Annotated in this window: 51 protein-coding genes and 1 tRNA gene (2 of these 52 cut by a window edge); 28 read left to right on the top strand and 24 right to left on the bottom strand. The window is 69.3% G+C overall.

The annotated features are described in order from the left end of the window. A protein-coding gene (locus tag IF22_RS0117890) for a hypothetical protein (protein ID WP_030333411.1) crosses the window boundary here: on the bottom strand, nucleotides 1-470 show its 5' portion. It extends 226 nt beyond the left edge of the window; only the first 470 of its 696 coding nucleotides appear in the window; its start codon is at nucleotides 468-470; the stop codon falls past the left edge of the window. A gap of 160 nt (nucleotides 471-630) precedes the next feature. On the opposite strand from IF22_RS0117890, the gene IF22_RS0117885 reads away from it, so the two are divergent. The 4 genes from IF22_RS0117885 (at nucleotide 631) to IF22_RS0117875 (ending at nucleotide 6416) form a co-directional block, all read left to right on the top strand. Beyond that, nucleotides 631-703, top strand: a tRNA-Arg gene (locus IF22_RS0117885). A 29-nt stretch (nucleotides 704-732) separates the two neighbouring features. Then, nucleotides 733-2301, top strand: coding sequence for a tyrosine-type recombinase/integrase (locus IF22_RS0117880; RefSeq protein ID WP_051708582.1), 1569 nt, complete (start codon nucleotides 733-735; stop codon nucleotides 2299-2301). A 311-nt stretch (nucleotides 2302-2612) separates the two neighbouring features. Beyond that, nucleotides 2613-4190 (top strand): ORC-CDC6 family AAA ATPase, encoded by a 1578-nt coding sequence (locus IF22_RS35045; RefSeq protein WP_156057611.1) that lies wholly within the window; start codon nucleotides 2613-2615, stop codon nucleotides 4188-4190. 1191 nt (nucleotides 4191-5381) lie between these two features. After that, nucleotides 5382-6416, top strand: coding sequence for an NAD-dependent epimerase/dehydratase family protein (locus IF22_RS0117875; protein WP_030333408.1), 1035 nt, complete (start codon nucleotides 5382-5384; stop codon nucleotides 6414-6416). Here IF22_RS0117875 and IF22_RS0117870 read toward each other — a convergent pair. After that, entirely contained in the window at nucleotides 6396-7508 is a 1113-nt protein-coding gene (locus tag IF22_RS0117870) for a hypothetical protein (protein WP_245233662.1), read from the bottom strand. The genes IF22_RS0117875 and IF22_RS0117870 overlap by 21 nt on opposite strands. Nucleotides 7509-7809: 301 nt before the next feature. On the opposite strand from IF22_RS0117870, the gene IF22_RS0117860 reads away from it, so the two are divergent. The 10 genes from IF22_RS0117860 to IF22_RS36465 all read left to right on the top strand — a co-directional run bounded on the left by IF22_RS0117860 (nucleotide 7810) and on the right by IF22_RS36465 (nucleotide 16428). Then, entirely contained in the window at nucleotides 7810-8052 is a 243-nt protein-coding gene (locus tag IF22_RS0117860; protein ID WP_030333406.1) for a helix-turn-helix domain-containing protein, read from the top strand. Between the two features lie 349 nt (nucleotides 8053-8401). Then, entirely contained in the window at nucleotides 8402-8644 is a 243-nt protein-coding gene (locus IF22_RS0117855; protein WP_030333404.1) for a DUF6284 family protein, read from the top strand. A gap of 137 nt (nucleotides 8645-8781) precedes the next feature. Next, the gene (locus IF22_RS0117850; protein ID WP_030333402.1) at nucleotides 8782-9576 is read left to right on the top strand and encodes a hypothetical protein; all 795 of its coding nucleotides are present in this window, start codon (nucleotides 8782-8784) and stop codon (nucleotides 9574-9576) included. A gap of 99 nt (nucleotides 9577-9675) precedes the next feature. Further along, nucleotides 9676-11862: a cell division protein FtsK gene (locus IF22_RS0117845; protein ID WP_030333399.1), complete on the top strand. Its 2187-nt coding sequence runs from the start codon at nucleotides 9676-9678 to the stop codon at nucleotides 11860-11862. A gap of 141 nt (nucleotides 11863-12003) precedes the next feature. Next, entirely contained in the window at nucleotides 12004-12255 is a 252-nt protein-coding gene (locus IF22_RS0117840) for a hypothetical protein (RefSeq protein WP_030333397.1), read from the top strand. Continuing rightward, nucleotides 12252-12548, top strand: a complete 297-nt coding sequence (locus IF22_RS0117835; RefSeq protein ID WP_030333396.1) for a hypothetical protein — start codon at nucleotides 12252-12254, stop codon at nucleotides 12546-12548. Before IF22_RS0117840 ends, IF22_RS0117835 begins: the two co-directional genes overlap by 4 nt. After that, nucleotides 12548-12847, top strand: coding sequence for a hypothetical protein (locus IF22_RS0117830; protein ID WP_030333394.1), 300 nt, complete (start codon nucleotides 12548-12550; stop codon nucleotides 12845-12847). Before IF22_RS0117835 ends, IF22_RS0117830 begins: the two co-directional genes overlap by 1 nt. A gap of 31 nt (nucleotides 12848-12878) precedes the next feature. Then, nucleotides 12879-13853, top strand: coding sequence for a bifunctional DNA primase/polymerase (locus IF22_RS0117825; RefSeq protein ID WP_030333391.1), 975 nt, complete (start codon nucleotides 12879-12881; stop codon nucleotides 13851-13853). Beyond that, on the top strand, nucleotides 13850-15409 hold the full coding sequence (locus IF22_RS0117820) for a hypothetical protein (RefSeq protein WP_030333390.1): 1560 nt from the start codon (nucleotides 13850-13852) through the stop codon (nucleotides 15407-15409). The genes IF22_RS0117825 and IF22_RS0117820 overlap by 4 nt, the downstream gene beginning before the upstream one ends. A gap of 227 nt (nucleotides 15410-15636) precedes the next feature. Continuing rightward, on the top strand, nucleotides 15637-16428 hold the full coding sequence (locus IF22_RS36465) for a sce7726 family protein (RefSeq protein ID WP_156057608.1): 792 nt from the start codon (nucleotides 15637-15639) through the stop codon (nucleotides 16426-16428). Here IF22_RS36465 and IF22_RS36460 read toward each other — a convergent pair. Together IF22_RS36460 and IF22_RS0117810 are read right to left on the bottom strand one after the other, a co-directional pair. Beyond that, complete coding sequence (locus IF22_RS36460) at nucleotides 16394-17422, bottom strand: beta family protein (protein WP_081883879.1); 1029 nt, start codon at nucleotides 17420-17422, stop codon at nucleotides 16394-16396. The two genes, IF22_RS36465 and IF22_RS36460, sit on opposite strands and share 35 nt — an antisense overlap. A 536-nt stretch (nucleotides 17423-17958) precedes the next feature. Next, nucleotides 17959-18261 (bottom strand): MerR family transcriptional regulator, encoded by a 303-nt coding sequence (locus tag IF22_RS0117810; protein ID WP_030333387.1) that lies wholly within the window; start codon nucleotides 18259-18261, stop codon nucleotides 17959-17961. A gap of 725 nt (nucleotides 18262-18986) precedes the next feature. Between IF22_RS0117810 and IF22_RS0117805 the strand changes: the two genes are divergently transcribed. Together IF22_RS0117805 and IF22_RS0117800 are read left to right on the top strand one after the other, a co-directional pair. Beyond that, nucleotides 18987-19484 (top strand): SigE family RNA polymerase sigma factor, encoded by a 498-nt coding sequence (locus IF22_RS0117805; protein WP_030333386.1) that lies wholly within the window; start codon nucleotides 18987-18989, stop codon nucleotides 19482-19484. Continuing rightward, a complete protein-coding gene (locus tag IF22_RS0117800; RefSeq protein ID WP_030333384.1) occupies nucleotides 19484-20524 on the top strand; it encodes a hypothetical protein in 1041 nt (346 codons plus the stop codon). Before IF22_RS0117805 ends, IF22_RS0117800 begins: the two co-directional genes overlap by 1 nt. Nucleotides 20525-20537: 13 nt before the next feature. Here the strand turns inward: IF22_RS0117800 and IF22_RS0117795 are convergent, their stop codons facing one another. After that, entirely contained in the window at nucleotides 20538-21548 is a 1011-nt protein-coding gene (locus IF22_RS0117795) for a hypothetical protein (protein WP_030333383.1), read from the bottom strand. Between the two features lie 214 nt (nucleotides 21549-21762). Between IF22_RS0117795 and IF22_RS0117790 the strand changes: the two genes are divergently transcribed. The 4 genes from IF22_RS0117790 (at nucleotide 21763) to IF22_RS34450 (ending at nucleotide 25620) form a co-directional block, all read left to right on the top strand. After that, on the top strand, nucleotides 21763-22941 hold the full coding sequence (locus tag IF22_RS0117790; RefSeq protein ID WP_030333379.1) for a sensor histidine kinase: 1179 nt from the start codon (nucleotides 21763-21765) through the stop codon (nucleotides 22939-22941). 43 nt (nucleotides 22942-22984) lie between these two features. Continuing rightward, nucleotides 22985-24139 (top strand): hypothetical protein, encoded by a 1155-nt coding sequence (locus IF22_RS0117785; RefSeq protein WP_030333378.1) that lies wholly within the window; start codon nucleotides 22985-22987, stop codon nucleotides 24137-24139. Further along, nucleotides 24112-24825 carry a response regulator transcription factor gene (locus IF22_RS0117780; RefSeq protein WP_030333375.1) on the top strand — a complete coding sequence of 238 codons (714 nt, stop codon included), beginning with the start codon at nucleotides 24112-24114 and terminating at the stop codon, nucleotides 24823-24825. The genes IF22_RS0117785 and IF22_RS0117780 overlap by 28 nt, the downstream gene beginning before the upstream one ends. Before the next feature lie 72 nt (nucleotides 24826-24897). Further along, nucleotides 24898-25620 (top strand): hypothetical protein, encoded by a 723-nt coding sequence (locus IF22_RS34450; protein WP_156057605.1) that lies wholly within the window; start codon nucleotides 24898-24900, stop codon nucleotides 25618-25620. Here the strand turns inward: IF22_RS34450 and IF22_RS0117770 are convergent. From IF22_RS0117770 to IF22_RS0117745, 6 genes are all read right to left on the bottom strand, one after another. After that, nucleotides 25502-26482 carry a GlxA family transcriptional regulator gene (locus IF22_RS0117770; protein WP_081883878.1) on the bottom strand — a complete coding sequence of 327 codons (981 nt, stop codon included), beginning with the start codon at nucleotides 26480-26482 and terminating at the stop codon, nucleotides 25502-25504. The two genes, IF22_RS34450 and IF22_RS0117770, sit on opposite strands and share 119 nt — an antisense overlap. A 4-nt stretch (nucleotides 26483-26486) precedes the next feature. Beyond that, nucleotides 26487-27095 (bottom strand): isochorismatase family protein, encoded by a 609-nt coding sequence (locus IF22_RS0117765; protein ID WP_030333369.1) that lies wholly within the window; start codon nucleotides 27093-27095, stop codon nucleotides 26487-26489. Between the two features lie 80 nt (nucleotides 27096-27175). Next, the gene (locus IF22_RS0117760) at nucleotides 27176-27928 is read right to left on the bottom strand and encodes a lysophospholipid acyltransferase family protein (RefSeq protein WP_030333368.1); all 753 of its coding nucleotides are present in this window, start codon (nucleotides 27926-27928) and stop codon (nucleotides 27176-27178) included. A 97-nt stretch (nucleotides 27929-28025) separates the two neighbouring features. Beyond that, nucleotides 28026-30086, bottom strand: a complete 2061-nt coding sequence (locus tag IF22_RS0117755) for an amylo-alpha-1,6-glucosidase (RefSeq protein ID WP_030333365.1) — start codon at nucleotides 30084-30086, stop codon at nucleotides 28026-28028. Further along, nucleotides 30086-30457, bottom strand: a complete 372-nt coding sequence (locus tag IF22_RS0117750) for an SCP2 sterol-binding domain-containing protein (RefSeq protein ID WP_030333363.1) — start codon at nucleotides 30455-30457, stop codon at nucleotides 30086-30088. Before IF22_RS0117750 ends, IF22_RS0117755 begins: the two co-directional genes overlap by 1 nt. Before the next feature lie 296 nt (nucleotides 30458-30753). Beyond that, entirely contained in the window at nucleotides 30754-31170 is a 417-nt protein-coding gene (locus tag IF22_RS0117745) for a CBS domain-containing protein (protein WP_030333361.1), read from the bottom strand. A 169-nt stretch (nucleotides 31171-31339) separates the two neighbouring features. On the opposite strand from IF22_RS0117745, the gene IF22_RS0117740 reads away from it, so the two are divergent. Continuing rightward, nucleotides 31340-31921, top strand: a complete 582-nt coding sequence (locus tag IF22_RS0117740; protein ID WP_030333360.1) for a nucleotidyltransferase family protein — start codon at nucleotides 31340-31342, stop codon at nucleotides 31919-31921. Nucleotides 31922-31931: 10 nt separating this feature from the next. Here IF22_RS0117740 and IF22_RS0117735 read toward each other — a convergent pair whose 3' ends face one another. From IF22_RS0117735 to IF22_RS0117720, 4 genes are all read right to left on the bottom strand, one after another. Then, the gene (locus IF22_RS0117735) at nucleotides 31932-32372 is read right to left on the bottom strand and encodes a PPOX class F420-dependent oxidoreductase (protein ID WP_030333358.1); all 441 of its coding nucleotides are present in this window, start codon (nucleotides 32370-32372) and stop codon (nucleotides 31932-31934) included. A 221-nt stretch (nucleotides 32373-32593) separates the two neighbouring features. Then, complete coding sequence (locus IF22_RS0117730) at nucleotides 32594-33619, bottom strand: aspartate-semialdehyde dehydrogenase (protein WP_030333356.1); 1026 nt, start codon at nucleotides 33617-33619, stop codon at nucleotides 32594-32596. Between the two features lie 209 nt (nucleotides 33620-33828). After that, nucleotides 33829-35166 (bottom strand): M16 family metallopeptidase, encoded by a 1338-nt coding sequence (locus IF22_RS0117725; RefSeq protein WP_030333353.1) that lies wholly within the window; start codon nucleotides 35164-35166, stop codon nucleotides 33829-33831. Beyond that, complete coding sequence (locus IF22_RS0117720) at nucleotides 35163-36452, bottom strand: M16 family metallopeptidase (RefSeq protein WP_030333351.1); 1290 nt, start codon at nucleotides 36450-36452, stop codon at nucleotides 35163-35165. The genes IF22_RS0117725 and IF22_RS0117720 overlap by 4 nt, the downstream gene beginning before the upstream one ends. Nucleotides 36453-36554: 102 nt before the next feature. On the opposite strand from IF22_RS0117720, the gene IF22_RS0117715 reads away from it, so the two are divergent. After that, nucleotides 36555-37292 carry a hypothetical protein gene (locus IF22_RS0117715; protein WP_030333349.1) on the top strand — a complete coding sequence of 246 codons (738 nt, stop codon included), beginning with the start codon at nucleotides 36555-36557 and terminating at the stop codon, nucleotides 37290-37292. Here IF22_RS0117715 and IF22_RS0117710 read toward each other — a convergent pair. Next, on the bottom strand, nucleotides 37259-37477 hold the full coding sequence (locus IF22_RS0117710; RefSeq protein ID WP_030333347.1) for a hypothetical protein: 219 nt from the start codon (nucleotides 37475-37477) through the stop codon (nucleotides 37259-37261). The two genes, IF22_RS0117715 and IF22_RS0117710, sit on opposite strands and share 34 nt — an antisense overlap. 273 nt (nucleotides 37478-37750) lie before the next feature. Here IF22_RS0117710 and IF22_RS0117705 point away from each other — a divergent pair, with 273 nt between their 5' ends. The 3 genes from IF22_RS0117705 (at nucleotide 37751) to IF22_RS0117695 (ending at nucleotide 39604) form a co-directional block, all read left to right on the top strand. Next, nucleotides 37751-38845, top strand: a complete 1095-nt coding sequence (locus tag IF22_RS0117705) for a 3-deoxy-7-phosphoheptulonate synthase (protein ID WP_030333345.1) — start codon at nucleotides 37751-37753, stop codon at nucleotides 38843-38845. Nucleotides 38846-39124: 279 nt separating this feature from the next. Beyond that, entirely contained in the window at nucleotides 39125-39358 is a 234-nt protein-coding gene (locus tag IF22_RS0117700) for a hypothetical protein (RefSeq protein ID WP_247680815.1), read from the top strand. A 48-nt stretch (nucleotides 39359-39406) separates the two neighbouring features. Further along, nucleotides 39407-39604: a hypothetical protein gene (locus tag IF22_RS0117695; RefSeq protein ID WP_030333341.1), complete on the top strand. Its 198-nt coding sequence runs from the start codon at nucleotides 39407-39409 to the stop codon at nucleotides 39602-39604. A gap of 54 nt (nucleotides 39605-39658) precedes the next feature. Here the strand turns inward: IF22_RS0117695 and IF22_RS0117690 are convergent, their stop codons facing one another. From IF22_RS0117690 to IF22_RS0117680, 3 genes are read right to left on the bottom strand one after another with little or no spacing between them, the layout of a single operon-like run. Next, on the bottom strand, nucleotides 39659-40198 hold the full coding sequence (locus tag IF22_RS0117690) for a DUF1360 domain-containing protein (protein WP_030333340.1): 540 nt from the start codon (nucleotides 40196-40198) through the stop codon (nucleotides 39659-39661). A gap of 55 nt (nucleotides 40199-40253) precedes the next feature. Then, entirely contained in the window at nucleotides 40254-40586 is a 333-nt protein-coding gene (locus IF22_RS0117685; RefSeq protein ID WP_030333338.1) for an SRPBCC family protein, read from the bottom strand. Next, entirely contained in the window at nucleotides 40586-40927 is a 342-nt protein-coding gene (locus IF22_RS0117680; protein ID WP_030333336.1) for a DUF6158 family protein, read from the bottom strand. Before IF22_RS0117680 ends, IF22_RS0117685 begins: the two co-directional genes overlap by 1 nt. A gap of 131 nt (nucleotides 40928-41058) precedes the next feature. Between IF22_RS0117680 and IF22_RS0117675 the strand changes: the two genes are divergently transcribed. Continuing rightward, nucleotides 41059-41481: a hypothetical protein gene (locus IF22_RS0117675; RefSeq protein WP_209444571.1), complete on the top strand. Its 423-nt coding sequence runs from the start codon at nucleotides 41059-41061 to the stop codon at nucleotides 41479-41481. Between the two features lie 25 nt (nucleotides 41482-41506). After that, nucleotides 41507-41833 (top strand): DUF3817 domain-containing protein, encoded by a 327-nt coding sequence (locus IF22_RS0117670; protein WP_030333332.1) that lies wholly within the window; start codon nucleotides 41507-41509, stop codon nucleotides 41831-41833. A gap of 31 nt (nucleotides 41834-41864) precedes the next feature. On the opposite strand, the gene IF22_RS0117665 is transcribed toward IF22_RS0117670, so the two are convergent. The 5 genes from IF22_RS0117665 to IF22_RS0117645 form a co-directional block, all read right to left on the bottom strand. Continuing rightward, nucleotides 41865-42050 (bottom strand): hypothetical protein, encoded by a 186-nt coding sequence (locus IF22_RS0117665; protein WP_030333329.1) that lies wholly within the window; start codon nucleotides 42048-42050, stop codon nucleotides 41865-41867. A gap of 35 nt (nucleotides 42051-42085) precedes the next feature. Further along, nucleotides 42086-42595, bottom strand: coding sequence for a DUF3592 domain-containing protein (locus IF22_RS0117660; protein ID WP_030333328.1), 510 nt, complete (start codon nucleotides 42593-42595; stop codon nucleotides 42086-42088). An 82-nt stretch (nucleotides 42596-42677) separates the two neighbouring features. Further along, nucleotides 42678-48977 (bottom strand): RHS repeat-associated core domain-containing protein, encoded by a 6300-nt coding sequence (locus tag IF22_RS0117655; RefSeq protein ID WP_245233661.1) that lies wholly within the window; start codon nucleotides 48975-48977, stop codon nucleotides 42678-42680. Nucleotides 48978-49216: 239 nt separating this feature from the next. Then, nucleotides 49217-55606: a carboxypeptidase regulatory-like domain-containing protein gene (locus IF22_RS0117650; RefSeq protein WP_245233660.1), complete on the bottom strand. Its 6390-nt coding sequence runs from the start codon at nucleotides 55604-55606 to the stop codon at nucleotides 49217-49219. 265 nt (nucleotides 55607-55871) lie between these two features. Continuing rightward, nucleotides 55872-56393 (bottom strand): DUF6232 family protein, encoded by a 522-nt coding sequence (locus IF22_RS0117645; protein ID WP_030333322.1) that lies wholly within the window; start codon nucleotides 56391-56393, stop codon nucleotides 55872-55874. A gap of 500 nt (nucleotides 56394-56893) precedes the next feature. On the opposite strand from IF22_RS0117645, the gene IF22_RS0117640 reads away from it, so the two are divergent. After that, a protein-coding gene (locus tag IF22_RS0117640; RefSeq protein ID WP_030333320.1) for a C40 family peptidase crosses the window boundary here: on the top strand, nucleotides 56894-57201 show its 5' end (the start). It continues 670 nt past the right edge of the window; only the first 308 of its 978 coding nucleotides appear in the window; it begins with the start codon at nucleotides 56894-56896; its stop codon lies off the right edge, out of view.

Genomic DNA, 57201 nt, shown 5'->3' with positions numbered 1-57201 from the left:
AGCGGGCGCGACCCGTCTTCGCGTACCCCATGGGCCAGCACGAAAGCGGAACCGGCGTCGGCGCCGAGGCGGGCGACCACCTCGGGCCCGGCGGCGATCCCCGCCGGCACCGGCTGGACGCGCCACCGCCAGCCGCCGTCACCGGCGTACCGGTGCAGGCCGGCGGTCGGCAACACCGCCACCCCGTCGCCCCCGAAGCGGGCCCAGCCAGGCACCATCTCCGCCTCGGACACGACCTCCGGGGCCACCCCCGCCGGTTCGGTGACGCTCGACCGCAGGCCCAACTCACCCCCGGAAGCGCCCACCAGGTCGGCCGCCGTCAACAACGACTCCCCCACCGGGTCGTCGCCGCTGCGAAAGAAGAACGCGGTACCGAAACCGCCCGATGACCGGTACGGCAGGATGGCGCGACCGACGACCTGGCACAGCTCGTAGGCGACGTCGCTTTCGGCGTCGGAATCCAGCAACACCAGCCAAAGGTACGGTCCGGGGCCGGGCCGGTCCGCGGTAACCCGGATGCCCGCTCCGAGCCGGACGTGAGACTCTGCTCGGCAACGTGGACGCGGGCACCCTTTCCGCCGTCGGGCAGTGGGACGGCGGTACCCTCTGGGCGCGACATCCACGCCACACGCGCCCGTAGCTCAGCGGATAGAGCAGGGGACTTCTAATCCCAAGGCCGCAGGTTCGAATCCTGCCGGGCGCACAGGTATTTCCTCAATCTGACCGGCTCGCATGGGGCCATTCGTGGTGCGAGCGCGTTACGGTGGCCCCGTGGCAGCCTCGAACGGACGCACCAAGCGCCAGCGCGGCGAGATCGAAACCCTGCCCAGCGGGTCACTGCGGGTGAAGGTCTATGCCGGGGTCGACCCGATCAGCGGGAAGCGGCACTACCTGACCGAGGTCATCCCCGCCGGCCGCACCGCGGCCAAGGAAGCCGAGAAGGCGCGTACCCGGTTGCTGGCCCAGGTGGACGAGCGGCGGAACCCGCGCACCCGCGCGACGCTCGACCAACTTCTAGACCGATGGCTTGAGGTGGCCGACATCGAAGCAACCACCCGCATGGGCTACGTGAACAAGCTCAACAAGCACGTCCGCCCGGTGTTGGGCAAGCTGCCGGTTGGCCGACTCGACGCCGAGACGTTGGAGTCGTTCTACGCGAGCCTGCGCCGCTGCCGCGATTGGTGCGGCGGCAAGGCGTACGTGAAGCACCGCGTAGAAGGTGAGCACACCTGCACGGCGAAGTGCCGGCCGCACGCTTGCAAGCCGCTCAGCGCTTCGTCCGTGCGCCAGATCCACTGGATCCTCAGTGGTGCACTCAGTCGCGCCGTCCGGTGGCGCTGGATCGCCGTCAACCCCGCCGGGCAGGCCGAGCCCCCTGCGCCGCCGCACCCCGACCCGCAGCCGCCGAATCCTGCCGACGCGGCCAGCATCATCAATGAGGCGTGGCGCGATCCGGACTGGGGCGCACTGGTCTGGCTGGCCATGACGACGGGCGCCCGGCGCGGCGAACTGTGCGCGCTGCGTTGGCAGCATCTCGACCTGGTCGCCGGTGTGCTGACGCTGAGACGCAGCGCCTACCTGGATGAACACGGCGAGCTGCGGGAAAAGGACACCAAGACGCACCAGCAGCGGCGGGTGGCGCTCGACCCGGAGAGCATGGAGGTACTGCGTGAGCTGCACGGTCGGTACCTTGACCGCCTGGCGCAGCTAGACGCTGACGCGGACACTGCCGATTACGTCTTCTCCCCCGAGCCGGACAACAGCCGTGGCTACCGACCCGACACCATCACCCAGCGGTATGGCCGGCTCGCAACCCGGCTCGGCATCGACAGCCACATCCACGCCTTGCGTCACTACTCGGCAACCGAGCTAATAAACGCTGGCGTTGACGTGCGGACGGTCGCCGGCCGGCTTGGTCATGGCGGCGGTGGGACAACGACCCTCAGGGTGTACGCAGCCTGGCTGTCGGAGTCTGACCAGCGTGCTGCCGGAACGCTGGCCGCGAGGATGCCACCGCGCCCAGTCGCGCCGACGCAGCACACAAATGAAATCAGTCCGTACCAGCGGATCGCCGCTGAACTGCGCCAGCAACTCACGGCCGGTCGACTGCGGCCCGGCACCCAACTCCCGGCAGTTGCCGAACTAGCTGCGGTGCATGGCGTCTCGGTCGGAACCGCGCATCGGGCGGTGGCTCTGCTGGCCACGGAGGGCTTGGTAAACGTTGTCCGGGGTCGGCGGGCAACAGTCGCAGATCCTCGCCGTAAGCACTCACCAGACGGCCTTGGAGCCAACCCGGTCTAGGGTGTCGCCCACATTCGACCCAAGCCACGCCGGTCTGCTCAACCGAAACGGCGACACACGCACCACGAGATTAAGCCGGCCTCGGCTCGCCGAACGGGGAGCTGGCACATGCAGGACTTCGCGCTGGGTGGCATCCAAGTCCCAGCGGACACTGAGTTCGGTGATGGCCGACACGCCGCAGGCGAGCATCCGCGCTACCTGTGTCCAGGCAGCACCGCAGCCATGAGCGCCACACTAGCCACTCAAGGTCGTCTACTCACGCCGTATAGTGACGTGGTCAAACGTGCTGCTTCCCAGCGAGGAGCCCAAACGTGCCTGAGTCACTCCTCAGTGATCGTCACTTCGGCAACGCCATAAGCAACATCAAGCCACGTTCGGAGAGACAGCGCGACGTCGCGGCACTACAACGCACCTATGTAGAAACGGGCGTTTTCCCTCAACTCAACAATACAAATAATCAGATCCTCTATGGCCGCCGTGGCACTGGAAAGTCGCACGTGCTGAGAATCCTCGACCTAGAGGTTGCAAGTCGAGGCAATGCTGCATCGCTTTACATAGATATACGAACCATTGGAAGCGCTCACTTAATGACAGACGACAGCCAACCGCTTGTCGTTCGATGTGTTGGAGTTTTTAAAGACATATTGGCTCTCATTCAGTCGGAGCTGCTGGACATTGCTACCGATCCAGATAGAGACGGATCAGGCATGGAGGAAGTGAGCGAACTTGCTGACGTCATCCAAGCAAGAACTGTCGGGGTAGCGAGCGCCGAGTTTGAAGATACTACCCAAGATAAGGTCGGCGCCACCTCCAAGTTCGGCGCTAAGGTTTCCGAGAGGCCGGAGCTATCTGCGGAATCCGGCAGAACGGCGGAACGCACGACTGGGCAAAGAGTGAGGTTCACCGAAGTTTATCGGGAAACGGTCGTATTTGCCGAAATTGCAACCTTTTTGAACAAGGCGCTGACGGCCCTCGGGATCGAAGAACTGTTCATCCTCATCGACGAGTGGACAGCCATTCCTCCCGACGTACAGCCATACATCGCCGAATTCCTTAAGCGCGCTCTGTTCCCAAGCAACCGCGTGGTGGTCAAAATCGCGTCACTTGAGTACAGGTCGAACTTTACCATCGGAGTCGAGAGGGGAAACCCCACCGGGTTTGAGCTAGGTAGCGACATCAGCGCAAATCTAGATTTGGATGACTACTACGTCTATGATCGCAACCCGGATAACGTAGTAGAGATCTTCCTAGAGCTGTTATTCAAGCACGTAGAGGCAGAACTGCCGGCAGGAATGCTTCACGATAACGGAGTTGACTCGCCCGTCAACCTTCGAGTGCGACTATTCACGGAACGCGAGACATTCGTCGAGCTCGTGCGAGCAGGCGAAGGAGTAGTTCGTGACTTCCTCGGCATTTTCTCACAAGCGTTCTTTCGCGCGCAACGCTCAGGACGACTGAAGATTGATCGATCGTCTGTCGAGGAAGCCGCCAGAGACTGGTACGAAACAGACAAGTCCACGACATTATCGCCTGACCTCCGAAAGGCTCTAGATACGATCGTCACGGACGTCATTGGCACTCGCCAAACGACCATGTTCATGCTGGCGCGCGAACATAGCGACAACCCCGTAATTCAGTCACTCTTCGACCAACGACTGATTCATTTAATCTCGCGCGGTTATAGCGACAAAGAGAATCCTGGCTTAAGATATAATATTTATTCACTGGACTACGGCACTTATGTTGATCTCAAGCGGACCAGGGCGGAGCCCGACCGCTTCGAAATATTCGACGAAGACACGGACGACGATGCCAAGGACCGTGTCGTTCCCTTCGCCGATAAGCGAAGCATTCGACGAGTGATCCTGACACCGACTGCGCTGACGTAACGGGCTGCTCGGGGACAACGCTGAGCCGGGACGGTCGCGAGCGGGATCAAGGGCGCTGCCTGTCTGCATGCCGAGGAGTGACCTGTGGAAAGGGCAGGGAGAGCGCGGCAGTGCCCTTCGCCTAGCCCAGGGCCGGGCCAGCCGCGCGGCCCGCCTTGACTTGGTAGAGCCATTCGGCAACTCGGCCAGTTGCGTCTGGTCGTTAAACTTGCTTGATGGCCAACCGGCACCGTTTGCCCTACGTAATACTTCATGATCTGGCAACTGCCCTCCGTGGGCTACGGCGTCACGGAGAAGCTATCTTCAACCGCGACGTTCCAGTGTTCGTGCAGGCGGCGGCTGCCCTCGACTTCGTTGCAAGGCGTCCACGCGGGACACGACTGACTAAGGACGACGTTGCCAATGCGCTGTCTTTGCTAGCGGGCCTACGGCTGATGATCGACGAGCGGGAAGGGGATCTACTTAGGTACGCCCGCAAGCGAGGGCTTACCTATGAAGAGATCGCTCACGCGTTGGGCCTCAAATCTCGTCAGGCCGCCGAGCAGCGCACTCTCCGACTTGAAGCTGCGGACACTTATGAGCAGCAGAGGCATCTTGAGACGAGATACCTTCAGCGATTTGGGTTTTCGCGCCCGCGCCGTACCAGCCCGTCTGAGTGGGTTAGCGTACGGCTCTCAATGGCCGATCCAGATGATAGCGATCTGGTTGACGATTGATTGAAAGCGGACAACAGGCTCGCCAGAGAGCCAATTAGAGCCGCCGCAGCCATTGCGCGGTCTGGCTTAAGGGTCGCGATTGCCATGAATAAGAAGACGACAAGTAGAACCGCTCCGCACGTTTTCCTAAATCGTTTTTGCTGATTGATTGCAGATAAGAGCCTGATGCGCGGCCTCATTGCGACTTGTCTCCCTACGGGGCTCGGCGGACCCCCTAATTATTGAATGCGCCTGCGAGTTCCCCTCTGGACCAAAATTTGTTATCCGGTACCAGCAGGCTTCTCGCGGCAGGCTCGATGTGCGGCTGACCTGCGGCGCTGGCCGAGACTTCTATTGCGAAGTGTCAACGACCCGTTGACAGGCACAAGCGCGGGCGCTTGTCGACGCCTTGACTCGATCCTCGTGAGCAACTCGACAACTGACGGCCGGCACCCTCTACCGACCGGCTGTCGCCCCTGCTCGGCATGATGGATGCATGCATCTGCTAGTGCTCGGCGGAACCTGGTTCGTAGGACACGCGATCGTCACGGCTGCCCTCGACGCCGGCTGGGAGGTGACGACGTTCAACCGGGGCACCTCGGAGCCCTTCCTGGAAGCCGTACGGCCCATCCGGGGCGACCGGACCTGTCCTGAGGACGTCGCCGCCCTCGCCGCCGCTGGCCCATGGGATGCCGTGGTCGATACCTCGGGCTACGTGCCTAGGAACGTTCTCGAGGTGGCTCGGGCGCTTGCTCCCGTCGTCGGTCGCTACGTCTTCATGTCCACGGTCAGCGTCTACCGAGACTGGCCACTGAAGCCGCTCACCGAACGCTCCGAAGTGCTCTACTGCCCGCCGGACGCCGGCCCGGACTACGGCACCGACACCGAAGACGGACCGACCCGATACGGCTATCAGAAATCCGGATGCGAGGCCGCAGCGGTCGCTGCGTTCGGAACAGACCGGACGACGCTCCTGCGCCCCGGCGTCGTGCTCGGCCCGCGTGAGTACGTCGGCCGCCTGCCGTGGTGGCTGCGCCGCGTGGCTGCCGGTGGGCGAGTCCTAGCCCCCGGCTCCCCCGACCGCACCATCCAGCCTGTCGACGTACGCGACCTGGCCGCGTTCGCACTCCACACCATCACCGAAGGTTCCTCCGGCGCGTTCAACGTCTGCGCCCCGAGGGACGGCGCGACCTTTGGCGGACTACTGGCGGACTGCGTCCACGCGACTCAGGCTGACGCCTCCTTCGACTGGGTGCCCGATGAGGTGCTGCTCGGCCAAGGCGTCCGGCAGTGGTCCGAGCTGCCCCTCTGGCGCACATTCGACGGCGTCTGGCGCGTCGACATCGCCAAAGCGCAAACAGCCGGCCTGCGCTGCCGGCCGCTCACGCTGACCGTCCGCGACACCTGGCGATGGATGGTGGAGAACGGCGAGGTCAGCAACCACGATCGGGCTGCGGAGATCGGCATCAGTCGGGAGAAGGAAGAGCAGGTGTTGACCGCATGGCACCAGTCAGGTGAGCGGACGGGCTGACGTTTCCGACAGCCACGCCGAGATGCGCTCGGCGAGCTGGCGCGCGTCCGTGTCGCGGTTCCACGGCGACTCGCTCAGCAGACGCTCTATCCGCGACAGCCGGCCAGTCAGCGAGACGTTGCGCTTCTGCGGCGGCAAGTCCAAGACGGTACGAAGCGCGTCGGCCGCACCATCCTTGTCCCGCATGTGTAAGTGAGCAGCAGCTACATCGATTTGCGTCCCGTTAATCTGGGAGTACGGCCGCCTGGGCGAGGGCAACGTCTCGTACACCTGCAACGCCTCTCGGGCGTACCTCGCGGCCTGCTCGCCGTTCCGGAGGTCAAGCCATGCCGCTGCCGCACATGCCGCCGCCCGCGCTTCACCGAACGCGAATTCCCCGCCAGTAGAGGTGGCGAGTTCGTCGGGTCGGTCCGCTGCCGATTCCCTATCTCGCTGGGCTGCTTCCAAGACGGCCGCGACTGAATCGGAATCGGCGAGCAGCGCATGAGAGCGGGAAGCGATATAGCGGAGCCTCAGCCTCGGCTCTCCCTCCGGGGCCGCTCGTATAGCACGAGCGAAGTAGCTCAGCGCGGAATCAGGCTCGTTACGCCAGTTGGCGAGTGTCATTTGCAGCCCGTAGGTCCACGCTTTCAATGACGCATGTCCGGCCAGGTCGGCGTACTGCGTTGACGCCCTGGCTAGTGCCGCCGATTCGTTCCAGTGCCCGAGATCGAAGGCGGTGGAAGCCATCAGGGAGGCGCTCTGGCCGATAATCACGTAGAGATCGGCCAGCTCAACCGGCCGACGGGTGCGCTCGACTAAAGCCCTTGCCTCGTCGCGCAACCGCCGGGCGCCGCGGAACACGTCGAAGGCTGTCATGCCACCCGAGCGGGCGAGCAGCATTACGTCTTCCTGTAGGGACTCGATGCAGTCGTGCGGCAGAGCAAGGCTCATCAGCAAGGAATCGTTGGCGACCGAGTCGGCAGCAGCGCTCACACCATTCAGAACAATGCCGCCACTGCCAACAATTCCCTCCGACTGAACGCGGCTGAGCGTTTCGAAAAACCGGGATCGAACCGAATCCGATACACGGCCCAGGGCGGCGTTCAGCACGTCCTGATTCGCGTTTCCAGGAACAGTGTCCGGCCGGCTATGCCAGTAAGCGACTGTCCTTGTCGCGATCCCGAGCCACCCCGCGAATCCCTCGTTCGTCATTCCGGCGGCGGCTTGAAGCGAACAGGCGAGGTTTCCTGTCCACCGGCCTACCGTCGCCACCGTGGTCTCCCGAGCTTGCAAGTTGCATCGGATTGCCGCGTATTGCACTGGGTTTGCATGGGCGCTTCGCTCGCTTTCGACTTCACTGGTTTCAGCAAGCCGAACGGAACGCCAACCACAGACTACTGAGGAGACTCCCGTGGCTGAACCCCTCGCGTTCAAGAACGATCACCCCCGGTTCCGGTCGGTCGCGGACACCGCAGCGATCCTCGGCATGTCGGAGGTGACCCTCTACCGGGCGATTCACGCCGGCCAGTTCCCAGCCATCAAGGTCCGTGGCCGCTTCGTGATCCCAGCGCGCGCCATCGACGATATGGAGGCGTCCGCGCTGACGTACGGCCTGGTGGACGCCAGCAATCACACGTTGCGGGCCACTGGATGACTGCTACCGGGCGACCCGCTTCGGCCCCGGCGGCGCAGGAGGGACGCTGTGCTCCCGAGCGAGCTTCCGGACGTAGGCACCGCTGAACGGCGATAGCCGCTCGACCTCAGCCGGGCCGATGCCATCACGAAGCGCCGCAACTACCGCTGCAACCACCGCCTCGCGTGCGGCTTCATGAGCAGCTTCAGTACGCCGGTACCGCTTCGTAGCTGCTGACAGCTCACCTCGCGCATCACTCATCGGACCAACATACCGCTACCCCCTTGCGCAACAGACCCGCGTATCGCTACGTTGTTGCGCAACAGAGGCGCGCATCTAGGAGCGCCAGATCAGTTAGAAGGGACACGAAGTGACCGACTCGAACCACTCCCTGGAGATCGAGCCGAGCGGGGCTGACCTCGCCGAGATCGAGCAGGAGTTGCCGCTGATCGAGGCTGAGGTTCTGCTGCTCGACGCACAGATTGTTGCGCTGACCAGTGATGCCGGTCCGACCGAGTTGGACTGGCAGCGGCTTCGCCGGGCGCAGCGTCGGGTGCTGCGGGAAGCGCGTGCCCTGCTCGCCGTTCGTTCGGTTGCCGGCCAGGCCGCGTAGGCAGGGGCCACCGTGAGCCGTCGATTCCCGATCCTCCGCCCCGCTGACGACGACAGGCGCGGCGCGGACCTGCTGGCCCTGCAACAAGCCATGTTCTCGCTCATCTACGGCACTGATGCATCGGAGGGACACCTGTCATGACCGCCCCCACGCTGTCGGCCTTTCCCCGGCCGGTCGAAGACCTGATCCCCGCCGCCCGAGACCTGGCCGACCAGCTCGGCGAGATCCCGTCGCGCAATCGCATCAAGAAGGAACTGCGGGTCGGCGGTCCGAAGGCAGACGCAATCCTCGCCGCTCTGGCCCACACCGGTCCCCCGCCGGCCGACACCGAAGCCACTACGGACCCGGCCGACACCACCCCGGACCCGATCGCCGACCCGGCACCGGCACCGGACCTGTCGCCGGCCGCCGGCCACGGCTCGCCGGTCTTGTCGGAGCAGGCGGTACCCGTCGCAGACCTGGGCACCAAGGTCGCCATCGAGGCCGACCCGACCGACTCGACGGACAACCGGCGGGCGGTGGCCTGGCCGGTGGTGCTGCTAGCGCTGCCCGCGTTCGTGGCGATCTGGTCCGGGTGGGTTGGCCTCGGCGGACTCACCGGGTTCGGCATCGTGCACCCGCTGCCGGGGATCTGGGACAGCTTCTCCATCAACAGCGCGATCACGCTTCCGATCGGTGTCGAGACGTACGGCGCGTACGCGCTCTATGTGTGGCTGTCTGGGCGGGTGCCCGAGCGTGCACGGACGTTCGCTAAGTGGTCGGCCCTCGGCTCCCTCGCCATCGGCGCGCTCGGCCAGGTCGCCTACCACCTGCTCGAAGCCGCCGGAGTGACCTCGGCCCCGTGGTGGATCACCACCGCCGTTGCCTGCCTTCCGGTGGCGGTGCTCGGCATGGGCGCCGCCCTCGCGCACCTCGTCCGCACCCACGACTAGCGCCGCCCGGCGGCACGGCCCTCGTGGCCTGGAAACCCGTGCCGTGCCGCCGGCCCTCGACCCCCGACCCCTTACGGATCAGATGGAGGAACCCCCATCATGACGTCCCCCCGAGATGACGACCGATTCGACTGGCAGGCCGCCGAGAACGACCTGACCGGACCTGATGCCGACGTGGTGGACCTGGACGCCGCCCGCTCCCGCCGACAGGCACCCAGCACCCCCGATAACGACAGCGACCCGGGCGACACCGGCCCGCGTCTGGTGGACTCGCCGGCCGCGCAAAGGTCGCCGCGGTTCACGGTGGCGGGGTTGCAGGACGCGAAGCGTCGGCCGATCGTTCCGGCGTGGCTGCGCTCGCGCGCCGAGCTGCGCGACGCCGCCCGGTGGACGATCGGGCACCTGTTCCACGCCGGAGCGTTCCACCTGACCCGCACCCCGAAGTACGCCGGCAAGCTCGCGTGGCGAGCGCCGCGCGGCGCGGGCCGACTGCTCGGCGGGTGGGGCCGGTGGTTGTTCGACCTGCAAGGCGAGCACGTTCGCCAGTTGACGGCGGACAAGGGCGACGCGGAGATGTACCTCAAGGTGTCGCGGCTGCGTGACCAGCGCGTGCGGTGGCGCGGGTTTATCACCGCCGCCGTCGTGCTGGGCGTGCTGCCCGCGCTGGGCATCGCCTACGCCCTCGCCCCGGCTGAGGCCCGGTACGCCACCCTCGCCGCGCTGCTGGCCGGGCTCGGTGCGCTGGGCCGTCCGGCGGACAAGCCGCTGCTCGACACCGCCGTGGTCGTGCCCCGCGTACAGAAACTCACCTCCGATGTGGTGGTGCGCGCGCTGGGCAACCTCGGCATCACCGGCATCAACCAAGCCCTCTCGAAGGGTGATCGGGGCAAGGACTGGTTCCCCGCCCCGATCACCCGCGACGGCCCCGGCTGGCGCGCCGATGTGGAGCTGCCCAACGGCGTCACCGCTACCGAGGTCATCGAGAAGCGGGAAAAGCTCGCCGCCGGCCTCTCCCGCCCCCTCGGGTGCGTGTGGCCCGAGGGGCAGCCCGAGGTGCACCCCGGCCGACTCGTGCTCTGGGTCGGGGATCAGGACATGTCCAAGGCCCGTAAGCCGGTGTGGCCGCTGCTCAAGGCCGGCACGGTGGACCTGTTCCGGCCGCAGCCGTTCGGCACCGACCCGCGCGGCCGGTGGGTCGACCTCACGCTGATGTTCATGGCGATGGTCATCGGGTCCATCCCGCGTATGGGCAAGACGTTCACGCTGCGGGAGGTGCTGCTGATCGCGGCGTTGGACCCGCGTGCGGAGATCCACGCGTACGACCTCAAGGGCACCGGCGACCTATCGGCGTTGGAGCAGGTCGCGCACCGCTACCGCGCCGGTGAGGAAGACGAGGACATCGAGTACGCGGTGGCCGGGATGCGGGAGCTGCGCGACGAACTGCGCCGCCGCGCCAAGGTGATCCGCGACCTGCCCCGCGACCTCTGCCCCGAGAACAAGGTCACCCCCGAGCTGGCCTCGAAGAAGTCCCTCGGCCTGCATCCGCTGGTCGTCGGGGTGGACGAGTGCCAGAAGTGGTTCGAGCACCCCGAGTACGGCAAGGAGCTGGAAGCCATCGCCACCGACCTCGTCAAGCGCGGACCGGCGCTCGGGATCATCCCCGTGTTCGCCACCCAACGGCCCGACGCCAAGAGCCTCCCGACCGGAATCAGCGCGAACGCGTCGACCCGGTTCTGTCTCAAGGTGATGGGGCAGACCGAGAACGACATGGTCCTCGGCACCTCGCAGTACAAGCAGGGCATCCGAGCGACCATGTTCGCCTGGACGGACAAGGGCACCGGCTACTTCGTCGGGGAGGGCGCCGACGCGAGGATCACCACCACCGTCAACATCGACGGACCCCTCGCGGAGACGATCGCGGCCCGCGCCCGCATCGCCCGGGAAGCCGCCGGACGGCTGACCGGGCACGCCCTCGGCGAGCAGCCCGCCAAGGTTCAGGCGCTGTCCTACAACCTGCTCGACGACATCACCGCCGTGGTCCCCGCCAGCGAAGCCAAGGTGTGGTGCCGCACCGTCGCCGCCCGCCTCGGGGAGCTGCGGCCGGAGGTCTACACCGGGTGGGACGGCGAGCAGGTGACCGTCGCGCTCAAGCCGTTCGGGGTGAAGGTCGGCCAAACGTGGGGCACCGACCCAAATACCGGCAAGGGCGCCAACCGGGGCGGCTTCGAACGCGCCGCCATCATCGCCGCGATTGCGGAGCGTAACCGAAAGCGCAACGCAAGCTAGCCGCAGATCGGTCCTAGGTCTAGGAGCAGACACCTCCTAGACCTAGGACCACCCCTAGGACGCCATTCGAACCGTGATCAGGACGCTAGGAATCTAGCGGCCTCCCCCAACCACACCCGAAAACCGGCCCTGGAGGCTGTCATGGACCCCCACGACCTGCTAGCCACCGCACCCTGCCTCATCCTCACCGCGCTCACGCTCGGTTACCTTGCCCTGTGCGTGGCTGCGCCGTTCGGACGCTGTCGCACCTGCAAGGGCACCGGCCGCAAGCGGTCCACGTTCGGCCGGCTGCGGAGGGAGTGCCGCCGCTGCGCCGGTACGGGGCTGCGGCTGCGCGTCGGCCGGCACGCCATCAACCACATCAAAGACGAGTACCAAGCGGCCAAGCGATGAACCGCCGACCACGCGACGGGCACACCGGCTGGTGCGGCAAAGACCACCGCTGCGGCCTCGGTGAGCACCGCTCCGAGGAGATCGTGGTCGACGTCGCCGGCCGCTCCCGCGCCGTCCTCGTCAGGGTGCGCACCGCCGCCGGCCGCGAACACGCCGAGGTGCGCGTCAGGGTCGCGCTCGCACCGTCCGATCTGGCCGCGCGGCGGCAGTTGGTAGGGCTGCTCGGTGACCTGCGCGAGACCGTGACCCGCGCCACCATCGCGGGCCGCCCCCGACCTCGGCGGGCCGCCTGATGCCCGGTCCTCGCCGCGATGGCCCCTCCCCTCGTGACGCCCGGCTGTCCGGGTTGGAGGTCTGGCTCACCGGCACGCCCGCCGAGCTGGACGCCGCCACCACCGCGCTGGTCGACGCCGGGCACCTCACGCAGCACGGCACCCGCCGGCCGCTGACCGCTGCCGACGCCGGCCGCTACCGGCTCTATCTGCGCCTGAACGTCGCCGCCGGGCGGCAGCGGCCTACCGGCACCCCGGACGCCTCTGGCGGCGCGCTGATCGATCTTGCCGCCGTCCGCGCCCAGCGTCGCCCGGCCTGACCCATCCCCGCGAGCCTTTGGGAGATGCCCCATGCCTGACCTGTTGACCGCCGCGCTCGCGCACGCTGCGCGCGGCTGGCACGTCTTCCCCCTGCGTCCCGACGACCGACCCGACGATCCGGACCACGCCAAGCGGCCGGCGTTTCCCAACCGCTGCACTGCCGAGCACTGCCCCCGCGCCGACCCGCGCTGCCGCGCCGCCGGCCGTCACGTCGGGTGGGAGGAACGCGCCACCACCGACCCCGGCCGTATCCGCCGGGCGTGGTCGACCCGCCCCTACGGCATCGGTATTGCCTGCGGCCCGTCCGGGCTGGTCGTGGTCGACCTCGACGTGCCCAAGCACGCCGACGACACCCCGCCGCCGCAGTGGGCCGCGGCGTGTGACGGCCTGGACGTGTTCGCCACCCTCGCCAACCGGCACGGCGGCATCGACGCCACGTACACCGTGACCACGGCCAGTGGCGGCAGTCACCTCTACTACCGCCACCCCGCCGGGCCGGACCTGCGCAACACGACCGGCGACCGGGGCGGGCTGGGCTGGAAGGTCGACACCCGCGCCCACGGCGGATACGTCGTGGCGGCCGGCAGCACCGCCGCTGGCCACCCGTACGCGGTGGCGTTGGATTGCGACCCGGCACCGCTTCCCGCGTGGGTGGCCGGGCTGCTCGCCCCCGCACCTCGACCCGCGCACCAGCCCGCCCCGGTGGCGCTGCCGCCGGACCGGCGCGGCCCGTACCTCGCCGCCGCGATCCGCCGGCAGGTTGCCCACCTCACCGCCGCCCCGGAGGGGCAGCGCAACCACGCCCTGTTCGCCTCAGCGGTGGCGCTCGGCCAGCTCGTGGCCGGAGGTGCGCTCACCGACGCCGACGTGAGCGCCGTGTTGGAACCGGCCGCGCTGTCGCTCGGCCTGCCCGCCGGGGAGGTCGCCCGCACGATCGCATCAGGGCTGCGGACCGGGGCGAACAACCCGCGCACCCTCGCCGGGGTGGGGAGGGCGGCGGCATGAGCACCCGGTTGCAGATCGGCTCTGGCCCCGAAACGATCCGCGTGCTCAAAGCGGCGCTGGTCGACGGGCTGCTGCCCGACACCTACGTGTCCGCCGGGGCGCTCGTGCACATGGAAGCCGTCTCCGGTGGCCTGGCCACCGCCGCCGACGAGGACTCCCCGCTGCCGGTGTCGGCGAGCATGGTCAACCCCGCCGGGCTGGCCGGGCTACTGGCCGAGCACGCCTACGTGTACCGGCTCAAGACCCGCAAGAGCGACACCGGCGACCCCGAGGTCTACGAAGACGAGGTAACCCCACCTCGCGACATCCTGTCGTCCGTGCTGGCCGGCAAGACGTGGCCCGGCGTGCCGCCGCTACGCGGAATCATCGGCGCCCCGGTCCTGCGCCGGGACGGCACCCTGCTCCAGCAACCCGGCTACGACCCAGCAACCGGCCTCTACCTCGCGTCCAAGGTGGCGCTTCCCCCGGTGCCGGACGAACCGACGCCGGAGCAGGTCGACGAGGCGCGCACGTTCCTGCTCGGCCGATTCCTGCGCGACTTCCCATGGGCATCCGCGGCTGACCGGGCGAACTACGTGGCGCTGCTGGCTACGCCGATCCTGCGGCACTTCACCCGTTCCCTGACCCCGTTCGCGTTGATCGACGCCACCATGCCGTCATCGGGTAAGACGATCCTGACCGCCGGGCCGGGGATGCTCTACGGGCAGCGGGTCATGACCTGGGCTTACTCGGATGAGGAACTGCGCAAGTCCATCACGGCGGTGCTGGCCGAGCAGGTCGGCGTGGTGATCTGGGACAACCTGGCCGAGGGCACCGTCATCGACTCCGCGGTGCTCGCCCAGCTCGTCACCTCCGGTGTCTGGTCCGACCGGCAACTAGGGGCGTCGCGCAACGTCGCCACCGTCAACGACCGGCTGTGGATGGCCACCGGTAACAACCTTCAGGTGGGCGGGGACATGGCCTCCCGCACCGTGCGGGTGCGCCTCGACCCGGACATGCCCCGCCCCGAGCTGCGCGACCAACGCGGGTTCGGCATCCCGCACCTTGACCAGTGGATCACCGACCCGGCGAACCAACTCACCGTTCTGTGGCATCTGCTCGTGCTGGTGCTCGATTGGACCCGGCGGGGAGCACCTCGGGTGTCGGGGTTGTCGATGCGGCAGTTCACCCCATGGGCGCAGACCCTCGGCGGGTTCCTCGCCCACCACGGCATCGACGGATTCCTGACCAACGCGGCCGACATTCGTGAGATCGATGAAGACGAAACGCGCTGGCGCGCGTTCCTCACCTGCTGGCACGACCGCCACGGCGGCCGTGCGATGACCGCCGCCGAACTCCGGCAAGACGGCGAGCCCATGCACCTCGGCAGCGACGTGAACGACCCGTGGGATGGGCAGTTCATCACCACCCACAACGGGCGGCTACCCAACCCGCTGCAACTCGGCCGTCTGCTTACCGGGCAGGCCGGGCGGTGGCGCGGTGAGCACGTCGTGCGTGCCGGCCGCAACGACCGCGGCGACCGATCTGTGTTCTGGGTGGAACAGCACGAGGGGTGAAACCCGCTGAACCATCTCCGCATCTCCGCAACGCCGCACCAACCCCGCTCTACCAGGGAAAACACCCTGCGGAGATCAGAACCAAGAGGATCATCAATCTCCGCATCTCCGCAACCAACTGCGGAGATCCCGGCTCTTTGCGGAGATGACCCCTCACCACCTCCGACCATCTCCGCAAGCATTTGCCCAGCTCACAGGCATTTTTGCGGAGATGCGGAGATGCGGAGATGGTTCAGCCCTCCCGCCACGCCTGGCGACCACCGCGACCGCCCCACTCGACCGCCTCCCGCCGATCGCTCATCGATGCTCTGCGGTACCGCTCATCGAGTCGTTCGCGCGAACCATCGATCATGCGACACCTGACACGACATGCCGGCTGCGCTAGAGACGCCGAACCTTGTATGCAAGTATTGGCGGGTTCTGCGCAACGTTGGATGAGACGGGGTGAGATGCGCGATAGCGATATACGGCAGGCGCTAATGACTCGCCTCGTTGAGAAGTACGACTCAGAGCCGGGCACTCAAATTCGGCACGAGTTAGGTCTTTGCGCTGGCCGGACAAGGGTCGATGTAGCCGTCATCAACGGCCAAATCTCCGGGTTCGAGATTAAGAGTGACGAAGACAAGTTGAGCCGGCTCGTAGGGCAGGCCGATTTGTATAGCAGGGTGCTCGACCGCGCCTCCCTTGTGACGACCGACCGGTACCTCGATCAGGCATCCCAAATGATTCCATCATGGTGGGGCGTCTGGCTTGCCGTTCCCGGCAAGCGCCAAGTCCAGCTTCGGAGCGTCCGTCGCGGCCGCCGTAACCCCAGCCCAAATCCCTTTTCGGTGGCGCAACTGCTGTGGCGGGACGAAGCTATGGCCCTACTGAAAGAGCGCGGGAACCACCGGGGCTTGTCAAGGGCACCGCGATGGTTCGTCTGGGAACGCCTCACTGAAACATTAGAGCTAGACGAGTTGCAAACAGAGGTTCGGCGCGTGCTTAGGACGCGGCAGGATTGGCCAGCTCGCTTGTGACATGAGCGAGGTGATGGGAGGTTCCCCAAGCCCGCCAGCTCGTAGCATTACCTGGCCCCGGCTGCCGTCGAGCGCAGCGCGCGAGTTCCCTGTCCCCCCAGGAGAACTCGGGGCCCACGAACGGCCAATGGTCCGATGAAGTTAGGGTTTCGCACAAGTCGTAGAAGCTGTTGTTACCTCCGGTCTCAGGGCGATCCCAACGATAGATCCACCAATTTTCACTTGAGGTATATCTGAGACTCGGCAAGGGCGCTCGGCCTCCGGTTTGCATTGCGGGATGAGCAATCCCATAGTCGCCGAATTGTGGGCTCCGATCGGCCAGCCGCCCCCAAAGCTTCCAGTCCCACCTCGTCAAGGGCGTCGCCTCGTTGCGGGGGAGAGCCGAGATGGCTGGCGGCATGGCGCCCGAGGTGACGACGACGGAGTGCCACCCTTGGTCGCCCAGTCCATCGAGCACGTTCCTCACAACCAGTTCGGCTCGGCTCACATCCCTGTCCGATGAGACTTCACCCATGTCCACCATCAGGTGGCAGCGTTCAGGGCCGACTTTGGCCAGAGACAACGCTCGGGCTATCCGAGGAGCGTCGGCCACCGGATCGGGATCTGCCGTAAGGCTGCCGAGACGGATGATGACGTTGCCGCTGTGCAGGCGCGCCGCCTCACCGCAGGCCAGAACATGGTCGTCCGGATCTTGAAGGCGGATAACCGGCGCAATCGGGACGCCCCACTGCTCTAAGTCCTCTGCCAGTTCTACAATCAGCGGTCGGCCCTCATCGTTGGTCCTGACATGCGTCGTGTCCACGCCGACGGTCATGCCAGCAGGCACTGATTCTCGGACTTTTCGCACGAAGCCGACGCTAGCCTTAGTCGTCCCACCATCCGAGGGGCAGACCTCAAGCAAGGGGTGCAGGTGACTGACGTCGCGATCCCCTAGTTGACTCAGCGCCTTGAACTCACCCTCGCGCCCCTTGAGCACCGGCCAATATCCGACCATAGCGACCCCCGAAGGATTGCTGGTTAACCTGTGGCTACTCAAGGTATCTAAGCAAGCTCACAATGTAACCAGTTGACATTCACGGAGAGGCATGTCGTAAGGGCGGAGCGTAGCCATTGACGGCCGATTAGCGAGATTAATTAAAGATGCACTGTTTCTACGCTTTTAGCTGCTGCGCCCGGCACGCGAGAGTCGATGAACAAGAGGAGGGTGCGGTGTTCGAGCTGGAACCACTACCCGGCCATGGTGCGTCGCGTGGTGCGAAATGAGGCGCACTGGAGCAACTGGAGCGCCCACAGTTGCCCAACATGAGGGCAGAGCGGCCTGATGAAGGCTTAGTCCTCGCACCCCAAGCCACTTCTAATCCCAAGGCCGCAGGTTCGAATCCTGCCGGGCGCACCTACCTCACCGCAGGTCAAGGGGCTTCCGCTCCCCAACGAAGCCCTTCTACAGACGACAGACGGTCCCTGCCCTGAGGGGAGGGACCGTATGGCGTTCGGCTTCACCTTGCGGCAGGCCAGCACGGACGGGTGTGCTCAGCCCTGCTGGTGGCGCTCGTTGCGTCGAAGGGCCTCTTCGAGTTGGTCCTCAAGAATAATGATCCGACAGGCCGAGGCGATGTCGGTGCCCTGGTCGCACATCTCGCGGGCGCGCGCGGCGAGGCGTATTTGGTAGCGAGAGTAGCGGCGATGCCCGCCACCGGAGCGCTGCGGGTCGATCAGTTTCGCGTCGCCCAGTCGGCGTAGGAAGTCCTGCGAGCAGCCGATGATCTCGGCGGCACGGCCCATCGTGTAGGCGGGGTAGTCCTCATCGTCGAGCATGTCGTCGGGTTGAGCCATGAAACCTCCATCACGAGGGCCCCGGTGCTCGGAAGCACCGGGGCCCAAGGGTTGTGGGTCAGGAACACCATCTACCGACAGAACGTCGGCTTGTCTTGTCCGCACCGGCCGTCAGGGACGGCTTCGGGTGCGAGGATCGCATAAGCGTGACCGGAGACCACCTCTCGTTCGAGGGAAACTGCGGTGTCCGCGCCCAGCCCACAGATGCAACTGGTAGCGGGCGATCCAACGGTGTAATGCCCTCCCTTGCCTCTGATTCCTCTGCCTTACTCCGTGCTGTCTCGTCAGTGCCCGAGCCCCACGCGACTTCATGGCCCCGACACATACGACGAACTCTCCTTGCCTCGGGTGAAGCCCTGAACAAGCGTCGGCCTCACCCGCTGTCACACACGTACTACCGAACTACGGCAAATGTCTGCCGCCGAGCTGAGCAGGACTTGCACGTTCCCTGTCCCGACTCCTTCGCCCTCGTGGGGGGCGGCAACGTCAGCGTCTTTGCTTACTCCGTCTTCGACCTCAGGAACGTTAGTCGGGACCGGCAAGGATGTCTAGCGTTTCGAGCATAGATTTTCTCCGAGGACGGAGATAGGACGACGTATACGGGAAGCGCGGTGGGCAAGCGGTACCGACGGGAGGATCCCCGCCCTGAGCCGACCGCCGCCGCACCTCAGGTTCGGTGCCCGGCAGGTGTCTACGGGTTGACCGGTCCACGGCGTTAATAGGGCGTGACGTTCGAGGAGTACGCGTTCGCCCGCACGTCGGCCCTGGTGCGGCTCGCCCGGTTGCTGACCGGTGACGAGCACCGGGCCGAGGACCTGGTGCAGGAGGTCCTGGCCCAGGCGTACGCGAGGTGGGGGCGGATCGCCCGGACGGATCGTCCTGACGCCTACGTCCGCCGGATGCTGGTCAACGCCCACAGATCCTGGTGGCGTCGGCGGAGCAGCCGGGAGGTCACCGTCGCCGCCGTACTCGATCAGGCCGGTGACGTGGACGAGGCGGCCGGGGTCGCTGAGCGCGACGCGCTGTGGCGGTTGGTCTGTGCGCTGCCGGCGCGTCAGCGCACGGTGATCGTCCTGCGCTACTACGAGGATCTTGACGACGCGTCGATCGCGGAGATCCTCGACTGTTCGACCGGGACGGTACGCACCCACGCGAAGCGGGCGCTGACGGCGCTGCGTCAACGACAGGCTGCGGCATCCCCCGCACGGGCAGGAGAGTTCTGATGTTCAGCGACCTTGATGAGCAGCTCGCCAGCACGCTGAAGCATCGTGCCGGTGGCGATGTCGACCCGACACCATTCGTGCAGCACGCCCGGATTCGCGGCCGGCGGTTGAGGCTGCGGCGACGGGCACTGATCGCCGGCGGCGTGGCGGCGGCGTGCGCTGCTCTCACCTCGGTGGTTCTGGTGCTCCCGGGCGGCCGGACCACCGACGACCCGATCGCGCCGGCCTCGGCACTGATGTTGCCGGAGGCACGAGGCGCTGCGACCGTACGGCCGGAGGAGGTGGGTGCCGATCCCGCGACCGTGCACTTCTCGCCCGGCGCCCTGGTGAGCGGTGCGGAGTACGCGACGTGGCGTGCCGGGCGCGGCATCGAGAGCGTCGAGTTCCGGGGCCGCAGTGGGCAGGCCCGGTTCGTGTTGGCCCGCACCGAAGTGTCGCTGGACGAGCTTCAGCAGACGTTGTCGTCGGCGGGACGACCGCAGCCACGCTCCGATGTACGAGTCGGTGACCGCCCGGGTGTCGCCTGGTTCGACCCGTCCGGTGACCGGCAGTTGTGGTTCGTTCGCTGGGAACCCGTCGACGGGCTCTGGGCCCAACTGGACACGTACGCGACCACCCGGGACGAGGCGACGGGCACGGCGGGCCGGGTCCGGTTCGATGGCGCGCACCGTTGTGTGGTGCCGTTCCGCCTGGAGTCGGTGCCACCCGGCGGACGGCTGCTCGAATGCTCGGTCACGTTCGGCCGCTCGGCGCGGGGGACGTTCGTCGAGGGCGCTCTCGTGGTCGGTGACGCATCCGGTCGCTGGCTGACCGTTCGGGCGCAACCCGCCCCGGCCGGCGGGGCCCGGGCCGGGGATCTCACCGCCGGCCCCTACCGGGCCCGCCGGCAGGGCAGTGACGTGTTGGAGATGACCGTCGAGCCGTTCGTCGTGGAGGCGTTCCGCAAGGGGTGGGGGGACGGCTACACCGAGGCGGAGGGCTTGACGATCCTCGGCGGGTACCGGCCGGCCGCCGACCCCGACCGCCCGGATACCTGGTGACCGGGCGGCCGGATCAGATCGGCCCCAGCAGGTTGACCAGCGTGTCGTCGCCCTGGCCGAGCTGGGCTGCACCGATCGGTGGCGTGACGAGGAACCGTCGGCAGCCGTCGAGTTCCACGTACCAGTCGGGGCGTTCCCCGTCGAGCGGTCGCAGCACCGCGAAGCGGGTCGCCGGGGTGGCACAGTCGACCACCGCCCGGCGGTTGTTCAGCGCCCGGAGCACACCCGCCTGGCGCTCGGTTGGCAGTGGCCCTCCGTACACGAAATCGCCGGCCGGCTTTTCGCCCTCCTGGAGCGACTCGGGCACCTGGTAGACGCAGAGGCGCAGCGGCCCGGCGGCCGGTCGGGCGACCGGCCCGGCCGGCCCGGGGCGACGGCTCCTGGTTTCCACCCACACCATGTCCGTCCACTGCTGGGCGCATCCGGCGGCCTCGGCCGCCGCGGATTCGACCTGCCCGATGGTACGGGTGTCCACAGTGCTCCACTGCGGCCCGGCCAGGGCCGCGATGACCTCGCGGCGCGGCTTGCCGCAGGCGTCGGTCGGGATCTGGGGGCGCAGCCAACGCCCCCGGTCGTCCAGCAGGGCCAGCCACGGCGGGACGACCATGTCGAGGGTGCAGGCGACCTTCCCGCCGGTCGGCTCGCTGGGCAGGCGCAGCGCGGCGAGCAGTGGTGCAATCTCCTCGGCGCGCCGCTCGGTGGCCAAGTGCTGCTGGCCGCCCCGGCGGCCCGGCCGGGTCTCCCGCCCGCAGATCACGGCCGCTACCGGGGTGAACGTGGGGTCGATCCGACCGGTCGTCGGTTGTTTGGAGGCTGGTGGCGACGTCTGCGTGCCCGGCAACGTGATTGTCTCGCCGGCTCGGGGGGCATCCTTGGCGCAGGAGGTCCACTTGTCGACGATCTGGGCCGGGGCGGGCTCGGCAGCCTCGCCCGGCCCGTTCTCCGTGCCACCGCAGCCGCTCAGTGCCATGCCGAGCAGTGCCACCGCCAGTACCGTCCGGGACGAGCGCATCCAGCTCACCATCCTTTCACCCGAGGATGAGACGGACGGCAGGTGTGCTCGGTTCCGATCGGTCGCGGCACCCGTGCGACCACCCCCAGCCGCGCGGGCACAGAGTGACACATTAGCGACACTCCGTGCACTAGGGGTCATCAGATGTCAGCCGACATGCTATTGTCCAATGTCTATCTGCTTCGTGTGGACCCGGACCGGGTCGTTGTCGGAAGGGCACTTCCCGATGCCGGCCGTTGCCACTCCAGCCGTGCCGCCGCCCACGTTGGACAATCCGGCCGGCGGGGCCCTGGGCCTCATCTTCACCACGTTGCCGGCGTTGCTGCGGCTGACCTGCGGGCTGTTCGGCGCTGCGGTGGCCGTGTCCGTGCAGACCCCGCCGGTCGAGCAGGCGGTGCTGCTGCCCGCTGTCGGCGTGCTGACCGGCTGGTCCCTCTGGTACGCCCACCGCGCGTTGCGCCACGGCATCGGTCCCGCTCTCGTCGCCGGTGACGTCGCGGTCACCGCGTCGGCCTGCCTCCTCATGCCTGTGCTGGTGGCACCCGAGGTGTTGCCCGGCGAGGGCAGTTGGATCGCCGTGCTGGCCAGCACCACGGTGATCAACACACAGGCCACCGCCCTGGCGCGCTGGTCGATCCCCGCCGGGCTGCTCGTGATCGTCACCTACGTGACCGGCGCGCAGGCGGCCGGCAACCCCACCGAGGCGCGGGCGCACGCGGCCACGCTGCTGGCGCAGACCGCCTGCACGGCGATGATGGCGGGGGTCATGCGGCGACGCATCGGCCGGGCGGACCGCGCCTTCGCCGAACACCAGCGGCTGACCCGGGAGGCGTTGGTCGCCCGCGCCGCCCGCGAGGCCGAACGCCAGCAGAACCGCGACCTGCACGACACCGTGCTGGGAACGTTGACCATGGTGGGGCTGGGCGCGGTGGCCGGTCCCTCGACCGTCTTCCGGGACCGGTGCGCGGCCGACCTGCGTACCCTCGTCTCGCTCAGCGACGTCGGCCCGGTGGCCGGCGACGGCCCGGTCCCGCTCGACGGACGGCTGCGGTCGGTGGTCGAACGGCTGCCCGAGCTCGCGGTACGGCTGGACCTGACGTCCTGCGCCGTCCCGGTCGGGGTGGCCGACGCGATCAGCGAGAGCGCCTACGCGGCGCTGTCCAACGTGGTCCGCCACGCCCCCGGCGCCGAGGCCACGCTGCGTCTGGTCCGCGACGCGATCGGCGTCGTGGTCGAGGTCGCCGACGACGGTCCCGGCTTCGACCTGGCCACCGTCCCACCGCACCGGTACGGGCTGCGCGAGTCCATCCGCGGCCGGATGGCCACCGTCGGTGGGCGTGCCGAGGTGCACTCGGCGGTCGGGATGGGCACCCTGATTCGACTGGAGTGGCCCGGTGTCGGCTGACCTGAACGCCCCTGCGCACCTCACCGACGCTCCCGAGGCACCGATCTGGGCCGGCGTTCCGACGCCCCGGGAGCCGGTCTCCCCCGAGGCGCTCGCCGCGCCGGCCGCCGTCGCGCACGCCTCCGACCGGGGCGCCCGGATCGCCGCCGTCGTCATCGCACTGGCCTGGCACGTCGCGATCGCGCTGCCGGCGGTGCTGGCCGCCCGCGCGGAGTTCGCCGCGCCAGCAGTGGTGCTCGGCGCCTGGATACTGGTCGCCGTGACCGGCGCGGTCGCCGGGGTACGGCTGCTGCTGGGCTCGCCGCTGCCGCCGTGGCCGCTGGCCGTGTTGCTGCTGGTCGTCGACGCGGCCGTCTTCGCCGCGGCCGGGGATCGGCAGTTGTTCACGGCCGCCAACTGGGTGTGGGGCACGCTCGGCTGGTTCTTCGTGCTGGCGGTGTGGGGCCAGCGCGTGGTGGGGCTGATCGCGCTGCTGAGCACGCACGCCCTGATCGCCCTGGTGGCCGTGCTGGGGCACGGCGCCGACCCGGCCGACGTGGCCCGCTACGTGATGTACGTCTACGGCACGTTCTCGCTGCCGGTGGCGGTCTTCGTGGGCAGCGCCGTCATCGTCGGCCTGGCTCGGGAGCGGGCCGGCGTCTCGGCCGCCGGTCACGCGATGGCCGCCGAGCGGGATGCCGCCGAGCGTGGCCGCCAGGAACGCCGCGACCGGCTCACCCTGGTCAGCTCGGCGGCCGGGCGGGTCCTCGGTGACCTCGCCGCCGGGCAGGCCGACCCGGGCGACCCGGAGGTGCAGCGCCGGTGCATGTTGGCCGCCGCACGGCTACGCCGGCTGATCGCCGAGTCCGACGATGTGCCCGACCCGTTGCTGCACGAGTTGCGCGCCGCCGCCGACCTGGCGGAACGCAGCGGCCTGCCGATCGACCTGGTCACCATCGGCACCCCGCCGCCGCTGCCGGTGGAGATCCGCCGCCGGCTGGCCGACCCGCTCACCGGCACCCTCGCCGACGCCCGGGGATGGGCGCGGCTGACAGTGGTCTCCGGCCCGGACGAGGTGGTGGTCAGCCTGGTCACGCCGGACCGGGAAGGCCCGGAGGCGACCGGCCCACCGCCCGGGGAGCGTGACGACGGGCCGGTGCAGTACCTCTACGAACGGGACGGGAACATCAGATGGGCGCAGACCCGATGGCGGCGGTGAGCGGCGATCAGCCGGTCGGGGTGGCGATCGTCGACGACCACCCGGTGGTGGTCGAGGGAGTCCGCGCCTGGCTCGCCACCGAGCCGCGCCTCACGGTGCTCGCCACCGGCGACGACCCGGACGAGGTGCTGCGGTCCGCCCCGGACGCCGCCGTCGTCCTGCTCGACCTGCGGTTGCACGGGCGGATGGCGTTGGACAAGTTGGCCGAGCTGAGCGCCGCCGGGCGGCGGGTGGTGGTCTATTCGGAGCACACCGACCCGCAGACGATGCTGGCCGCACTGGACGCCGGGGCGGTGGCGTTCCTGGCCAAGCACGAGGGCCGGGAACACTGCGTGGAGACGGTGCTGGCCGCCGCGAGCGACCGCCCGTACGTGCCGCCGGCGCTGGCCGGTGCGATGGTCGGCGACCCGCGACCGGACCGGCCGATGCTGTCCGACAAGGAGCGTGAGGCGCTGCTGCTCTGGTTCCAGTCGATGTCGAAGGCGTCGGTGGCTCGGCGGATGCAGATCAGCGAGCACACAGTGAAGCAGTACGTCGACCGTGCGCGGATCAAGTACACCCGGGCGGGGCGGCCAGCCGCCACAAAGGCGGCACTACTCGCCCGTGCGATCGAGGACGGTCTCGTCCGCCCGGAGGAGATCGGCATCTACCGGTCACAGGCGACGCACGACCGGCCGACCCCCTAACAGGCGTCATGACAGGGGCGCTGTTGTCCGCGAGGCTTCTCTTCACAGCCAGCTGACCGGAAGGTCGTGACGATGCACTCCGATGCGTCCCCGTTCTTCATCGGTCCCCACCGGTTCGACGCCCCGGACGACGACGTGGGCCCGACCCTGGACCGCCGCTACCACCTGCGACCGAGGCCCGGTGAACGATTGCTCGGGCGACATCGGCTGCTGGTCGCGGGCTACCTGCTCGGGCCGAGCGAGATGCGACGCCGCTGGGAGCTTCCCGAGCCGGTCGAGGTGACCGTCACCGACCAGCGGATCTGCTGGGTGGGCAGCGGCTCGCAGCTGTCGCTCGTCGCCGACGGCACGCACCGCGCCCGGCCGCCCGCTCGGCTCAACGGCCTGATGAGCGGGCAGATCCGTTGGCAGTGGCCGTCCCGGTTGGAGTTGTCGGCGACCACCCCTGACGCACCGCTGCGACTGCTGATCGTCTGCGACGCGCTGCGCACCATCCAGCAACCGGCGTTGGCGCTCAGCGGAGCCGCCGCCGAGGTCGTGGCGCTCGCCCGGCAGGTCCGCCGGGCGGTGGCCCTGTTCCGGCTCAACCGTCCGCAGCTGGTCGACCTCTCGGCTCAGGAACGCGACGTGCTGCTCCTGCGGGCCGGCCCCGGTCTGCTCGCCGGCGACACCCGGATCACGCTGCCCGGCTCGTTGCCGGTGGAGTTCCACTCCCGGGACGACTACTACCGGTCAAGACCGGAGCCGACCTCGTGGGGCGGGCTCGCAGGCGGCGCAGCATCCGGGCATCGGTGAAGCCGACGGCCCGCGCGGCGGCTTCCACGGTGCTGCCGTGCCCGATCAGGTGCTCGGCCCGTTCCACCCGGAGCAGCTGCTGATAGCCCAGCGGGGTGAGGCCGGTGCTCGCCCGGAACAGCCGGGTCAGTGTCCGTTCGGCAACGCCGCCGGCGGCGGCAAGCTCGGCCAGCGGCAGGGGCTCGGCGTACCGACTGTCGATCAGATCCTGCACCCGGTGCACCGAGTCGGACAGGTGGGAACGGTGCCGCATCAGGGCGCTGGCCTGTGGCTCGTGCCCGTTGCGGCGGGCGTAGACGACCAGCGTGCGGGCGATCTTCGCGGCGGTCGCCGGGCCGTGCCGGGTCGCCACCAGGTGCAGCGCCACGTCGATGCCACTGGCGATGCCCGCCGAGGTGACCACCCGGTCGTCCACCACGTACAGCACGTCGCGGACGACCTGGGCCGCCGGGTGCCGGCGCGCCAGGTCGTCCTGCACCTCGTGGTGGGTGGTGCAGCGGCGGCCGTCGAGCAGCCCGGCCCGGCCGAGCGCGTACGCCCCGGCGCAGACGCTGGCCACCGTGCCGCCGGCCGCGTGGTGCGCGGCGAGCCGCCGCAGGTCGCCGGGAGACACCGGCCCCTGCGGCCCGTGCGCCGCCGGCCGCCAGCCCGGCACTATCACCAGGTCGTCCGGGGCCAGTTCGGGCCACCGGGTGTCGGCGACCAGCGGTACGCCCTGCACAGTCGGCACCTGTTCGCGTTCGGCGACGTAGTGCAGCTGGTAGTCGTACCCCAGGTCGGCGGCGCTGGAGAAGACCTGGGCCGGTCCGGCGAGGTCCAGCAGGTGCAGCTGTGGGACCAGCAGGAAGACGACCCGGGTCACCAGGTCAGCCCCCGCTGCCGACGACTGTCGCGCCGACCAGTTCGTCAACGGTTCGGATGGTCGCGAAGCGGCCGGCGAGCGCGTACTCGGTGCGGGTCACGATCTCCTCGTTGGTCAGGGTGCGCGGGTCGGCGAGGATCTCCGCGACGGTGGCGGTGTCCGGCAGGGCCCGGTGCGGGATGGGGAAGGTCAGCGTGGCGTCGGTGACGAAGGTCATCCGGTAGCCGAGGTCGGCGCCGACCCGGGTGGTGGTCTCCACGCACTGCTCGGTGCGGATGCCGCAGACGGTGATGTCGGTGATGCCCGCCTGGGTGAGCAGCTGCTGGAGGTTCGTGGTGGTGAACGCGTTGTGCGCCGTCTTGACCAGTGTCGGCTCATCCTGGGCGGGGACCAGCCCGTCGATCAGCCGCACGTACCCGAGGGCGGGGTCGAACAACCCGCCCGTGCCGGGTTCTGAGTGCAGGACCCAGACCACCAGGTCGCCGCGCTGCCGGGCGGCAGCCACCAGCCGGTCGACCTGGCGGATCATGTCGGGGTTGGAGCCGTACGCCCAGATCGGGCGCTGACGGAAGGACTCCTGTACGTCGATCACGACGAGTGCTGCTCTGTTCATGACCTCGATACTGGTCCGACGGCGTTCACACCGGCAGACACCATCCTGCCCGGGTGCGGAACGATCCGGCCAACCTGGCGTCAGACGCTGGGGGTGCGCTCTTCGGCGGCGGCGTCCAGCGCGGCGGCCTCCTCCGGCGTGGGCGCGCTGCCGCCCAGGTGCGCGGGCTGCCACCAGGTGTCATCCGGGCCGGCCGGAGTGTCCGGGTAGTCCCGCTGCGCCCGGTCGACGAGGGCGCTGAGCCGGGTGGTCAGCTCGGCGGCCAGCACGTTCGGGTCGGGGAAGTCCGCCGGGTTGATGGGCTCGCCGATCAGGATGGTGATCGGCGTGTGCCGGCGGGTCAGGGTGCGCGGGCGGCCCTTGGTCCAGAGGCGCTGGGTGCCCCACAACGCGACGGGCAGCACCGGCACCTTCGCCGAGCGGGCCATCCGGACCGTGCCGCTCTTGAGTTCCTTGACGGTGAACGACCGGCTGATCGTCGCCTCGGGGAAGACACCGACGACCTCGCCCTGCTTGAGCGCGCTCACGGCGGCGCGGAACGAGGCCGCGCCGGCCTGCCGGTCCACCGGGATGTGCCGCATGCCGCGCATGAGCGGGCCGGAGATCCGGTGGTTGAAGACCGACTCCTTGGCCATGAACCGAACCAGCCGACCCGACGCGTTAGCGCCCAGACCGGCGAAGATGAAGTCGAGGTAGCTCACGTGGTTGCTGGCCAGCACCGCCCCACCAGTGCGGGGTACGTGGTGGGCGCCCTCGATGGTGATCTTCAGGTCGAGGACCCGGAACAGCGTCTTGGCGGCGGCGATAACGGGCGGGTACACGAGCTCCGGCATTCGCAGAATCTACCCTGACCGGCTGGAGATCGGCTGGGTGGCGAACCGGCGGCGGCACGGGTGGTGCGCGCCACCGCCGGTTCGGCTGTCGAGCCGGTCAGTCGGTGAGGGCGTTCAGGTCCAGTCGACCCCGGGCGAACGCGTCCACCCGACCCCACCGACCCGGGATGTCCAACACCTCGATGCGGCCCATTCCGACCGGCAGCCGGGGCGCGACCGCCAGGTGACCCTCGTGCGGCTCCAGACCGAGCATGGTGCGCAGCAACAACAGCGGTGCGCCCGTCGACCACGCCTGCGGGCTGCACGCCGTCGGGTACTCCACCGGGAACTTGGTCAGCTCCCGCGGGTAGCCGCCGAATGCCTCCGGCAACCGGCCGTCGAAGTACGTTGCCGCGTCCAGGATGCCGTTGGCGATGGTCGCGGCCTCCTCGGCGAAGCCGTAGCGGCGCAGACCCCAGGCGATGAACGAGTTGTCGAACGGCCAGATCGTGCCGTTGTGGTAGCCGATGGGGTTGTACCGCGCCTCCCCCTCGGCGAGCGTCCGCACCCCCCAGCCGGAGAACAGCCGCGGCCCGACCAGGTGTGCGGCGAGCTTCTCCGCCCGCTCGGGCTCGACGATCCCACTCCACAGCAGGTGGCCGATGTTGGAGCTGAGGATGTCGCACTGGCGGCCGTCCGGGTCCAGGGCCAGGGCGAAGTACTCGCCGTCGTCGACCCACCAGTCCCGGTTGAACCGCTCCTTGAGCTGCGCCGCCTCCCGCTCCAGCTGGTCGGCGAACTCCGGGTCACCCCAGAATTCGCGAGCCAACCGGGCCGCCCGGACCTTCGCGTCGTACGCGTACCCCTGCACCTCGCAGGTTGCCCGTGGGAACGGCGGCAGCGTGCCGTCGGAGTAGGAGATCGAGTCCCAGGAGTCCTTCCAGCACTGGTTCTCCAGGCCGGTGTCGGTGTTGCGGCGCTCGTACCAGATGTAGCCGTTGCCGACGAGGTCGGCGTAGTTGTCGATCCACCTCAGCGCCGCCCGGGACTCCTGCTCCAGCTCCCTGACCAGCTCGACGTCCCCGCTCCACCGCTCGTACTCGTCGAGCAGCACGATGAACAGCGGCGTCGCGTCCACCGAGCCGTAGTACGGAGAGTGGGGCTGCTCCTCGAAGGCGGCGGTTTCGCCGTAGCGCATCTCGTGCAGGATGCGCCCCGGGTCCTCGTCCCGGAAGTCGTCGAACCGGCTGCCCTGCAGGGACGCCAGGATGCGCAGCGTCGTCTTCGACAGCTGCGGGGTGAACGGCAGCGTCTGCAGGCAGGTGAGGATGCTGTCCCGGCCGAACATGGTCATGAACCAGGGCAGACCGGCGGCCGGCAGGGTGGCGCCGCCCAGTGACAACGGCGGGAAACGCAGCGCGGCCAGGTCGATCAGGCTGCGCCGGTACGTGCTGGCCACCCGGCCGTGCTCACTGTTGACCTTGGGCGCGTCGGCGATCCACTGCTCCAGGTCGTGCTGGAGGGCGAGCCGCTCGGTGCCATGCTTGCGCAGCCCCAGACGAAGGTCCCGGCCGGTGGGCCCGACCGCGTTGGTCTCGACGTCGATCGAGGCTTCCCACTGCTCGTTCGGCTCCAGGTGCACGGTGTACGCGAAACCCTTGCTGTCGTACCGGGCCGACATCGACGACGAGATCACCGTCTCCCGCCGGAAGTTCCCCCGCCGGTAGCCCAGCCGCAGCCGATCCGGCTCCACCTCGGTGTAGATCTCGCCCTTCTTGTTCAGGATCTCGTCCTTGACCTGGAACAGGTCGGCGAAGTCCGACGCCGCGTCCATCCGGACTTCCAGGTCGACCGGCTTCTCGTCGTGGTTGAGAATGGTCAGTTGCTCCCGGAAGCTGCCGCCCACCGCCCGCTCCCGGATGATCGACAACTTCGCGTCCACGTAGTGCGTGGCCATCCCGGGGACCAGGAAGAAGCGCGACTCGAAATACTGCAGGTCGTCGAAGGAGAGCGAGTTGAGTCGCTCACCGTTGACTGTCAGCACCCAGGTCGACAGGAACCGGGTGTCGATGGAGAAGAGCCCGGTGGGCTCGCTCGGCGTCGCCTCGATGTCACCGGTGTCCTCGCAGACGACGAACGTGTTGCCGTCCAGGATCCGGATCGTGTTGCTCTGCCCCATCAGTGCACCTCCCCGGCGAAACGTCGACGTGGCCCACGGGCGTCCGGTGACCCCGGGAAGATCCGCTCCACCTGTACGACCAGCCGAAGGTCGCCCGACGCCGTCATGTCGCCGCGCAGCAGCGCGGCCAGGCCGTGCTCGCGCCCCGAGGCGATGTCGTCGAAGAGGCTCGGGCTAGCGCCGATCACCGTGTCGGCCTCCTGGTCCTCCTGGCTGACGTTCAGCCGGCCGTGATCGATCCTCAGCAGCCAGTGCCGGGTCTGCGCCCCCTCGTGCAGGTCGATCCGCAGCGTCCCGGAGGTCTTGGCCAGCAGGGGTTCGTACCCCCGCCGGTCCAGGTCCTCGAAGAACCTCGTGGTCGCGTCCACCATCGGGTCCACTCCTCCCAGTTGCCGGGCCGGGGATCCCACCCACCGCGCTCGCGTCGCGCGGACGGCCGGCGTTGCACGTCCCCGCACGGGTCCCCGCCCTCCCCCACGCCCAACCTCACCCAATTCAGGTGACCCCCACCCCCTTGCTCCTTGCTCTCGGTGATCAAGAGGTTTGCGTCACCACAGTGGGCGGGTCGTGACGCAAAGCTCTTGATCACGCGGGGAGGGGTGGGGGACAGAGCGCGCGCCGGCTCTCCCCTTGGGGAGGGCCGGCGCGCGTCTGGCGCGGCGGACGGTCAGTTGTTCGGGTCGTCGGCGCTGATGTCGGCCAGGACCGACTGCGGTTCACGCTCGACCGCGAGGTCACCCATCGAGACCAGGCCAACCAGGCGTCCGTCGTCAATCACCGGCAACCGGCGTACGGCGTACGTCCGCATCAGGTCAGCGGCGGCCACGGCATCGTCGTACTGACTCACCGTGATCACGTCGCGAGTGGTGATCTGATTCAACCGGGTCGAGCCCGGATCCATGTTCTCCGCGACACCTCGGACCGTGATGTCCCGGTCCGTGACGATGCCGACCACACTGTCGCCGTCGGTCACCACCACGTCTCCGATCGCGCTGTCACGCATCTCCTGCGCGGCCGCGATGAGCGTGTCGTTGCCGTCCATCGTCACCAACCGGGTCGTCATGAACTCTCCGACCGTTGTCATGGTGCTCCCCTCTCGGTGTCGGCACGGCCCGTCTACCCGCCGCCCGGCACCGGGTAACGCCCCGCCGCCGGTCGCTACCGGCGCTGCCGCACACGCCGCACCTCGGACCCGCCGCCCGCCGACCCGCCCGGGGGCAGTGCACCCCGGGGTGGCCGCCTACGGTGGGCTGATGGCGGCGGACGAGTCGGAGCTGCGGGAGCTGGTGGCCGGCAACCGGTGGTTGACCCGGGCGCTGACAGTGGTGCGCGACTCGGGGCTGCCGGACGCCTGGATCGGCGCGGGCGTCCTGCGTGACCTGGTCTGGGGCGAGCGGTACGGACACGGGTTCGACCCGGCGACGGTCCGGGACGTGGACGTGGTCTTCTTCGACCCGACCCGGCTGACCCGCGAGGACGACGACCGGGCCACCGCCCGGCTGACGGCGGCGTGGCCGCAACCGCCGTGGGAGGCGCGCAACCAGGCGGCGGTGCACACCTGGTACGCGGCGAAGTTCGGCGGCGAACCGATCACCCCGTACCGCGATGTCACCGAGGCGGTCGCCACCTGGCCGGAGTACGCGACAGCGGTGGCCGTCCGCCTGGACTCGGCCGACCGGCTGAAGGTCTGTGCGCCGTACGGCCTCGCGGACCTCTTGCGTGGGGTGTGGCGACACAACCCGGCCCGGGTGGGTGTGGCATTGTCCCGGCGACGGCTGGCCCGGCACCGACCGGCGCAGCGTTGGCCCGGCGTGACCGTGATCGAACCGGGCTGACCGGTCGGGGTCAGCCCCTCGGCGGCATCCCGTAGAGCCGCTCCACGTGCAGCCGCAGCACGATCCGCCCCTCGTCGACCATGGCCTGGCGGTATTCGTCCCAATCGGGGTGTTCGCCGCTCAGCGCCCGGTAGAGCACCACCAACTCCTCGACCGTGTCGTCGCCAAGCTCGGCGGACGGCGGGGTCAGCTCGGCGCGACCCTCGACCACCGCGTACGCCCAGCCGTCCTGACTGCTGACGTGGAGGCTGGCCCGGGGGTCGCGGCGCAGGTTGGCGGTCTTCGCCCGAGAGTCGGTGACCGAGACCCGGATCAGGCCGGCGTCCCGGTCGAAGGAGTAGAGCACCGTGGACAGCTGCGGGCGACCGTCCCGCTTGATGGTGGCGAGCACGCCCATCGAGTGGCCGGCCACCAGGTCGGTCAACGCCTGCTGGGTGCGGTCGTCGGGCATGGTGTCCTCCAGGTTGGACGATCGTCTCCGACCCATCCAAGCACGACCCGCCGGCCCTCGCGGGCGACCACCCGGTGCTGGCCCTCGTCCAGAGCGACCGAGGTCGAGCGCACGCACCGACAGTGCGACCACCCGGAACGGCAGCGAGCCCTCGCCGACGGGCGGCGAGGGCTCGGTGCTTGTTGGATGTCGAGGGCCTGTGGTGTGGCGACCGGTGCCGGTCAGCGGCGCTCGGCGGCGACCAGCTCGGCGAGCTGCACCGCGTTGAGCGCGGCGCCCTTGCGCAGGTTGTCGTTGGAGCAGAACAGGGCCAGCCCGTGCTCCACCGTCTCGTCGGCGCGGATCCGGCCCACGTAGGTCGGGTCCTGGCCGGCGGCCTGCAACGGCGTCGGGACGTCGGTCAACGCCACCCCCGGCGCGTCGGCCAGCAGCTCGTGGGCGCGCTGCGGGGTGAGCGGCCGGGCGAACCGGGCGTTGATCTGGAGCGAGTGCCCGGTGAAGACGGGGACCCGGACGCAGGTGCCGGAGACCCTCAGGTCGGGGATCTCCAGGATCTTGCGGCTCTCGTTGCGGAGCTTCTGCTCCTCGTCGGTCTCGAACGAGCCGTCGTCGACGATCGAGCCGGCGAGCGGGAGCACGTTGAAGGCGATCGGCTGGGCGAACGAACGCGGCGCGGGGAACTCCACGGCCGACCCGTCGAAGGCCAGCCCGGTGGCGTGCTCGGCCACCTTGCGGACCTGCTCGTCCAGCTCGGCGACGCCGGCCAGCCCGGCACCGGAGACCGCCTGGTACGTCGACACGACCAGGCCGACCAGGCCGGCTTCGGCGTGCAGCGGGCGCAGCACCGGCATCGCGGCCATCGTGGTGCAGTTGGGGTTGGCGATGATGCCCTTCGGCCGGTCCAGGGCGGCGTGCGGGTTGACCTCGGCGACCACCAGCGGCACCTGCGGGTCCATCCGGAACGCCGAGGAGTTGTCGATCACGACGGCGCCGGCCTCGGCGACCCGGGGGGCCAACTCCCGGGCGGTGCCCTTACCGGCCGAGAAGAGCACGATGTCCAGCCCGGAGTAGTCGGCGCTGGCCGCGTCCTCGACGATCACCTCGCCGTCGCGCCACGGCAGCGTACGCCCGGCTGACCGCGCCGAGGCGAACAACCGCACCTGCTCCGCCGGGAACTCCCGCTCCGCCAGCACCTGCCGCATCACGCCACCGACCTGGCCGGTGGCTCCCACAATGCCGATCCTCATGCCCGCGAGGCTACCGACCCGACCCCCGGAACCGGGACCCCTTTCCCACCCCCCGGGTCCCGCATCACACCCACCCACCCACTCCCCCAACCCCCACCCTCACCCCCGTCGACCATGAAGCTGTTGCCGCGACACGCCGTCGGAGGTGGCAACAACTTCATGATCAACGAAGCGGAGGGCCGGGAGGCCGGGAGCAGGGGTGGGTGGGGTTAGGGGAGGAGGTCGCCCAGGGCGGTGGCCTGGAGGTCGTCGCGGATGGCTGCGGCGTCGCCCTCGATGACCAGGGTCAGGGCCTCCGGGTGCAGGTGGGTGGCCGCCGCCGCGGAGACCTGCTCCACGTCGGCGGAGAGCAGCGCCTCCCGCAACCGCGCGTGGTAGTCGTCCGGCAGGTCGTGCACCACCAGGGTGGTCAGCGCGGAGGCGATCGCCCGAGGGCTCTGCAACTCGACCGAGAGCTGCCCGGCCCGCCACGAGCGGGCCACCTCCAGCTCGTCCTCGGTCACCCCGCTGGCCTGGGTACGGGTGATCTCGCCCACCGCCTCGACCACTGCCGGCGCGGTGACCGCCGTCTGCACCCCGGAGCTGACCGCGAACCGACCGAACCGGCGCGACGCGGCGAAGTCAGCCCGGATGCCGTAGGTGTAGCCGCGGACCTCACGCAGCAGGTGGTTGAGCCGGGACGTGAACGCACCGCCGAGCACCGTGCCGGCGAGCGTCATCGGCACGTGATCGGGGTGCGCCCGGTGTGGTGCCGGGTGGCCCAGCCGCAGCGTCGACTGCACCGACCCGGGTCGGTCCACCAGGATGATCCGCCGACCGTTGTGCGTCGGCACCTCAAGGGGGCCGCCGCGCTCGGCGGGGCCACCACCGGTGCCGGCGAACGCCGCGGCGGCCAGCGCGTCGAGGTCGATCCGGTCCAGGTCACCGGCGACGATCAGGGTGCCGGGGCGCAGGAACCACTCGGAGTGGAAGACAGTGACGTCCTCCACGTCCAACCCGGCGACCGACTCCGGGTCGCCGTGCATCGGCCGCCCCCAGCGGTTCTGCGCGCCGAACAGGTCGGCCCGCAGCGCGGCGTCGGCGCGCGGGCCGGGGTTGGCCCAGTCCATGCGGAGCGCTGTCGCCTCGTCGTCGCGGACCCGGCGTACGTCGGCGGGGTCCAGCCTGGGCGTGCGGACCGCCTCGGCCAGCAACTCCACTGCCGCGTGCAGCCGGTCCACCGGGATCACCACGCTGGCCTGGAACGAGTCCCAGTCCAGGCCGGTCGACAAGGCGGTGCCGAGCCCTTCGACGGCGAGGGCGTACGCGGCGGCGTCCCGCTGCGCGGTCCCCTCCTCCAACGCCTTGGCCAGCACACCGGACAGGCCCTCCTTGCCGACCGGCTCCTGGCCCGCGCCCACGTCGAGCAGCAGCAGGGCCACGGCGAGGTTCTGCCCCGGCAGGTGCGCGGCGACGACCTGACCACCGGCCACGGCGCGGCGGACCACCGGCGGGAACCGGTACGGGCGGGCGGCACCCGGGCCGGGACGGTCGGCGATCAGCGTCATGAGGTCTCCTCGGGCAGGTAGGTCAAGGTCACCCGGTCGGTGGCGAGCACGTCGGCGGCGGCCTCGGCGATCTGCTCGGCGGTGACCGCGAGCAGCGCCGGCAGGTGGTCGGCGACGCGGGCCGGGTCACCGAACTGCGTGGCGTACCGGCCGAGCAGGTCGGCGCGGCCGTCGACGGTGGACAGCTGACGCCACCAGCCGGTGCTGAGCAACGCCTTGGCCCGGTCCAGTTCGGCGGCGGTGACCGGCACGGTGGCCAGCTCGTCGACGACCTCGGCCAGCCCTTCGGCCAGCCGCTCGGCGCTCACTCCGGGACGGGCGGTGGCGGTGGCGATCAGTGGTGCCGGGCCGTGCGCGAGGTCCACCCCGTACGCCCCGACCAGGTCCGGCTGCGCGATCCGCTCGCCGTCGGCGAGGCGCTGGTAGAGCCGGCTGCCCCGGCCGCTGCCGAGGACCGTGGCGAGCACGGTGATCACGTCGTACCCCGGGCTGCCGAACGGGTAGCTGCGGTGGGCGATGTACACCCGCGGCGCCGGCACGTCGGCGCTGACCGACTCGACGGCCGTCTGCCCGGTGGCGGGGACGCTGCGGCCGTCCGGTGCGGGCGGGATGTCGTCGCGGGCGGGCAGCGCGCCGAAGTACTTGTCGGCGAGCGCGAACACGTCGGTGGCGGTGGCGTCGCCGACCACGGTGAGCACCGCGTTGTTCGGCGCGTAGTAGGTCTGATGGAACGCCTGGAAGGTGGCGAGGTCGGCGGCGTTCAGGTCGGCCATCGAGCCGATCGTGGCGTGGTGGTAGGGGTGCCCCGGCGGGTAGAGCATCGGCAGCAGTCGCAACCAGGCGTCCCCGTACGGCACGTTCTCGTAGCGCTGCCGGCGCTCGTTCTTCACCACGTCCCGCTGGTTGTCCAGCGTCTCCTGGGTGAGGGCGGGGACCAGCCCGCCCATCCGGTCGGCTTCCAACCAGAGCGCCAGCTCCAGGTGCTCGGCCGGGACCGTCTCGAAGTAGTTGGTCCGGTCCGGGTTGGTGGTGGCGTTGAGTGAGCCGCCGGAGCCCTGGATCAGCTTCATGTGCTCGGTCTTCGCCACGTTCACCGAGCCTTCGAACATCAGGTGCTCGAAGAGGTGGGCGAAACCGGTCTGCCCGGCCGGCTCGTGCCGGGAGCCGACGTCGTACCAGAGGTTGACGGCCACGGCGGGCGCGGTGCGATCCTCACTCACCACCACGCGCAGGCCGTTGTCCAGTCGGGACGTCTGAATGGGCCAGGGGTAACCGCTGTCGGGCATGCCCCGACGCTATCTGATCTCGGGGGCGGAAAGGTGACGCGCTGTCGGTCGGCGAGCCGACCCGGGCGGCATCGGTGCGGCCGCGCGGGGTACCGGAGGGGAATGACCGTCACCCCGCTCCCGTCCCGGGCCGCCACCGCCGTCGAACGCGCCAGCACCGCACTCGGCCGGCTGCGCCGCGGCCGGCTGCTGCATCCGGCCGGTCGCTCGTTCGTCGGCGAGACGGTGATCTGGGGTACGCCGGGACCCCCCACCGGGGTCGCTCTGCTCGACGACCCCGGCCGGTACCGGACCACCGTCCGGCTCTCCAAGGGCACACCCACGCCGGGCAGTTGGCCGGACGTGCTGGGCCTCGCGGTGCGCCTGCACCGCGACGACGGCCGGCCGTTCGACCTGTTGGTCAGCTCCAGCGGCGCGGCCCCGGTGCTGCGGAACCTGCCGCTGCCCCGCCGCCGCTTCACCGGCACGTACAGCACGATCACGTGGTTCCGCGCAGGTCGGCGACGCCTCTGGCTGGCCGCGTTGGCCGACCCGGACGCGGCCGACCTGGGCCGCAGCCTGGCCACGGTGGCCGCCGCGACGCGGACGGACACCCCGCGCCTGGTGCTCGCGGTCGCGTCGGCGGTGGGGCCGTGGCGGCTGGTCGGGCAGGTCAGCCTCGGTGCCCAGCTCAGCGCCGAGCAGGACGCGGCGCTCGCGTTCGACCCGACGCGCAACCTGCCAGCCGAACTGCGGCTGGCAGGTCCGCTGGCCTGGCTGCGCGACCAGACCTACCGGGGGTCGCGCCGGGCGCGCGGGGCGACCGCTCAGTCCGGCGGTTCGACAGCGACAACGGTCTGATCCGACGTACGACGTTCCAGCACCGTGTCCGGGGCGGCGTTCTGGTCCGCCGTGCGGATGTCCGACTCGGTGAGGATGGCTTCCGCCTGCGCCTCCGGGTCGTCGCTGCCCACCGCCGTCTCCTCGGGCAGGAGGTGGTGTGCCCGGGACTCCACCCGGTCCTGATCGCTCTGTTCGTGTGTCATGGGACCCCTGTTACCCCGACCGCATCCCTGGCACGCGATGTTCGCTCCGCATCTTGGGACGACGGGCCGGGTGACCGCGTCCGGTCGGGTACGCTGGCCCGGTGACGCGTTCCTATCGATGGTTTAGGCAGCCGGCTCGCACGCCGGTGACTTCACCATGAACTGACGTCACCACGGACCGAGCCGGCTGGGCAGGAGCTGTCGTTCCTGCCCTTTTGCGTACGAGCAGCCGGCTCGTCCCGGGCACCGGCCCCGGGCACGGTCGGCGGAAGGATGCCCACCGTGACGACCCCGGAGACCGATCGGGTCAGCGATCAGCGGATCGACCGTGTCGTGCCGCTGACCACGCCCGCCCTGCTGCACCACGAGTTACCCCTTGATCCCCCGCTCGCGTCGGCCGTACTGAACGGCCGCCGTGCGGTGGGGCGCGTGCTGGACCGCGAGGACGACCGCCTGCTGGTGGTGGTCGGTCCCTGCTCGGTGCATGACCCGGCCGCCGCCCTCGACTACGCGCAGCGGCTGCGGACGGCGGCCGACCGGCTGGCCGACGACCTGCTGATCGTCATGCGGGTCTACTTCGAGAAGCCACGCTCCACGGTCGGCTGGAAGGGCCTGATCAACGACCCGGGGCTGGACGGCAGCGGGGACGTCAACACCGGGCTGCGGTTGGCGCGGGCGCTCCTGCTCGACGTGCTGCGTCTCGGCCTGCCGGTGGGTTGCGAGTTCCTCGACCCGATCACCCCGCAGTACATCGCGGACACGGTGGCCTGGGGCGCGATCGGCGCCCGTACCGTGGAGAGCCAGGTGCACCGGCAGCTGGCTTCCGGTCTGTCCATGCCGATCGGCATGAAGAACCGCCCGGACGGCAGCATCGGCACGGCGGTGGACGCGATCCGCGCCGCCGGGGTTCCGCACGTCTTCCCCGGCATCGACTTCTCCGGCACCCCGGCGATCATGCACACCCGGGGCAACACCGACGGGCACCTGGTGCTGCGCGGCGGGGGCGGCCGGCCGAACTACGACGCCGCGTCGGTCGCCGGGGCGCTCGATCTGCTCCGCGCCGCCGACCTGCCGGAGCGGCTGGTGATCGACGCCAGTCACGCCAACAGCGGCAAGGATCACCGCAACCAGCCGCTGGTGGCCGCGGACGTGGCAGCGCAACTCACCGCCGGCCAGCGTGGGATCACCGGCGTGATGCTGGAGTCGTTCCTGCTGCCCGGCCGACAGGAGCTCGACCCGACCCGGCAGCTGGAGTACGGCCGGTCGGTCACCGACGCCTGCCTCGGCTGGGACGACACCGCCGAGGTGCTCGACCACCTCGCCTCGGCCGTGCGGGCCCGGCGGGCCACAGTGCCGACGACGGTGTGACCGCCGACACCGGGCCGCACGGAACACGAGCGGGGGTCGGCTCGTTGACTGGGGTGTCGGTGTGCCCAGTGTCCCCGGGCCTCACCTAAATAGCCTTCGCGGAATACCGTCCGGCTGGAGCCGCGTAGCGCCACTCGCCGAGAGGCGACCTGCACACCGACACCAGCGCCGCCCCCGGCCCACAAGGCCGGGGGCGGCGCTGTCGATTGCCCCTCGAACCCGTCCGGGGGCGACGGCCGGCCCGCTGGCGTGACGTTTGACCGATTCCGCCCGGGGTAGCTGATCGACGTGACCGACGACGCATCAGTGGCCGGCGAGCCGGACACCCGGGCCCTCGACGACCTGCTCGACGACCTCTACCGGGGGCAGGAACGGGTCACCCAGGCGGACATCTACCGCAAGGCGGTGGCCGCCGAACTCCCGCCGGACCTGCTCGCCCGGATCGACGCGCTGCCCGAGGGCGAGTACGCGGTGGACGAGGCCAGCGACCTGCTGGGTGGTTCCATCGGCTGAGCGCCTGTGCCAGCTCCGCCGCGTGAGCGACAGCAGAAGGGACACCACATGACGCACCACGACGAGGACCACGACGAGAAGGTGCCGGCGCTGGGTCAGCCGCCGAAGGGCACTGACACCACGCCCGAGCCGGACTTCGCCAACGAGCACGACCGCACGGCGGTGGACCGGGACATCATCACCGGGGCGGACGAGCACGAACGGGAGCCGGAGTCGCCGCACGGTTGGTCCGGCATGCAGCGCTGAGGGGTACGAGAAAGGGGGCCGATTTCCGCCGGCCCCCTTTCTCGTGCGTGCTGATCAGTCGTCGTCGTGCCCGCCCTCGGCGGCCTGCTGGGCCGTCGCGTACGCCATCTGGAGGAAGTCGGACGCGGCGACCGCGGTCAGCGCGGTGGCCACCAGGCGGGTGAGCCGGGGCGCGAGGACCAGGCCACCGGTCAGCCCGGTGGCCACCCACACGGCCAGGCAGAACGGGCAGCTCAGCAACTCGCCGATGGCGTGCCGGGTCGGGCTGCCCGAGTCGCGGACCTGTTCCATCACCTCGCCGCTGCCGATCGGGCGGTCATAGCGGGTGAACGGCGCCCGCAGCGGGCTCGTCACCGCGTCCTTGGACAGCAGCCGGCTCAGCTTGTGCGTGGCGATGGAGAGCAGCACCACGTCGGACGGCGCGGGGCGTTCCGGCACCGGCCGACCGGTCGCCTTGACCAGGCCGGCGAGCGCACCGGTCACCCCGGCGTAGGCGCCCATCGCCACCAGGTAGCCGCCGAGCGGCCGGTGTTCGTGCGGCGCGTACGCCCGGCGCAGCCGGGCCGCCTTCTGTCGCAGGCCAGTGTCGCTCACCCGATCTCCTCACGTGTCGTGGTGGTGGCGGGAGCGGCGTCCCGCTGTGGCCGGCTCAGCCGGCCTGGAGGTTGTCGGCGACCTCGCGTGCCAGGTTGGTGAGCGCCTGGTCGGCCAGTTGGTCCGGCCCGGGCCCGCCCGACCCGTCGGCCAGGTCCAGCTCGATCCGGGCGCCACCGGAATCCGCCGGCTCGACCCGGATCTCGGCGGACCAGTCGTCGGTGTCGCCCCACCGGGCACGCAGCTCGTCGCCGTTGATTTCCGCGGCCGGGCTGCCGTCGCCGCGCAGTGGCTCCGGCAGCCAGGCCGAGGCACGGTCGGGGTCGGTGGCCGTGCTGAAGACCACCTCGGGTGGCGCGGACATGCCGCGTACGGCGCGCGCCGGCATCAGGCGTCCCGCAGGCGGCTGGGATCGACCTCGCGACCCGGGTGGCGGGCCAGGTACTCGGTCTCCAGCTCCGCCGTGCGTCGCAGGTGGTTGGCGAGTGCGGAGTCGGCAGCGTGCCGCAGGGTGTCCAGGCGGGTGCGGTGCAGACTGTGCATCTCGCGGATCAGGTCCTCGTCGGTCAGCTCCGTCGGGTCGATGCCGAGCAGCTCGCCGTCGAGACCGGGAGCGCCGGCCGGGTCGGCCAGCTCATCGCCGCCCCACTCGGGCACCCGCTGCTCCGGGCTCACATCCGCGCCATCACTGGACGCGAAGCCGTCCTCACGTACCGATCCGGTCATGATCGCCCCCCTTGATCTCGTTTGGGCTGGCGTCTAGACGATTGCCCAGGCGTGGTGATGCCAAACCACGCCGACGAGGCGACAACTACGACACGGTGTCGGAGACCGGCGGCGTCCCCGGTACCCTCGATGCCATGAGGCGGCTCTGGACTCCGGCGTGGATCGCGCGCCACGTGGCCATGGTCGTGCTGGTCGTGGGCTTCCTCGGGCTGGGTTGGTGGCAGATCAGCCGGGCCGCCGCCGGCAACAGCCTGAGCTGGGGGTACGCGGTCGAGTGGCCGATCTTCGCCGGTTTCGTGGTCTACGTCTGGTGGCGTGAGGTGAAGTTGGCCCGCCGCAGGATGGCGGAGGTCGACGCACCGCCCGCGGACCCGGCCGTCGAGCCGGCGCCGGCGGTCACCACCGGGTCCCGACCGGCGGTACGCCGACCGGTGCGGGTGTCCCGGGTGCCGGCCACCGGTGACGTCGGCGAGGACACCGACCTGGCCGCCTACAACCACTACCTGTCATGGTTGAACGCCAATCCGGGCGCCCGGCCCGGTGACTATCCCGGCTGAGCCGGGCTCGGAAGGACGGACAAAGGTGGGCGCTGCCCTTACCCGGTACCGCGTGATCGCCTGGATCGTGGGCGTGGTGCTGATCCTGCTGGTCGTGATCGGCATGCCGCTGAAGTACGCGTTCGACAACCCGGTCGTCGTGGAGACGGTGGGGCCGGCGCACGGCTTCCTCTACATGATCTACCTGGTGGCCGCGTTCGACCTGAGCCGGCGGGCCGACTGGCCGTTGAAGCGGATGCTCCTGGTGATGCTGGCCGGCACCGTGCCGTTCGTCTCGTTCTACGCCGAGCGCCGGGTCAGCGGGTGGCTGGCCCGACCGGTGCAGCGCACCCCGGAGACGGTCGCCAGCTGACGCAGACGGTCGGCGACTGACGCACCGTCGGTCAGCGGGCGCGCCGGGCGATCAGCCACCCCGCCACCGCCAGGGCAGCGCCGATGACGGCCAGGGCGATCGCGTCGGTCAGCAGACCCACCAGGATCAGCACCGCCCCGCCGACAGACACGGCGAACGCCGCGGGGTTGCGGGCGGCTGGCGGTCGCCAGCCGCCCTGCCTGGTCTTTCGCGCCATTGGTGTGTCCTCTCTCGGCGATCCCCGAACCTGGCTCAGGCCCAGCTGTCCTTGTCCTTCACCACCACGAACAGCAGACCGGCGCCGATGATGGTCAGCACCGCGCCGATCGGGATCAGCGTCCACGACATCAGGAACGACAGCGAACCGTTCGTGTGGCCGTTCTCGGCCACGAACAGTTCCGGATCGGCGGGGTCGACCCGGATCGTCACCTGCGGCCCCGGCGTGCTGTGACAACCCGTCAGACCGGCGCACGGGATCCACTTCTCGTACTGCACCCCGTCGAACAGATAATTGATCTCGATGCGGTCGATGCCGCTGCCTCGGCCGCCGCCACCGGAGCGGTCAGAGATGGTGGCAGTGATCGGCACGCCATCGCTCTGCAACCGGTCAGCCTCGGCCGAGACGTGCCACCGATAACCGAGCGAACCGCCGAGCAGGGCGACGCCTGCCAGCAAGAAGGCGGCGGCCATCAGGCCGACCTTGAATCGGACGCGCCCGGCGCCGCTGCCGCGCGCGCCAACGCCGACCCGCTGCTTTCCCATCCACGCCTCCCCATCGAGGGACTCACGATAGCCCGGTCGGGGCCGCCACGACCCCGACCGGTTGCCAGCTACTGACCGCGGTTCACCATTTCAGCGGATCGGTGAACGGAATGTCCTGTTGCCAGGGTGCGATGCCGCCGGGTGCCGACACCCCCCACCAACCGAGTTGTCCGGCAGTGCGGCCTCCGCCCGCCAGCATCGCTCCGCCGTCCCAGGTGCCGCCCGGTTTGAACTGCTGCCGCCAGGTCAGGCTGTAGTCCTGGGTCGGGTTGCGGGCGCTGCGTGGAGCATGGACTGTCGCCCCGGAACGGGTTGTCTTGAACAGCCGCACGCCTGGGATCTTGGACGAGGCATAGTCGATCGCCATACCGGTGAACATCCGTTCGACGTTGTCCTGGGTCCAACCGCTCTTCGAGGACTGGACGTCGAGCATCCGGCCGCCGAGGGCGACCCCGAGGCCGACGGCACCGGCGACCGCGCAGACCCCGGCGGTGGCGACGATGCAGATACCCACGCCGAGCGTTCCGACGGTGCCGGTGACCCAGTCGCGGTTACCGCGCCACCACTTCTTGGCGCCCTCACCGCCGCTGAACAGGCACTTGAAGTCGCGGAACTTGCACGTCGGGCCGTCCAGCTCACCCTCGGGCTTCGCCGGCACCGGCACTGTCGGGCAGGCCGGCGTCGTCGGGATCTGCACCCGGGGTTTCGGGCTGCTGGCCGGGCCAGCCACCGGTCCGGAGAAGTTGAGCGCCACTCGCCAGACGTGCACCACCACGCGGGCCACCAGCCATACGCCGGGCAGGCCGGCGTACTGCATCGGGATCCAGTACGCCGTGCCGCCGACCCCGCCCAGGCACTGCGACCCGCCATATCGGCAGAACAGGTAGTAGTCGGCACGGAAGTGGTAGCGGTAGCCACCCTTGGTGCTGGTCCACCGGTCACTGCCGACGTACATCCAACTGCCGCCGGGCTCCCGTCCGCTCGGGTCGGAGTGGGTGATGGGGCTGTTGCCCGAATAGGCGTAGCCGTTCATCTGCTCCGGAGCGTCCTCGTTGAACACCGGGTCGATGCTGACGAAGCGGCCGATCACCGGGTCGTACTCGCGCGCGCCCAGGTGGACGAGGCCGGTGTTGTCGACCGTCCCACCCACGAAACCCTTGCTGTTCGGCCAGGCCGGTTGGCCGCCGCGCGGAGTGCCGTAGGGGGTCTGCCGGCGTACGGTGACCTGCTGGTCGCTCTCTCGCACCGAGACCTGGGCGGTGCCCTGGTGGTCGCTCGCCAGCCACACCAGGCCGGCAGTGGTACGTGAGGCGACCGCCTGGCCGGCGAAGGTGTAGTAGCGGGTGCAGGTCTTGCTCTGGTCGGAGTTCCGGTACCGCAACTCCTGGCCGGCGAGGTACAACGTCTTGCCGGTCGGGTCCTTGCGGATCAGTCTGTTGCCGTCCGCGTCGTAGACGTAGCTGGTGGTTCCGGTGCTGTCGGTGCTGGTGGCGAGCATCCCCTCCGGGTCCCAGGTCAGGGTCTGTTTTCCCGCGGTCGGCGTCGGCCGCGTCAGGGTGTTGCCCGCCTCGTCGTACGTGTACGCGGCCGTCTCGGTGACGACACCGTTGACAGTGGTGCTGGTGCCGTTCAGCGCGTGCGGCAGCGACGATCCGCCCGCCGGATACCCGTACGTGTAGCTGGTCGTCCGCTCACCGGAGGGCGCGGCACGGTCGATCTCCGTCATGCGACGCCCCGCCGGGTCGATGTCCCACTTCAGCCAGTACTTCGCGGGGCCACCCAGCGTGGCCACTGTCGGTGCCGCGTCGCAGTCGCCGTTCGACGGGGTCCACGCCTCAGTCAACTGCCCCCGGAAGTCGTGGCTGAAGCACTGGTTGTCCGCCCCGCCGACCGCAGCGAGGTCGGACATCTTCTTGATGTTGCCGACCTCGTCGTAGCTGTAACGGACGTCGGTGATGGTGTGCGGCGCGACCGAGTCCCGGTCAGTGCGACTACCGGTCAGCCGGCCGGTCTCGAGTTCGTAGGAGAAGGAACGGAAGAACCGCGACCCGGTCTCCGAGTAGAGGCCGGTGTACATCTCGTACTGGTCGACCTTGCCGAGAGCGTTGTAGTCCGTGTCCGCCACGTAGCTGGACTGCGGTTGCGCGCCGTAGAGCGTGGTCATCTGCTTCGGCAGACCGTTGACCGGGTCGTAGTGGTTGAACACCGTCTCGATTGGAAGGTCGCCGGTCTGCGGGTAGGCCGAGGACGCGACGCTGCCGTCCACGTTGTAGGTGTAGGCGAAGTTGTAGGTGCCGTCGAGCCCCGTCTCCGAACTGGGGATGATCACTTGCGTTCCGGTGGGTTGGTACGCGTCCGTGTAACCGGTGATCTTCACCTGGTACGGCGCGGAACCGACCATCCGCGTGCTCTGGGAGAGCTGCCCCTTGGCGAGGGTGTCGTAGACCCACGCCGCCCGCTGCGGCCCACCGACCTGGTTCTCGTAGGTGGCCCGCTTACGACCCAGCGGGTCGTAGACGTGCACGAGCTTCTTGCTGCGGGCGTCGGTGCTGGAGGTGACCCGGTCGGCGTTGTCGTAGGTCATGGTCGTCGAGCCCTTGTCCGGGTCGTTCCGACTCACCTGGCGACCGCGTGCGTCGTACCCGAACGTCCAGTGGTTGCCGGCCGGGTCGGTCACCCGGTCCAACTGACCCTTGGCGTCGTACCGGTACCACGTCGACTCGTAACTGCCGGTGGGCGTGGCGCCGTGGAACTGCCGCAGCTCCACGGTGCGGCCCAACGCGTCGCCGACCTTGGAGGTGACCGTTCCGCCGGACGGCGGGGTGACGTCGACGCGGTCACCGGCGTAGTAGGTGCGGGTGCGGTAGCGCTCGACACCGTACGGCTGGAAGATCGATGCGGTAGGTCGGCCGGCGCCGTCGTACTCGGTGCGCATCTGACTCGGCACGAACGCCTTCTCGGTGGCGGTGACCAGGGTGGTGCCCGGTGTGCCCGACGCGTGGTAGGCGCTGTACGACGTCGCCTCCCTGCCGGCGGTGTCGTAGAACGTGTCGGTCAGCAGCCGCCCCCCTGACGGCGAGGCCGCCTGGGTCTGTCGTTTGCGCAACAGCCCGTCGTACAGCTCGTAGGCGGTGACCTGGTTACCGGCGGGGTTGAGCGCACGGGTCGTGATCACGGACGGGGCATCGGCCCGGATCAGGTACTCGTAGCTGGTGTTCGCCGACTGCGTCGCCTTGTCCCGGCCCGGCTTCCAGACGCCGGTGAGACGACCGAGTCCGTCGTAAGCGAGTTGGGTCACCTTGCCGTTCGCGTCGGTGATTCTGGTGGCCAGCCCCCACCCCGGCTCCTGTTCGCTGGTCGTGGTGTGACTGAGCGGGTTGGTCACCACCGTCTTGGTCAGCGGACCACCGCTCGCCGGGGTATAGGTGGTGGTGGACCGGAAGTCCATCGCGTCCCAGGTCTCGGTGACCCGGCCGTACGCGTCGAACGCCGCCCGGGACACCGTCACGAATGACGGGACGCCAGCGGTCCAGGCCGACATCTCCTCGTTCCGGCTGACCTCACCCCGCGTCGGCGCGACTCCGTGGGCGTTGCCGTCGTACGAGATCCGATCAACCGAGATGACCTTGTCCGCGGTGAGGGTGGTCGGGTTGGTGGCGTCGGCGCAGCTGACCGCGTAGGTGGACCGGGTGTGCGGCTGACCGATCAGCCAGTTCGTGGTGTTGTTCGCGTACTCGGTCTTCACACACTGCTCGTCGCCGGTCTTGGCGGTGTCACCCCGGTCGTCCACCCGGGTGGGCAGGCCGTCGCCGTCGAAGGTGGTGTACTGCGAGGTGACCCGCTCGCCGCGTCCGGCGTCCAGGGTCACCCGGTTGTGCTTCCCGGAGACGTCGACGAATCGCGCCTCGACAAGGTCGCCGTTGATGGTTCGGGAGGCGGTGGCGGCGGACTGCCACGGCTCGCTGACCTCCCGGGAGATCACCGGGCCGCCGGGACCGTTGTGCGTGGTCTTCTCCCGCTCCATGCCGGCGTAGGCGTCCTCGTCGTTCACCGTCGGCACGCCTGTTCCGGTCACCGGCACGTTGCGGGTCCCGGACGGCTGCTTGTCGCCGTGCATGCCGCGGAAGTACTTCGTCTCGACGTAGGTCTGCTCGCCCGGGTCACCGACGGTGACACCGACCTTCTCGTAGCCCCGCCACACCGACCAGGTCTTGTCCTTCTTCCCGATCAGTCCGTCGTCGTCGGCGTAGTGCCACGCCGGATCGCCGAGGTAGCTGTACTTGTAGGCGGTTCGCGGGCTGCCGTTCGGTGGTACGCCACCGGTGTGGTCGATCTCGTAGATGGTGGTCACCACGTACTTGTGGAACCAGTCGGTGACCGGGTTGGGGTACCCCTCCGGTGTCCAGCGGACCGGGTAGCAGCGCAACGTGTTGTTGTGCGCGGCACTGGGCATCCGGGATCCGATGACGCAGTCCGGATCGGAGTACGTGACGTTCACAGTGCCACCGCTCTCACTGCGGATCGCCGCGAGACGCATCCAGTTCATCGCGGCCGAGTGGTCGATGGTGTCCACCCGGTTGCTGAGCTGCGTCTCGGTGAATTCGATGTCCGGTATTGAGGTGGTGGTGCCGACCAGTCCCTGATGGGAGATCTTCTTCAGGAACAGGCCCGCCCTGGTGCCGTCACCGGGGTCCGGGAAGGTGTGGGTGAGCGTCCATCGCTCCACGTTGCGGTAGGCGCTGCCATCGCGGACCTGGGTGGTCACCGCCGACAGTCGCTTCTTCGACCAGAAGGTGGGCGCGCCGATCAGGCAGGAGTCGCCGGTGCACTCCTGGTCCCAGGGAGTGTCGGGCCAGTGGGCGGCGTCGTGCTGGGAACAGTCGTTCAGGCAGCGGTCCGCCGTGGTGAACTCCACCCGCATCGGCGCGGCCACGCCACGGTAGAGCGAATCGGTGCGGACACCGCCGACCTCGGTGCGGTTGTCGGTGCCGTACTCGATCCGGGTCAGGTAGCCGCCCCGGGTGTAGGAGGCGACGTCGTCAGCGCTGTTGTTGCGGGCGTACCCGTTGGACTCCTTCGCGTACCAGAGCGACATGGTGTTGCCGTGCGGATCGACGACGTAGTCGAGGTTCCACCGCCACGCCTGCATGCAGTCCGAGGCGGCGAAGCTGGAGCCCCGGCAGGGCTCGTTGGGGTCGTTACCGAAGACCGGGACCGTCCAGGTGGAGTTGGTCACCGCCTTGTCGCTGGTCCAGCCGGCCAGCTTGTGCCGACCGAACCAGTACTGGGTGCCGTTGGTGGTGGTGACCTTCCAGTACTCACCGTCGTTGTCACCGTTGCCGTACGACGTCCCACCGACGATGCGCTCGGCCCGGGTGCCGTCGTCGCGGCGCGGGTGCCAGTACCCGTCGGTGGCGTTGTAGATCAGCTCACCGCCGGAGCCGCCCAACGACAGCGTCGCGTTGTTGGTCTCCCAGCACAGGTCACCGGTCTTGGTGGCGTTGTTGTTGCTGTCGCCGTCCATGTCCTGACCGCAGGAACGGTAGCGCCGTTCGATGAAGTCACCGGGGACGAACTCGAACCCCTCGCCCACCCAGGACGGCTGGTTGTTGGAGGCGGCGTGCCGGCCGTCGACGCTCTGCGCGGAGTAGGACAGCTTCATCTCCGGCGTCGGGCCGTTCAGGCCCGGGGGGTTGCGCATCGGGTACGACCAGGTGAAGTCACCGGAACTGCTACCTGCCGACCAGGTCGCCGACGGGGACAGACTCGTGGCACCGTAGTCGCCGGCCGCACCGGAGGGACCGGCGGTCAGGGCGAACAGACTTCCCTGCGCGGCCAGGTCGAGGCCGCCCTTCTCGGTCAGCCGAGGCTCGACCGGCACGGCGGCCGTCGCTGTCCGCGCGGCGAGGTCGTTGCGAGTCGGCAGAACTGTGCCGGCGCACTCCGGGCGCTCCGGGCTGCCGAGCGCACAGGCGGGCAGGGAGACCAGGCGAAGTCTGCTCGCCCAGTCGGCACCGTACGCGGTGGCGAATGCCCGGTAGTCGACGCCGAGTTCGACGGTGCCCCGACCGGTGGCGCCGTCGGCCCGGGCGACCCGGATCAGGACCCCGCGGATCCGGGCCTGCTCGGCGGCCCGCTGGTCGAGCACGCTGACCCGGACCCGGCTCGGCACCGAGCTGGCACCGCGCGCGGTGGCCTCGGGACGGTTCACCCGCACCGGCAGCGTGCCGGCTCGGGCTGGCGAGGCCATCCGGCCCTGCGCCGGTGCCGCGGGCAGGTCGACCTCGGCGGTGCCCGCCGACGGCCACCGGGGGGCCGGTTGCGCGGACGCCTCAGGCACCGCCGCCGTGGCCGGCGCCTTGCCGGCGGGTGCGCTACGCACCGGTACCGCCTTGACCTTCGCCGCCTTCGGTGCGGCGAAGGGTTCCGGTGCCGCTGCCCGAGCCGGTGGGACGAACAACGTCGTGGCAGTTAGCGCCGCCACCAGAAGCATCACGAAGAATGCCCAGGTTCGGCTGGTTGTGGACGACGACACGGGCCCGTGTGTGGGCAGGCTCGACTGCACCGGGTTACCTCCGGAAGGGTCCGAGGAGCTACGGCAGTTGCGGGAACCGGCTGTGGTCAGGAAGCGGGTGGGTTGATCCGTAGGCCAAGGCCGGCACGGAGTACCGGTTGCCGGTGGGTGTACTGAAGAGCTGCTGTGCCGTCGGCACCCTCGATGCCGATCGTCGCCGCGCCACCGCGCTCCAGGAACGTCCCGTCGAGGTCGGCGTACGCGAAGCTGTATCCGCCCGCCTCGTCGAAGATCAGCTGGAAGGTGACCCGACTGTTGGGGTCCTCGTAGGAGTGCACGTTGCGCCACTCGATGACGAACTGCCGGTTGGGTGCCGCACCGCGCAGCGCGGTCCGGACGCTGGCCGAGGAGTCGACCACCCAGTCATGCCAGAACGGGTAGATGCCGCTTGCTGGGCTACCCGCCGACGGGATCGGATAGGGGTACGGGAACGGCTCCTCCGGGTTGGCGAAGCTGACCAGCCCGTTGGTGTCCACCCAGGCCGAGCTGACCGACTGCCCGTACAGCGTGACGGGGAAGGGCAGGTCGACCCGGGTGTCCCGGTCGTCACCGCTCAGGGACAGGACCGTGCCGTCCGCGGGGGTGTAGGTGATCGGTTGTTCGGCGATGGTGTAGCCGGCGCCGGCCGGAGTCGCCGCCGTCGGGAAGTTGACGACCCGATCGGCACCGGCGCTCACCGTGGCGTGCTGCACCGAGGAACCGTTGCAGGTACCGGTGGCGCTGGTGGCGATCACCGCGTACGAGCCGCTGGGGACGCTCGTGACCTGGTAGCTGCCCGTCGCCGAGGTGACGGCGGTCTTTCCGGCGACCGCCACTGTCACGCCGGCCACCGGAGTTCCCTGACAGCTGACCGTGCCGGACACCGTGCCCTGCCCGGGTGGGCTGGGCCGGAAGGTGACGCCCTGGCCGCTGGTGAGCCGGGCCTCCCGGTGCAGGTACTGGAAGGCCGTGTTGCCGGCGGCGTTCTCGATGCCGATGGTCGCCTGACCGCCGCGCTCCCGGGCGTCAGCGGGGTCGATGTCCGCGTAGGCCAGCGAGATGTCACCGTTCTCGTTGAAGATGACCTCGAACGACGCGCGGTACGCCTTGTTGCCGGAGCGGTACACGTTGCGCCATTCGACCACCCACTGCCGGTTGGGGGCCGTGCCGCTGACCTTCGTGGCGATCGCGCTGGATGCGTCGACTCCCCAGTCGTCGTAGAACGCGTACACGGCGTTGTCGATCGTCCCGCCCGGCTCGTCGTACGGCAGGGGGGTTGGCATCGGCTTGTCGGTGTCGATGCCGTCGAGGCTGCTGAAACTGATCAGGCCGTTGGCGCTGATCCAGGCGGAGGTGTGCGTCTCCCCGTAGAGGGCGATCGGGAAGGGCGCGGTCTTCTGCCAGACCTTGTCGTCACCGCGCCACGTCTCCACCACGTCGCCCGGGATGAAGGTGACCGGTCCGGTGGTGCAGGAGTAGCCGAACTCGTCACCGTTGGACATCACCGAGAGATCGAGGTCCTGGGTGCCACCACCGGGATGGTTGACGAACTGACGGGCGTACTGCCCGACGCACCGGTTGTCGGTGCCGACCGCGGCCACCACCTGCTCGCCGATGGGCACGTTGGCGAACTGGTAACCACCGTCGGCCGCGGTGACCGTCGTGCGCCCGCCCGGGTCGAGGGTGACGGTGGCGCCGGCGATCGGCTCCCCCGTTCCGGCCGTCGTCAGGGTGCCGCTGATCGATCCCGGCGGCGCCGGGGTGAAGGTGATGGACCCGTTGCTGACGGCCGCCGGCTCCATGAAGGAGTAGACCTCCGCGACCGAGCCGGAGGCACTCTCGATGCCGATGGTGGCGCTGGAGCCCTTCTGGACGATGTTGGTGAGCGTGCCGTAGTGGAAGCCGATCCGTCCGTCCTCGTGCAGCGTCGCCTCGAAGCTGACGTTGTAGCTCGCGGTGAACGTCTGCAGCGACATGTTGGACCACTCGACCACATAGGTGCGGTTCGGCGCGGTGCCGATGGTCTTGGTACGGATCACGCTGGCCGATCCCATCAGGAGCTGGTCGTCCCAGAACGGGGCGATGACGGAGTTCGGCGCGTCGACCCTCGGCATGTCGGGGTTGATGACCGTGATCGGGGCGGCGTCGAAGCTGATCAGTCCGTTCGTGTCCACCCAGCCCGTGGTGTAGGTCTTGCCGTGCAGGGTGAAGGGGAACGGCAGGTTCACCTGCGCGGTGCCGTTGGTCAGGGTCAGCGGCGTGTCAGCGGTGACATAGCCGGACGCGCCGACGACGCAGCTGTAGCCGAGGCTGCCGTAGTCGACGGCGAGTTGCAGCGCCCGCACCGTGTCCTCGGTCAGGTCGACCTGGCTCTCCGCCGACGGGCCACACCTGTTGTGTTGCGACGACGAGATGGTGTAGCTGTCGGCGACCACGTCGGTGAAGCTCCAGGCCCCGCCGGCGCCGGTGGTGGTGGCCAGACCGGTCGGGTCGAGGGTGACGGTCGCGCCGACCACCGGGTTGCCCGCCGGGTCGACGAGGGTGCCGGAGAGATCGTGCTTCTCCAACGGCTCGGCCGTCACCGGAACCGCGAAGGTGATCGCCTGACCGGTGGCCAGTGCTGGAGTCGCCGCCGAATACACCAGGCCGTCGTCGCCACCGGGTGCCTCCATCCCCACCACCGCGTTGGCCCCACGCTCAGCGTCGTTGTCGAGCTGGTCGTAGTTGGTGGTGACGGTGCCGTCGGCGGCCAGCAGGACCTGGAAGGAGAGCCGCTGCGCGGTCGACGACTTGCGATGCACGTTTCGCCATTCGATGACGAACTGTTCGTCGGCGCCGGTTCCCACCGTCCCCGTACGCACGCTCGCCGAGGCGTCGACAACCAGGTCGTCCCAGAACGGGGCGAGCAGGCCGTTCGGATCGGCCGGGGCGGGCAGCGCGCCACCGGTGTACGGGTGGGATCCACCCGGGTCGGTGAAGGAGACGAGACCGTTGGTGTCCACCCAGGCGCTGCGGTACGCGTGGCCGTAGAACGGGAACGCGAAGGGCAGTGCCACCTCGCCGACCGCGTCGTCACCGGTCAGCGCGAGCGCGGTGTCGGCGGCGATGAACTGCTTCGCCGAGGTGGCGCAGGTGTGCCCCTCGTCGTCGCGATACCGCTGCATGAAGATGTCGACACCGAGCCCCTGGCCGTCGATCTCCCACGGGCCGCTGGTGCCGGTCAGCCCGCAACGGCCACCGAAGGACCCGACGAGGGTGTAGGCCCCGGGCGCGAAGTTGCCGAGGTTGAACGCCCCTTCGGGGCCGGTGGTCGTCTGCGGGCCACCTGGTTCCAGTCGCACCGTGGCACCGGCCAGCGGCAGCCAGTTGTCGTCGTAGACGGTGCCGTAGACGAATGCCGTCACCTTGACGGTGAACGACGCCTGGGTCATTGCGCCGGTTCGGCCACCGTCGTCCTGGGCCGCCACGTAGATCAGGCGTTCTCCCGTGACGGTACCGACGCCGACGTCGACGGTGGCGGTCCCACCGGCGGCCGTCGCGTTCGCCGTGCTGCCCAGCGCGGTGTCGCCCACGCTGTACCGGAACTTCGTGATGTTGGTGTCGCCGCCGGCGTTGAAGGTGACTCGGAGCTGCCCTCCGGCGGTCACCTCGGCGCCGTTGGGGAAGGAGACCGCCGGCTGCAGGGGCACTGCCAACGCGGCGAGCTTGGCCGCGGTCTCGACGAGGTTGTAGACCCGGATGTCATCGACGGCACCGGAGAAGAGCCCGTCGTCGGCGCCGTCCCACCTGCGCTTGCCGACTGTTATCGAGCCGGTCGCGTGGAAGCCGCCGACCAGCGTCGTCGTCGCGGTCTGGGCCACCCCGTTCACGTAGAGAGTCATCTTCTTCGTGGCACCGTCGTAGGTCGCCGCGATGTGAGTCCACTTGCCGGCGGTGGCCGCCGAGTTGGACAGCACGTGGTACAGCGTGGTGTTGATGGTGTCCGAGGCGGACATGGTGAACCGCCACCGCTGGCTCGCGCCGGAGTAGCCCAGACTGTAGGCGTGCGACTGGGTGCCGTTGGCACTGAGCACGGCCTGGTAGCCGCTGGTCGGCACGGTCGGCAGCCGAACCCAGGCAGCCACGGTGAAACTTCCGTCGGTACGGACCGGGGTGGCCGCGCCGGTGTCCGGGTTCGGGGTCATCACCGTTCCGGTCAGTGAACCCGTCGTGCTGCCGTTGAGGCTGAGCGCGGTGCCGACACCGGCCCGACCCGGCGTCCGGGTTCCCGACGGCGTCAGGGTGAGAGTGTTGCCGTGGCCGGTGGCGTCGACAGCCGTGTTCCCGGTCTCGTCGAATGTCCAACGGGCGGCCGGACCGGACCCGGCCCGCACGCTGAACGTGTAGGTCGCCGGGACGAGCGAGTACCGACCGGAGTGGTCCCGGGACCAGACGCGCAGGGTGTTCACCCCGTCGTGCAACGGAATGACGCTGATCGAGGCACCGAAATTCGACTGGGCCGGCACGTTCACCGCATCGGTGAGCACGCCCGAGTCGAGGGTCCAGGCGTACTCCTTCACCTCGTACGCGCGCTGCGTCGGCGGCGCCACGGTGAACACGCCCGTCACGCCGACCCCGCCGCGCGGCGTACCGTCGTTGCTGTAGGTGGTGGAGCTGAGGCCCCCGGGTTCCTTCGGCGGTGTGGCGTCCACTGTGAACTCGCAGGTGCCGGACCAGTCGCTGTTGACCGAGCCGTCCGACGTGATCGCCTGCCACACGTAGGTGGTGCCGTCCACCAACCTGCCGGACGGGATCTGCTTCGACACCGCGGACGGGTTGCCCGACGCCTGGGAGATCTTGTTGGTCTCGTTGCGCGAGCCGCCGAGCGGCCACCAGTAGAACCACGTCGTCAGGGACTGCTGCGAGCTGTCCGGGTCGGCCTGCTTGACGGACAGGTACGGGGTGGCGCTCAACACGTACGGTCGGGAGCTGCCGACGGCGCACGGCTTACCGTCCGACTTGTGTCCCGACGGCGGGCTGGGCTTGGTGTTGTAGGTGATCGCCAGCTTCGGCGTCGAGTGCTTGAACCGCTTCCACTGGTTCTTGGTGCCCTCGTCGACCGCCCGCAGCCCGACTGTCAGGTCCGCCCAGCCGCTCTTTGCCGCCCGGTCGACCATGCGGGTGACGTCGAACTCGATCGTCCCGCTGCCCAGACAGCCGTGTGCGCCGCCAAGCTTGCGGTTGGCGGCCGTCTGAGCGGTGTAGCTGCTGTCCCAGCTCGGCTGGTTGTTCCAGGTCGTGGAGGACGAGATCTTCCCGGTGAGCCAGAGTTTCGCGTTGGACTTCGGGTTGCAGGTCCAGGAGTGGAGCTGCTCGATCCTGAACTGCGCCTTGCTAATGATCTTGCCCTTGACCGCGCTGGTGTTCATCCGGAACAGGGATCGGATGATGTGGTCCGCGCAGCCGTCGCAGTCCTCGGTCCGACCCGCTCCGGCGCCGCCGTAGGTCGACGCCCGCTGGAGCGCGGTGGAGTTCTGCCAGAACGAGCTGGACTTGTGCTTGCTCCACACCGACGTCCAGGCGTTGCTGGCAATCCCCCCGGTCCACGACGGGTCGATGTAGATGGGCAGCTTGGTGCGCGGGTCGTCCAGCATCGCCCGGTCCGGCACGATGGTCAGGGAGTCGCGGCCGACCGTCACCGGCATCACCGCGCGCCGGGTCACCCCGGAGGTGCCGGCTGGTGCGTCGCTCGATCGGGCGCCCTGGCCGGCGAGGTCCGGCTCCGCGCCGGCGACGGTGGCGTCCCACATCAGCGGGGCAGGCGCACTGAAGACGTCCCGGCCGCTCCCGTCGCGGGCCGCCAGACCACCGCCGGCCGCCGGACTGACAGTCACCCCCTTGCCGGCCAGGCCGAAGCGCAGGGACCGGAGCTTCGGGTTGGCCGCCGCCTTGCGGGTGTGCACCACCAACACCTCGGAGAAGCCGAGAGCGCCGGCCGTCACGCGCAGGTCGACCTCGGGCAGCACGTTGCGGTAGACGGCGGTGGAACCGTCGAGCACCGGCGCGGGCAGTCGACCGGGCCAGGACATCGTCAACTCGCGCGCACCGTCACGCAGGCGAGCCAGCGGTGCGTTCTCGCCCCCTGGGGAGAAGACCATCGGGAGCACCGACGCCCTGGGGGTGAGCCCCTCCGGGGTCGCCTTGAGGGCGGTGTCCACCGGCACCCACGAGTCGCCCTTGCGCACCCGTACGGGCTCGATGCTCTGCTCCAGGGTGAGCGATCCGTCGGGGTTGAGGAATGTCTGTGCGTATTCGGTGCGCTCCGACAGGATCTCCACCTGCCGGTCGCAGGTGGCGAGCATCGCGCGTGCGCTCTTGGCGTCCGGTTGGACGTCGACGCAGGCAGCGGCGGGCGTGGGCGCGGCCGCGCGGGCCGGAGCCGCAGGTGGGACGAGCACCGAGGCCGGCAGGAGCGCCATGACCAACAGAGCGGAACCACGACGACGAATGCCCAAAAAGGGCGTGCGACGCCCACCATGAACGACCATGAACAGCCCCCGTGTTGATCGATCCGCCGCTGCGGCGCGCTCAACATACTGAGGGGATCTTCAGTTTTCAATATTCAAGATCAGTGAGTTCACGCCTGATGCGTCAAGCGCCGAAACACGGCCTGCTGGGGCGTAAGGGTCCGCACCGCCCAGACTGGTCAGCCGGCGGAGGATCATCTGGGCGGATCGGGGCGCGTCAGCGGCTGGGCCGCCACGGGTCCGCTGCGGCGAGCGGATCGACCCAGCCGCCGTAGCGGTTGACCTCCCGGGCCCGCAGCAGCGACCGGGTGACCTGGCCGAACTGCCGTTCGTCGTCGGCGCTGAACAGCAGCACCTCCGTCCCCCGGTACCACCCCCACAGCTCGTGGGGCGGCGGCCGCCAGCGGTCACCGACCACTGCGAGCGCGGCCGGGAGCAGGAACACCGCACCGAGGATCAGGTACGCCTCGGCGGTGAGACGTTGCAGACCGCCGGTGAAGCCGAGGAGCACCCCCACCCCGCCGAGCATGCTGGCGGTGAGGACGACGGCACGGACGGCGATCCGGTCGTGCGGGCCTCGGGTGGTACGCAGATGGGTCAGGTCGGCGACCCGGTAGCTGTTGCGACCGACGGTGAACCGGTCGACGGTCACGATGATGCCGGGCCGTGCGTACAGCAGGGTCGACCGGGCGCCCGGCACCGTTCGCGGCGGTCGCGTCTTTGCGCCTTCACGATTCACGGTTCCTCCCGCAGGGGACGGTGGGCCGGGTGGACCGCCGGTGACAGTCATCGCCACCTGCCGACGGGATTCCCGGCTCCGGACTTCATTGTGTTTCGGCATTGCCAGTCGACCTGGGCATTTGCGGGCTCCCGACAGCTCGCCCCGACGGGTGACATCGCCGAGAAACAGCATCCATTTCGGGTTTTATCGGTTATGGCGACCAGGAAACCGGCGGCATGCGCCGGGAACGACGAAAGTCGCATATCCGTCAGTGGCCCTCGGAAAGGGCTATATCCGCCCCTTCTGAGTCGTCATCAGCCACGATGACGCCACCCAACACACCGGCCACGACCGGCAACTCCGCCAACTTTCGCCACTGCTTCAACTGCGAGTGACATCCGTCCCGGGTTAGGTTGGGCGAGCCGGTCCGGCCCAGTGCCGTCCGCCCGGATGGCCCCGGCCGGTGTCGTCGCGGGCATCAGCAGCCCCGGCGGCCGTGGGAGAGGGGCCTTTCGCTCTTGTCATCCCTGAGAAATCTGCTGCGCACCGTGGCGCTGGTCGGCATGTCCGCCGCGCTGATCGCCCCGACGGCGGTGGCCCAGGCCGAGCCGTCCCCCGCCGAGCTGACCCGCCGGATCGAGACGTCCTCGGCGGAGCTGGAGCGGGTCGTCGAGTCGTACAACAAGCTGCGTGAGGAGATCAAGACGAACGAGGCCGCAGTGGCCCGATTACAGGCCCGCATCGGCCCGCTCGAACAGCAGGTCGAGCAGAGCCGGGCCGACGTCGCCAAGATCGCCTCCACCGCGTACAAGAGCGGCAGCCTGCG

The sequence above is a fragment of the Micromonospora parva genome (assembly GCF_000718515.1).
Classification (GTDB): Bacteria; Actinomycetota; Actinomycetes; order Mycobacteriales; family Micromonosporaceae; genus Micromonospora; species Micromonospora parva.
The sequence above is the reverse complement of the archived record's forward strand: the minus strand, read 5'-3'. Positions and strand labels throughout refer to the sequence as shown.

Bases quoted from the DNA above. Each gene is read 5' to 3' on its own strand.
- IF22_RS0117735 (WP_030333358.1), bottom strand. From the start codon at position 32,372: ATGCCCGACGACCGCACCCAGCAGGCGTTGACCGACCTGGTGGCCGGC.
- IF22_RS0117875 (WP_030333408.1), top strand. From the start codon at position 5,382: ATGCATCTGCTAGTGCTCGGCGGAACCTGGTTCGTAGGACACGCGATC.
- IF22_RS0117650 (WP_245233660.1), bottom strand. From the start codon at position 55,606: ATGGCGCTCCTGCCGGCCTCGGTGCTCGTCCCACCTGCGGCTCCGGCC.
- IF22_RS0117755 (WP_030333365.1), bottom strand. From the start codon at position 30,086: ATGGGGCAGAGCAACACGATCCGGATCCTGGACGGCAACACGTTCGTC.
- IF22_RS0117660 (WP_030333328.1), bottom strand. From the start codon at position 42,595: ATGGGAAAGCAGCGGGTCGGCGTTGGCGCGCGCGGCAGCGGCGCCGGG.
- IF22_RS0117800 (WP_030333384.1), top strand. From the start codon at position 19,484: ATGTTCAGCGACCTTGATGAGCAGCTCGCCAGCACGCTGAAGCATCGT.
- IF22_RS0117745 (WP_030333361.1), bottom strand. From the start codon at position 31,170: ATGACAACGGTCGGAGAGTTCATGACGACCCGGTTGGTGACGATGGAC.
- IF22_RS0117810 (WP_030333387.1), bottom strand. From the start codon at position 18,261: ATGGCTCAACCCGACGACATGCTCGACGATGAGGACTACCCCGCCTAC.
- IF22_RS0117790 (WP_030333379.1), top strand. From the start codon at position 21,763: ATGCCGGCCGTTGCCACTCCAGCCGTGCCGCCGCCCACGTTGGACAAT.
- IF22_RS0117835 (WP_030333396.1), top strand. From the start codon at position 12,252: ATGAACCGCCGACCACGCGACGGGCACACCGGCTGGTGCGGCAAAGAC.
- IF22_RS0117750 (WP_030333363.1), bottom strand. From the start codon at position 30,457: ATGGTGGACGCGACCACGAGGTTCTTCGAGGACCTGGACCGGCGGGGG.
- IF22_RS36460 (WP_081883879.1), bottom strand. From the start codon at position 17,422: ATGGTCGGATATTGGCCGGTGCTCAAGGGGCGCGAGGGTGAGTTCAAG.
- IF22_RS0117825 (WP_030333391.1), top strand. From the start codon at position 12,879: ATGCCTGACCTGTTGACCGCCGCGCTCGCGCACGCTGCGCGCGGCTGG.
- IF22_RS0117740 (WP_030333360.1), top strand. From the start codon at position 31,340: ATGGCGGCGGACGAGTCGGAGCTGCGGGAGCTGGTGGCCGGCAACCGG.
- IF22_RS0117795 (WP_030333383.1), bottom strand. From the start codon at position 21,548: ATGGTGAGCTGGATGCGCTCGTCCCGGACGGTACTGGCGGTGGCACTG.
- IF22_RS0117685 (WP_030333338.1), bottom strand. From the start codon at position 40,586: ATGCCGGCGCGCGCCGTACGCGGCATGTCCGCGCCACCCGAGGTGGTC.
- IF22_RS0117705 (WP_030333345.1), top strand. From the start codon at position 37,751: ATGCCCACCGTGACGACCCCGGAGACCGATCGGGTCAGCGATCAGCGG.
- IF22_RS0117665 (WP_030333329.1), bottom strand. From the start codon at position 42,050: ATGGCGCGAAAGACCAGGCAGGGCGGCTGGCGACCGCCAGCCGCCCGC.
- IF22_RS0117675 (WP_209444571.1), top strand. From the start codon at position 41,059: ATGAGGCGGCTCTGGACTCCGGCGTGGATCGCGCGCCACGTGGCCATG.
- IF22_RS0117880 (WP_051708582.1), top strand. From the start codon at position 733: ATGGGGCCATTCGTGGTGCGAGCGCGTTACGGTGGCCCCGTGGCAGCC.
- IF22_RS0117850 (WP_030333402.1), top strand. From the start codon at position 8,782: ATGACCGCCCCCACGCTGTCGGCCTTTCCCCGGCCGGTCGAAGACCTG.
- IF22_RS0117715 (WP_030333349.1), top strand. From the start codon at position 36,555: ATGACCGTCACCCCGCTCCCGTCCCGGGCCGCCACCGCCGTCGAACGC.
- IF22_RS0117765 (WP_030333369.1), bottom strand. From the start codon at position 27,095: ATGAACAGAGCAGCACTCGTCGTGATCGACGTACAGGAGTCCTTCCGT.
- IF22_RS34450 (WP_156057605.1), top strand. From the start codon at position 24,898: ATGCACTCCGATGCGTCCCCGTTCTTCATCGGTCCCCACCGGTTCGAC.
- IF22_RS0117725 (WP_030333353.1), bottom strand. From the start codon at position 35,166: ATGACGCTGATCGCCGACCGTCCCGGCCCGGGTGCCGCCCGCCCGTAC.
- IF22_RS0117695 (WP_030333341.1), top strand. From the start codon at position 39,407: ATGACGCACCACGACGAGGACCACGACGAGAAGGTGCCGGCGCTGGGT.
- IF22_RS36465 (WP_156057608.1), top strand. From the start codon at position 15,637: ATGGTTCAGCCCTCCCGCCACGCCTGGCGACCACCGCGACCGCCCCAC.
- IF22_RS0117845 (WP_030333399.1), top strand. From the start codon at position 9,676: ATGACGTCCCCCCGAGATGACGACCGATTCGACTGGCAGGCCGCCGAG.
- IF22_RS0117710 (WP_030333347.1), bottom strand. From the start codon at position 37,477: ATGACACACGAACAGAGCGATCAGGACCGGGTGGAGTCCCGGGCACAC.
- IF22_RS0117830 (WP_030333394.1), top strand. From the start codon at position 12,548: ATGCCCGGTCCTCGCCGCGATGGCCCCTCCCCTCGTGACGCCCGGCTG.
- IF22_RS0117760 (WP_030333368.1), bottom strand. From the start codon at position 27,928: ATGCCGGAGCTCGTGTACCCGCCCGTTATCGCCGCCGCCAAGACGCTG.
- IF22_RS0117730 (WP_030333356.1), bottom strand. From the start codon at position 33,619: ATGAGGATCGGCATTGTGGGAGCCACCGGCCAGGTCGGTGGCGTGATG.
- IF22_RS0117720 (WP_030333351.1), bottom strand. From the start codon at position 36,452: ATGCCCGACAGCGGTTACCCCTGGCCCATTCAGACGTCCCGACTGGAC.
- IF22_RS0117820 (WP_030333390.1), top strand. From the start codon at position 13,850: ATGAGCACCCGGTTGCAGATCGGCTCTGGCCCCGAAACGATCCGCGTG.
- IF22_RS0117840 (WP_030333397.1), top strand. From the start codon at position 12,004: ATGGACCCCCACGACCTGCTAGCCACCGCACCCTGCCTCATCCTCACC.
- IF22_RS0117780 (WP_030333375.1), top strand. From the start codon at position 24,112: ATGGGCGCAGACCCGATGGCGGCGGTGAGCGGCGATCAGCCGGTCGGG.